Raw genomic sequence first — 41618 nt, 5'->3', positions numbered from 1 at the left:
ACGTAGTCATAGGATGTTCTCAGAATGGGATTTGTTCTGAGATTATCTAAACGTTGCCCCTCAAGGAATCCGTCTTATATTGATCGCTTACGCTGAAAGTACTCCCCTGCTAATGGATTTGCTTATTTCGGTTAAACGAAAACATCAAGGTTAACAGTGCAAGCACTTAAACTACTGAAATAGAAAACACACTAAAATTCGTCTCATTGTATGGCTACATTAAAACGATATAGGCTCCAAAAAATATCCAGGAAATAACTAATAAAAACCATGGTAAAGGGTTACTTGTCGCACGTGTACCATTAACTATATCTTCTAGTGGCAAAGCATTTTCTTCATTGTTTTTTTGTTTGATTGATTGCTTTTTTGCTTTACTCGCAGCTCTAGCTTTAGCTTTTTGTTGTTTTTTATACAGTTCTATCCCGTTTTGTATTCCTTTCGCTATTAACTTAGTCTGCTCTTTGTCTTGACCAGGCTTTTGAGTTGCACGAGCGATCTGTGTGGCTTCATCAACTGTTTTCTGTGATGGCTTTTGAGCTACTTTCTTAACCATTTGAAATTATTCTCATTACTTACATGAACCACCAAATTATACAGTAATAACAACCATTGGTAAGCTGTGCACAAGTAGACTCTTAATAAGTTTATATAAATAACCCTACAACGCGTCAGAACGGAGAGTTAAAAGTCGAGACGACCTTTTCTCTAAAGCCTCCTAACATCTCAAGCGATGAGCACTTATCTCTAGAATCTTTTTGATTTTGAAGTGACGTTGAAAAGCTTTGCTTCGAGCCTTCCATTTGTGGGAAATCGAAACTAAATGTATTCCTTTCTAGGGTAAAATTATCTCTTTTTATTGTTTCTGCTTTAGACTCATCAATTGAGAAAACACTATCACCAAACTCTCTAAATACTACTGGAACATCTGGTATTTCTTCAGCTAGACGGTTCGCAAACTCAACCAATTTAGGTTCGGCAAAGGTGTAAAGCCAAGCATCTTGGTTTTTAGTCTTGTTTATCCGTAAAATCCTACCTAAAACCTGCCTAAAATAGAGCTCTGTTTTAACTCTACTTAGGTGACAGCACACTTGTAAACGTGGAATATCAGTACCTTCACTAATCATCCCTACACTGACAATCCAATTGATATTACTGCTTCGAAACTCATTGATTTTGTTAGAAGGTTGATCTTCTTTATACGTAACTATTTCAGCGGTTTGAGCATATTCAGTCTTGAGTATATTCAAGATGTAAGCGGCGTGTTCTAACGATGATGCCACGATAAGTCCTGCCGCATTGGGGTTATGTTGTTTAATACTTTGGAGTCTGCGTGTAGCCAAAGTTAAAACGTGTCTAATTGCTTCACTATTTTTGATAACAGCCTGATACTGAATAGAAGAGCCTTTAAATAACTCATCCAAACAATTGAAAATCTTAGTCTGATTGTCTTCGTTAATAACAGATAATTTCGCATTATCAATCAACACAATTTTTGGATTTCGGCATACACCATCTGCTACCGCTTGTCTCAAGCCGTAAACATAATCACATTGAATTTGTTTTTCGGGATCAATATATCGAGACAAGACAATAGGAGCTTGATCTGAACGCCATGGAGTACCAGTTAATGCTAGAGTGTATTCAGCCTGATTCTGAATATTAAGTAAGATCTCCTCTCCCCAAGCATTTGCATCCTCAAGAGTGCTTCCTGCACAGTGATGGATCTCGTCAAAAACAACCAATACGCGGTTTTGTTTTAGTAACAACCAGAAGTCATCTTTGAAAGACAATAAACTTTGATATGTGTAGGAACAACCCACCGCACCAATTACGCCATCAAAGCGGCAGCCAAGACGTTTAAGAAAAGTATGCTTTATTCCTTGCGATATATTTACTGAAGGTGAAAAACAAAGCACGAAATCAACAAGATCTAGCTCAAGTAACTGAGCTGCTACCTCAGCTGCCATAATCGTTTTTCCTGCGCCAGGTGTAGCAAGGCAAAGGAAATGCCTATGTTTTGCATGATAGTGCTCTAGAGCTCGATTGACGCACTCTAGTTGCCATTGTCTTAGGTGCATACTGGTTACTTTAGTTGATAGGCGAGAACAGATTTAATCGCTTTGATTTGCCCAAGTAGTTTCGTGCTATTTTCACGCGCTTGTAAATACATGGATTCAAGGTGAATCTTCATTTCTGGGAAAGATTCATATAGACGCATATATTCTTCTGACTCGCCAATGCTTGTAAGAAGGTCGATTTCAGTTTCTTTAAGACGCTCTTCAAGTCGCTGGACTCCAAAACTGGTATTAGTAGTCATTAGGCCTAGAGGCTTCGACTTACTTTGAATTATAAAGTTTGCTTTAAAAAATAACTCAGACTTCTGGTACGTAACACCTTTGGAGTTTTTAGTTCCATTTTTTAGTAACACCCCTTTCTTAACAAGCCTAAGAATTTGTCTATACACATACTTACGAGCCTCGATGAAATCTTGAGCCACTGAAGAGCTTGCTAAATATGCATCCCGTAGTTGTGTCACATGGAAATTGTCAAAATTCTCATCCTGGAGAATATCATTTAACTGGGCGTTCATTTTTATGGATGGATTCGACATTACTCTCTCACAAGGGACTGCTAATAAGGCTCGTAGAGCTTCACTATAAAGATACGGATTATAATCCGTGGCTTTATAAGCCGCAACTTTGGATAGTCTTTCTCTTTAACGAGATTAAATATGAAAGACTTAGCAATCCAATTTGGTCTTAAATTGCGTGAAAAACGCAAGGAACTTGGGATTTCTCAGGATAAATTGGCATTACTAGCTGAGATAGATCGCAGCTATGCAGGGCGAATTGAACGTGGAGAAGTGAACATAACACTAGAGAAAGCCTATCAATTAGCTGAAGTGTTAGGCTGTGAAGTTAGAGATTTGCTTCCTTGATACCAATAAAAACGAAATTGCAGGCAGATTAAGAGGAGCTCTTAACTATCTAAAAGTATGGAAATGGGACAATTGAATTTGGTTTTCGTGAGCAATTACTCCGATTTCGTCATGTCTAAACTATACATAGTTTTAATTATCTGTGATTATAAATCCACACGTGACGGAAAAGTCACATCTTTTTCTTAACTAAGACTGCGATTAATGGAAATCAGCCCTGACAAGATCTGGAACCCAAAGGAGTGGGAGGCACACGCAAATGAGCTTTTGCGTGAGCGGTACCGTGCAGTATCTGGCTATGTCCCAATACCTGATTTACATGAAGGAGACGGCGGGATAGAAGGCTTCTCACTTGATGGTAATGCCTACCAAATGTACTGTCCTGAAAATGCTTCTACTCTCAACAAGCTTTACGAAGATCAGCGCGACAAAATGACTGCTGATATCAAAAAGTTCATCTCCAATAAAGATAAGATGATAGCTTTTTTCGGTAATACCAAAATAAAGCGTTGGATACTTGTTGTCCCAAACCATCAAACGAGAAAGATTGTTGCCCACGCGACCAAGAAAACACAAGAAGTCATAGATGCCAACCTTCCCTATGTTGACAGCGACGATTTCAGAGTACTAGTGTGGGATAGGAGCGAGTTCAGAAAGGAAGAAACTAGCTTGTTATCATCTGGAGTGGCAATTCTTAAACTATCTTCTATCGAAGTCTCTGAAATGGATGTCACAGGCTACTCAGGAGAGTCTGCCGAGTTCATTAACAACATGGACAGAAAACTGTCTAAACTTACGAAAAACCCAGAGCGGGTGAAGCGTGGTAAAGAGAGACTCATCAAAAGTGTAATAATCAGCCAAAATATGCTCAGCGAATTGAAACAAGATTATGGCGAGATATATGAACAAATCACAAGTACTACAGCTGCGAGAGCTGCACAACTTGATCTTGAAGTTTTTGACGCTGCCCCTGAAACACAAAGCCTCAGATATCAAACGGAAACACTAGTTAGCCAGTTACAAAACAAATGTAGCTTGCATGATGACAATATAGAAGAAATATCAAGAGGTGCTATTTCTGATTGGTTGATGAACTGCACACTGGATTTTGACTAATGGATATTTTTGACTCAATACCCAAGAAAGGGCTTAAGTTCAATCACCGAGGAACTCCCTTAGATCCCGAACTTAGACCACTTTGGCGAATCTCATTATTAATTCTTATTTTAAGTAATCTATGCGCAGGCGGCAAAGCAAACTCGAAGAAAATACAAGCTTTATACTCTTTAGTATCTTCTGAAAAGAAGCGAAAAGCATATCCTGGAGACGGCGAAAACGCACATCAAAACGCATCTATCAATATCAGGTTTGACCCTCTTGTTGATAGGGCTGTAGATATGGGAGTTGGTTACGGCTTCTTTGAGCTTGATGAATCAAAGAGAATATGTCTGACTCAGAAAGGAAAAAACTTCGGGAAGAAAATCCAAGCAGACTCTAACTTATTCATTATTGAAAATAACTATATGAAAAATTTCCAAAAGAGTCATTTCACAGAGCAAGCAATCACTAGTCTTATTGCTGGAGACCTACTATGAGTAAGTTAAAAATCGAGCAGCTTTCGATTAGAACCAGTACTAACGATGGCGTGTATGGTGTCGATATCCCATTCGATGATGGACTCAACATCATTCATGCTGAAAATACGCATGGTAAATCAACTTGTATTCAATCATTAATCTTTGCTCTTGGTCTTGAAGGCTGCTTAGGACCATCAAGAAAAGTGCCGTTAAAAACAGCATTAACGACTCAACTTCGAAAAGCCAACGGTTCAATGGCAACAATATTCGAATCAAAGATCTTTTTACAATTAAGCAACGGTAGCGAGAGGATTACAGTCTTAAGAAGTAGCATGGTTGAAAAAGCAAAGCTGGTTTCTGTTTATCGCTCTTCAACTATCAAAGAAGTTCTGGAAGAAAAGTGCACATCTAAGGACTACTTCCTCCGTGATGAAGGCTCTGCAACAAGGGAAAGAGGATTCCACTGTTTCTTAGTTGACTTCATTGGTATTACTTTGCCCAAGGTTATGAAATTCAGCGGTTCCGAAAGTTCTCTTTATCTAGAATCAGCTTTCTCAATCAACTACGTAGAGCAGACTCGTGGTTGGGGGGGAATATTGAACATTCTCCCAACTTATTTAGGGATTAAAGACCTGTCAGCTCGAATTATCGAACATACACTGGATCTAGAAGTACAAAAGCACACCAAAAGAAAACAAGCCCTTCACCAGAAAAAGAAAGACGCTGAACGGATTTGGAATGTAGCGGTTGAAAACCTGATATCCACAGCCAAGAGTTGCAATGGTTTTGTATCGAATGAACTTGACGATAAAATAAGTAAGTCTTCACATGTTACTAATGGCAGTTACTTATATGTGCACAACGACAACGAGCAAAACTCCTACAAAGATCGAATTGAACACCTAAAATTCGAGCTACAGCTTTTAAAAGCTAGAACATCACATAACAAGGTTGATGAAAAGAAAGTAGCCGTACTCGAAGAGCAACTTAGCCAGTATACGCAGCTACTCGCTGAACAAGAAAAAGCCATTACATTCTTAATCTCTGACCTGAACACATCAGAAAAATACACATCTTCAATTGAGCTCAGAATCAATGATGTAAAAGACAGCTTGAGGAAATATAAAGACCTTGTAAGGCTTGAATCTATAGGCTCGGAAGAAGAGTTTCAAACAGATCTGAACAAGTGCCCTACATGTCATACCTATATTGAAGATTCACTTCTTTCTCATATCCAAAGCGAACATACCAAGATCTTAGGCCTTAGTGACAATATTAAGTACCTAGAAAAGCAGAAAGAAGCATTTGACGCATTGTTATCTGGCGAAAAAAAGAACACCACCCTAAAACAAATGAGACTTGCTGAAGCTAGAGGGAAACTCGGTGAAACTAGGCAACTCATACGTGCAATAAAAGATAGCTTAGTTGACACGCAAGCTGCACCGTCTCGAATAGATATCAAGCGAGAACTCATTGCCGAGAACGAGATAGAAAAGCTTGAGTCCGCTCTTCAGGATGAACTTAGAATCAAAGATAAATTAACTGTTGCGCTTTGTGATTGGCTCACAGCAGACTCTGCATTAGCGGCCATACCTCACTCAGGGTTCAGTACCAATGATTGGAAGAAGTTGAAAACCTTGAAATATAGCTTTGTGGAAAACTTAGATGAGTTTGGCTACAGTAGTAACTCTTTGAGCGATTTTGAGATATCTCATACCAGTTACAAACCAACGTTAAACGATATTGACATCAATTCTGAAGCATCTGCTAGTGATAACATTCGTGTAATTTGGTCTTATTTATATTCAGTTCTGACCCTCGACGTAAAAAGCTCACTCCCAACCAATCACCTAGGTTTATTGATCATGGATGAACCAAGACAACAAGAAGCGAAAAATGAAAGCTTTAGTACGTTTATTTCTAAAGCCGCAAGCGTCAAAAACATGCAAAAACAAATCATTATTGGCACTAGTGAGAAATACTCTGACTTACTCGATACTATTGAGAGAAAACCTGTCAATCTGATGCATTTTGACTCTGATATAATCAAGAAATTGAGCTAAATAATTCACAGTTGCAAGTTATAACATAACATCAAGTTAAGCAGTACAATCGTTAATTAGGTGAACCATGACAACTGAAAAGAAATCAAACATACTAGTAATTTAAAACTAAGACTCTAGAGTAAGCAGAAATGGTTGATGTGAAACAACCATTTCTGCATGAGTCTAAGCTCTACCGTTAGCGCAAAGAAACAAAGAAATATCCTAGTACGAGAGAAAGTTACTCACACAATCAATACTGATGCTCTGAGCTACGCGAATTTTCCATACTAAAAATACATCATGGCTAGTTAATAAAGGGGCTAATGCAAATTCCGTTGATGTGCTTTTCATACAAGTCCTAGCCTTGCTCCTCTACAAAATATTGCTTACAAGGTATTGAATTTTATTTAATACTTGATATTATACCTGCGGTTTATGGGCAGATTTTGGATCGCGCTTCGCGATCAGTGAAAAAAATGTCCGAATGGATTGCCTTTGAAGGTATCATATTATCGGATGCCTTTATAACTTCTTGTCAAGTTTGCGTAGGAGTGCCCATAAACCACTTTCTTAGGTGGTATTATATGCAAAAACTACAGCTATTAAAAAAAACTAAAACCAAACCAGACTTGGCTCATCTGTTAGGTATCAAACCTTCAGCACTTACATATTGTCTGTATATAGTTAAGACCGAAAATCAATATTCACAATTTAAAGTCCCCAAGAAAAATGGTGGCGAGAGAATTATAAACGCTCCTACTGCCGCATTAAAATCTATTCAATCTTCACTATCTAATTTGCTGCTTGACTGCCTGGATGAAATAAACGCTGAAAAGTTTCCAAGCTCTGAAATAGTTAAGGAAAAAGCAAAAAACTCCAAAGTTCTGAAAGTTAAGTGCTCCAACGCAAAAACGAAACAACCATCACTTTCGCATGGATTTGAAAGAAAGCGCTCTATCATAACAAATGCGATGATGCACTTAGGTAAAAAGCATGTACTTAATATAGACTTGGAAGATTTTTTCGGGAGTTTTAACTTCGGTCGCGTTAGAGGCTTTTTCATTAAAAATAAGCACTTTGAGCTAAGTCCTGAAATTGCTACCGTAATAGCTAAAATAGCATGCCATAAGAATGAGCTCCCTCAAGGTAGTCCTTGCTCTCCAGTTATCACTAATCTAATAGTCCATTCTTTAGATATAAAGCTTGCAAGATTAGCATCCAATAATTCATGTATATATACAAGGTATGCAGATGATATAACGTTCTCAACTCGGAACAGGGAGCTGCCAGTTGCTTTAGCTAGCGAACGTGATGGTGAGTTTATTTTAAGCAAAAAACTGCGTTCTGAAATACGAAGATCTGGATTCCTCATAAACGATAAAAAAACTAGAAATCAATACAAAGACTCAAGACAAGACGTTACTGGATTAATTGTAAACAAGAAGCCCAATACGAAAAAGGAATACTGGAGAACGGTTCGAGCTCAATGTAATTCCTTGTTTAAAACTGGAGGATTTACAGAACTAGTTAACGGTGAAGTTGTTAAAGGGAATGCCAATGTTCTTGAAGGTAAACTCAACTTTATAGATCAGGTTGATCACTATAACAGATTACGTCAATCTCCTCCCCTTAACCCTAAGTACAACACAAAAAAAGAAGCTATAAAAAATAATCAAGCTAAACTAAGGCGTTATTTACATAGTGGAAGAGAAGACACATTTAGTAAGTATTTATTTTACAGCTTATTCTATGGGAATGAATTACCAACGATTCTGACCGAAGGTAAAACCGATAATGTATATCTAAAATCAGCTGTACATATGCTAGCAAAATCTTTTCCTAAATTAGCCTCAGAAAAGACTGCTACTTCACGATACGAGTTACTGTTACGTTTTGTAGAGTATACGGAAAGAACTAGGTATTTACTGGAGCTCTATGGCGGTACTGATTACTTAAAAGACTTTATTATTAACTACAGACAGCACTTTAAGTTCTATAAAGCTCCTAAACCCAAAAAGCCTGTAATCATTCTTGTAGATAATGATGTAGGCCCCAAAAATTTAATCAATTATGTAAATCATATTGAGGGAAAGAGTATTTTCCCAAGCTCCGCAAAAGATATACGAGCTTCAGATTTTGTGCATATTTTCCACAATGTTTATCTAGTTCTAACACCACTAGGTAAGGAAAATTCGGAGACAGATATTGAGTATTTCTTTAGTGATGCTGACAGGCTTAGAAAGTACAATGGAAAGTGTTTCAACACTGTTTCAAAACGAGACCCTGATAGCGATTTAAGTAAAGATTCATTCGCTACACATGTTGTGCATGCTAATAAAAAAGATTTAGATTTCTCTAGATTTAAAGGAATATTCGATCGCATGGTTAAAGTTATAGAGCACTATGACTCTATAAAATAAACCACACTTAAAGTTTACACGGCCAATATCAAGCCCTATTTTCTCAAAAGATATAGGGCTTAATTTAAGATAAATAACGTTCATATCACCTAATAGTAAATACTCATCCCCTCCAAGCTGTAGATATCCCCCTACCTTATGAAACTACTAATACCCAACGGCTTACACAGCCTATAAGGCTCGAAGCAAAAACCTAACTACATTATCTAAACATCAAATATTAAAGGATACTCAAGTGCTAATTTTGTAAAGAATAACTAGCAACTTTCAAGTGGTAAATGGAGCCTTCTCAGGACAAAAAACAATGTTTTTTACAGAAACAACAATTTTTGTAAAGCATAGAAAATAAACTACAGTTCAATTTCCTTATATTTCGGGGCATATAAGCTCAATCACCAAGTTCATGCTCCATCTTTTCCGTATATAATGTCGCAAGAGCAAACGAAGTTGATTGCCCAAGGCATTGAAAAAGGCATCGCTGAATACAAGAAATTACAAAAAGGTAAGGCCAGATAACGTGATAAGGCGCGTAAGCAAGAAAGTAGAGCCAAAGCTCGTGAAGCTAACATTGCAGGTCAAGATCACAGCAACATTGAAGATCGCGCCACCAGCCCTTATCTGCCATGGGGATTACTCACCCTGAGCTGGATAGGCTTTATCGCTTATATTGTGTTCTCAAAGTAAGCCTCTCTTCACCTCTTCTTGCTACAAAACCTGTCATAAACAAGCACTAAAATAATTATCATCACTTTATTTTTAGTGCTTTCATAACCCTTTCTTTATTTAGTATTTAAAAATACAGCTAAAACTGATATAAAATTAAGCCTAAATTAATAATAAAATACATGATGAGAAATCCATTCATATTTTGTCATAAGTTGTCTTATCTCATTCATTGATGCCCTCATCACTATTCACATTAACTAACTATACTTAGCTTAATCAAAAAGTATCGATTAGCCGGAGCACACAGTCATGACTGAGCAATGTCCCCCAAAAGAAAACGTTAGCAGCAAGAAAGATGAGCTAAAAGCATTGGGCTTTATCATCTTCATTCTATTTCCAGCATTAGCCGCCACATTCGTTAGCGTATACGGCTTAATTATCTGGATCTCGCTTACATTTAGTGGCGTTGCGTCTCACTAATTTTCAATTACATTTTTAAATTTATTACGAGGATGCCGTTATGAGATGGTTACTTAACATCTGGCGCACACTGACTAAACCAGCTAAATACCTAACCTTAGGAAGTATCAGTATTTCTGCCTTTCTAATGGGCATTATCTTCTGGGGTGGTTTTAACACTGCACTTGAAGCGACGAACACAGAAGAGTTCTGTATCAGCTGTCACAGTATGGAAAGTACACCATACAAAGAGCTACAACAGACAGTGCATTTTTCAAATCACTCAGGCGTTCGTGCAACCTGTCCAGACTGTCACGTACCACATAACTATGGCCGTAAGATTGCCCGTAAGTTAGAAGCGTCTCACGATGTATACGGCTGGTTGTTCAACACTGTAAGTACCCCAGAGAAGTTTGAAGATAAGCGTCTTGAAATGGCAAGCCGTGAGTGGAAACGTTTTGACCGTGATAAGTCTGCAGCATGTAAAAACTGTCACCAGTACGATTCAATGAAGTGGGACAGCATGTCTAAGCTTGCTGTTAAGCAGATGAAACGCGCTGCAGAATTAGATCAAAGCTGTGTTGATTGCCACAAAGGTATTGCGCACAAACTACCAGAAATGGGTACCGCTCGTGCTCCTGAGTTAATCGCAGAAGTGGGCCGTGGTGTTAGCGGTGTTCAAGTTGGTCAAACTTACTTCTCAGCATTGACTAAGCCGTTATTCTTCAATGAGAAAACTGACGTTGAAGCCGGTACATTGAACATTGCAACTAAGGTGAAAATCTTAGAAGTGAAAGGTAACCGCGCCAAGATTGGTATCGATGGCTGGAGAAAGAAAATCGGTGCAGGCCGCGTGATCTACTACGACTTTGGCTTAAACATTCTATCTGCTCAGTTAACTAAAGACGCAGCGCTAGAAGAAGGTGTGATTAGAACTTTCGAAGAGAAAGAAGATCCAATGACTGGCCTTAAATGGCAACGTGTTGAAGCGGATATCTGGACTGATACTGACTACTTGCTAACTGATCTGCAGCCACTTTGGGATTACGCTCGTAGCACATACAGCACAGCATGTAGTGTATGTCACACTCAGCCAGCTGAAGCGCATTTTGATGCCAACACATGGCCAGGTATGTTCCAAGGCATGATCGCATTCGTCAACATGGATCAAGATACACAGGCTTTGGTACAAAAGTATTTACAAGAGCATTCATCAACTTTCGATAAGTCAGCTCACTAATAGGACATAGCGTAATGAACAGAAGAGACTTTCTAAAAGGCTTAGTAGGAACATCTTATGTCGTACTTAGCGGATCATCAGTACTTGCGCCACTAAACGCTTTAGCGGCAGCTGGTGCAGATGCATCTGACGGCTGGCTAACCACTGGAGCGCACTTCGGTGCGTTCAAGATGAAGCGCAAGAACGGCGTGATCTCTGAAGTTAAACCTTTCGATACCGATATGTATCCAACAGATATGATCAACGGTATTAAGGGCTTAGTTTACAACCCATCACGCGTTCGTTACCCAATGGTGCGCTTAGACTTTTTATTAAAAGGTCACCAAAGCGATACCACACAACGCGGTGATTTTCGCTTTGTTCGTGTGACTTGGGATAAGGCGCTACGCCTATTTAAAGATTCACTTGATGAAGTGCAAACTAAGTATGGTCCATCAGGCCTACACGCAGGGCAAACAGGTTGGCGCGCAACGGGTCAGTTGCACTCAAGCACCAGCCATATGCAACGCGCAGTAGGCATGCACGGTAACTTCGTTAAGAAGATTGGTGACTATTCAACAGGTGCAGGGCAAACGATTTTGCCTTACATCTTAGGTTCTACAGAAGTTTACGCTCAAGGTACTTCTTGGTCGTTAATTCTGGAGCATTCTAAAACCATCATTTTATGGTCGAATGATCCGTACAAGAACCTACAAGTCGGCTGGAACGCTGAAACACATGAGTCTTACGCTTACCTTGCTCAGTTAAAAGAGAAAGTAGCCAAAGGCGAAATTCGTGTGATCAGTATTGACCCTGTCGTCACGAAAACACAGCAATACCTAGGTTGTGAGCAACTTTACATTAATCCGCAAAGCGACGTAGCGCTAATGCTAGGTATTGCTCACGAAATGGTAGAAAAGAACCTTCATGACACTAAGTTCATTGAAGGTTACAGCTTAGGCTTCGACAAGTTCTTACCTTACATTAAAGGCCAAACTGACGGTGTTGAGAAAACACCTGAATGGGCAGCAGAGATCACTGGTGTTTCAGCAGAAATCATCCGTGACCTTGCTAAGGTAATGACTAAAGATCGCACACAGATGTTGATGGGCTGGTGTATTCAACGTCAGCAACACGGTGAGCAGCCTTACTGGATGGCAGCGGTACTTGCAACCATGATTGGTCAAATCGGCCTACCAGGCGGCGGTATTAGCTATGGTCACCACTACTCAAGTATTGGTGTGCCGTCTTCAGGTGCTGCGGCGCCAGGTGCGTTCCCACGTAACCTTGATGAAGGCCAGAAGCCTATTTTTGATAGCAATGATTTTAAAGGCGCAAGCAACACAATTCCTGTTGCGCGTTGGATTGACTCAATCCTTGAGCCTGGTAAAACCATTGACTCAAACGGCTCTAAAGTCACGTATCCAGACATTAAGATGATGGTGTTCTCAGGTAACAACCCATGGAACCATCACCAAGATCGTAACCGCATGAAGAAAGCGTTCCACAAGCTTGAGTGCATCGTATCGATCGATATGAACTGGACGGCAACTTGTCGTTTCTCAGACATCGTACTGCCTGCATGTACCACGTTTGAACGTAACGATATCGACATCTATGGCGCATATGCAAACCGTGGTTTGCTTGCAATGCAGAAGATGGTTGAGCCGTTATTTGAAAGTCTTTCAGACTTCGAGATCTTCACTCGCTTTGCTGCATTACTGGGTAAAGAGAAAGAATACACTCGTGGCATGACGGAACATGACTGGTTAGTGAAGCTATACAACGATTGTAAAGCTGCCAACGCCGGCAAATTTGAAATGCCTGAGTTCGAAGAATTCTGGAAAGAAGGTTACGTATACTTTGGTGAAGGTAAGCCTTGGGTGCGTCACGCGGCATTTAGAGATGATCCAGAGATCAACCCACTAGGTACGCCTTCTGGATTGATTGAGATCTTCAGCCGTAAGATTGCTCAATATGAATACGATGACTGCCCAGGCCACCCAACTTGGATGGAAAAAGCAGAGCGTAGCCATGGCGGTCCAGGTTCAGACAAGCACCCAATTTGGATGCAGTCTTGCCACCCAGACAAGCGTCTGCATTCACAAATGTGTGAATCGCAGGAGTTCCGCGAAACTTACACTGTTAACGGTCGCGAGCCTGTATACCTAAACCCTGAAGATGCCAAACAACGTGGCATTAAGTCAGGTGATATTGTACGTGTGTTCAACGAGCGCGGACAATTACTAGCAGGTGCTGTGGTATCGGAGAAATTCCCTCGCGGCGTTATCCGTATCGAAGAAGGTGCTTGGTATGGCCCTGTGGGTGAAGACGGTAGCAAAGAAGGCGGCGCAAAAATTGGTGCTATCTGTAGTTATGGTGATCCAAACACCCTAACGCTAGATATTGGTACCTCTAAACTTGCACAAGCTTGTTCTGCTTATACTTGTCTTGTTGACTACGAAAAGTATCAAGGTAAAGTACCTGCAGTTAGTTCATTTAGCGGCCCGGTTGAGATTGCATTATGATGAAAGATGCTGTGAACACAAAGTCAGTAGAGATCAACCCAGTTGATCAGGTTAGAAGCACTATTTATCAATTACTTTCGTCACTATTTGCGAAAGAGGTTGATCATAAAACACTGCACGATTTAACCAGCGAGCAAGCCCAGCAGTTTTGGGCGCAGCTGAGCAGTGAAAGTGAGTTTAAAGCCGATGTAAACACCTTAGTCGCCGAGCTAGCAACGCTTAAGACGGATAAGGCATTACTGGAACTTGCCGCCGATTATTGCGGTCTGTTCTTAGTCGGCACTAAACACAGTGCATCGCCTTATGCCAGCTTGTACTTAACTGACAAGCCAGCTAAAAAAGGCGATGAACCGCTACTCTTTGGTGAACAGCATCAGCAGATGACTCAGTTTTTAAAACAGAGTCAACTGCAAGTACAAAGTGAGTTTCCAGAGCCTGCAGACCACCTAGCGGTGATCTTGGCTTACGTTGCTCACCTGTGTACTCATAGCACTGCAACGGAGCAGCATGACTTCATTAAAGCTAATTTAGCTAACTGGCTAAATAACTTTGTCGCTAAGGTGACTGAGGTTGATACAGGTAACTTCTATCAAGCTTTAGCACGCCTTACCTACTCTTGGGTGAAGTCTGATGCAGAGTGGCTTGAAAGCGAAAGCCAATAAGCTAGCGCATTAAAAACATCAAATAAAATGCCGCTCATGATAATCATGGGCGGCATTTTTGTTATCTAGAATTTTAGTTCACGATAAGCTTACGGCTTTTATCTACCACTTATTTATGCCATTGTTGAACTCATCTAATACTTTTGGGTCATACCATGAGAAATACAATACACTCAAGATATACCAGCAATTCTGGCTTCACCTTAATTGAACTTGTGGTGGTAATTATCGTACTCGGCATACTGGCGGTTATCGCTGCGCCCAAATTTATTAACCTAAAATCTGACGCTAATGCCGCGGCGATTAAAGGCGCGGTAGGTTCAGTCAAATCAGCTGTATCACTTTTTAAATCAAAAACCCTAACTTCTGGAAGTAGCCTAACCGATCAAGTGACCTTCTCAGAAATCACCGGTAGTCATCATCAACCTTGGGCAGCAACAGCTACCGGAACAAGCTTTAATGCCGGCTATGCTACTCCGCCTGAAATATTTAAAGCTGCAGGACTTGATGTGAATGATTGGCGCTACCGCATTTATGTAGAAAACGGCAGTTACGCGGTTGCTGCTGCACCAAAAAGTATCTTAGATGTAGCCGAGCCAACCATAGTTGAAGTTAGAGCGACAAATTGCTACTTCAACTACCACTGGCAAACAGCCGGCACGCCAGAGATTAGCTTTATAGATACCGGCTGCTAATTTTAAAACGCCCCCTGCTGGCTTCATTGCCCTTAATGACAGTAAAGTTGATAAGCCAGCCACCACTTCCAGCCGACTTAGTCGTTACCCCTGTTGCTCTGCAATCCATGCCTCTAAGGCAGCTAATGAAGCTTGCCATAATTGTTGCAGTGAATCATGTTCTGTCATTTGATAGTCATGTTGGTTAAACCCTGTCTTTTCAAGCGCTTTACAGCGCGCAGCTAAAGCACCCAGCCCCATATTAGCGCTACTGCCTTTTAGCGCGTGTAAGATATGCTCGACATCAGCACCTTGTTGCAATAAACCAGTAAAGTGCACTTCACTGGTTTGTTTAAACAACTCAGCTAACTCTTGCACGGTTTCAAGACCCAGATAACTCAGGTCTTGCTGCAGTTGGGCTTCATCTAATAATTTCGCATTGGAGCTAATTTGGTCTAATGCGATTAAAGGCTGTTTATTAGCTAATGGTTTTTTACTGGCTAAGGGCTCTATGCTGGCTAAGGGCTTTTGATTCGCTAAAGGCCCTATAGAGGCTAAGGGCGTCTCATTAGCCAAAGGCTTTGCCGTGCCCAGCCAGTTTGATAAAGCTTGCATATCCAGCGGCTTCATCAATACCAAATTGAACCCTTTAGCTTGGTAGTGCTGCATATCATCAGCTTGAAGCTGCGCCGTAAATGCAGCGATATCGAGTTTATGGCCAGCCAGTTGGTTAACGGCTTGCAGTTCAGCTAATAGCTCAACTCCAGAGCCATCGCCGAGTTGAATATCCAGCATGATGCCATCGTATTGCTTAGCTGTGTCTGTACGGTACATCTTCCGCGCCGCCTCACAGCTTTTTGCTAACTCAGAGCTATGGCCTAAATGCGCCAAGAAACCTTGAGCAACCATGGCATTAATCTTATTGTCTTCAATTACTAAGATGTTCTTCGACTCAACATGTGTGACTTGTGTTTGCGCTTCTATGTCAGGACCATCACAAATAACTAGTGGCAAACTAAAACCAAAACAACTGCCCCTACCGACTTCACTATTAACCCATACGCCTTCATCGCTTAGGCTTATATCAGAGACCAACCTTTGGTTATTGCAGTAATTACAGGCGTCACTATTCATTAGTTCAACAAGCTGCTTACTGATAGCTAAGCCAAGACCCGTACCACGATCTCGGCCTTTACTTGATTCATTGCTATAAGCTTTAAACAGCTTTTTCATCGCGGTATCGTCAATACCAACTCCGGTATCTTGCACTTTAAATTGCAACTGGTTATCCACCGCTACAACTGTTAGCTCAACCAGACCTTGAGGGGTAAATTTAATCGCATTACCTAATAGATTGAGCAACACCTGCCTAAGCTTGGGGCCATCGATAAACACCCACTTAGGTAAATCAGTGTGAGTGCCGCGTAATGTCAGTCCGGCAAGACCCGCCCCAGCCAACATAATCGCCAGCACTTGATCCAGCAGCTCATTGATGTCGACCGCACGCGGCTCATTGGCGAGCTTGCGCTGCTCTAATCGAGAAAAGTCTAAGATGTCGTTTAATACCGTTTGCAGCAAGGTGCCACTGTATTGCGATAGTGCCAACATCTGTTGCTGCGCAGGGGGTAAGTTAGAGTGTCCGAGTAAAGTCAGCGTGCCTAACAAGCCATTAAGCGGAGTACGGATCTCATGGCTCATAGTTGCCAAAAATAACGACTTAGCTTGGTTAGCTTGCTCAGCCATATCACGCGCTAACTCATGGCCTTTAGATTCTTTATCCAGCTGGATATTGGCTTCGGCAAGCTCTAATGTTCGCGCCTCAACCTTGGCTTCTAGCGCTTGTTTATGCTCATATAATTCTGCTGCAGTTTCTCGCAGCTCAGCCTGTAATTTATGGTTATGGTCAGTCTTTTGCTTAAAAGCTTTAATGGCACTCGCCATCGCCGCAAGCTCATCATCACCTTGGGTATCAATAGTTACTGCAGTATTACCCAAACTCAACTGGGCTAGCGCCTTAGTGGCGGCATCGAGTTTCAAGGCAATGCCTTTATAAATTACTTTATAAACCACCACAAAAATCACTAAGAACATCAAAAAGCCTGTGACCCATAGTCCGGCTTTTGACCAACTCAACTGTTTTAAATACTCATGTCTGGCATTTTCAGCTTCTAGGCGTCGAAACTGCATGGTACTCGCCACCTCATCATTAAGCACATCGAGTTTATCTGTAATTTTTTGTAGCTGTAATTCTTGCGCGCGGTTGAACTGGGTATACTCTTGCTGCAACGCGATACTGTCTGGCAGCTTTTGCAGCACACTAAACTGCTCTAATAGCGATTTAGCCCGGTTAGGATCTCGAATTATCTTGGCTAGACTCGCTAGCGAAGACAAGTAACGGCTTTCAACACCACTCACCGCTTTTTCAAACTTAGCTTGATCATCGATTCCAGTGTTCTGTGGCGCGGCAATTTGCGGCGGGATACTATAAAGCACTTCAGGGGATCGCGTACCAAGATCTCCCAGTAATGAGTAGACTCCCGATTCCAGTTCCGGCGATTGAAACATCTGGCCTATCAAGGCAATATTGTGGACAATTTTTAGCGCACGATTTAGCCGCTCTTGAGTGTCGAGATCTTGCTCAATCAGGGTATCGAGTAGTTGCGCTGTTTTTTCTGCACCAACGGCATCAGGGTAGGCTAAGCTCAACTTCGATAAAATCCCTGAATCAACAATGGCTAACTCAGCTAATAATAACTCGGTACTTTTATTCGCTGCATCAACTAATGCTCGACCTTGTTGCTGCAAATCGCTGCTAACCGCAATACGTTGACCGACCTGCTCTCCTAGCTTTGAAATATCAACAATGATCTCTGATGCACTTTGTTCAAGACTGAAGTCAAAATTGACCTCAAGCGCCTTGAGAATTTTAATCTCACCCAACATGGTGGCGCTTTCAATTGATAGCTTTCGGCCAACAAACTGACGTTGAGATTCGTCCTCGGTCAGCCCCAGCTGTTTGGCATTTTCAGCAAGTGCGCTACTTGATAACGCCAACTGACTTGCCGCCTCTGACGCCGGTAGTGCGCGGTTATATAAATATTTATCCGCCTCTTGCAGGCCACGTAAGCTAATGCTTCCTAGCGTCACCAACAGCAATAACAATGAGCCTAGTAGGCCAAATGCCAGCATAAGTCGGCCAATAAGGCTTTTTCTGGATAGAGTTAATTTGGGCAAAGGAGATTTAGGCAAAAACACTACACTCACTGTTATCTGTTAAGCTGGTACAATATTATACTAATCAGTATAAGAAGTTGATCTGTTCAGGGCGACCAAATCTTTATACTGATTGCGATTAACCCTTTACTCAATCGATTCAAAGAGACCTTATCCATGGTTAACCTGCTGCAGCAACGATTACTACTCGTTTTAGGCTTAAGTCTTTTAAGCCCTTTTGCTTGTGCGCAGCCTGCTGCATCAAGCTGGTCACTTGAACAAAGAACCCCCTATGAAGCAACCCACCAGCAAACAACACCACTCACGTTAGCGCCACTGCAATCAGCCAAACAAGCCTGGCGAATTTGTGTGTTATTGCCACACCTCAAAGACACTTATTGGACCGGAATTAACTATGGCCTTGTACAGCAATCTAAAAAGCTCGGTATTAAGTTAGCCCTGTTTGAAGCAGGCAGCTATTATGGCTTAGATAAGCAGCTCGCTCAGCTTGATAGCTGCATGAAGCAAGATTTTGATGCCATTATTATTGGCAGTGTCAGCCCTAAGCTTTTAGATTATTACTCAGCGCCTATCACCAAACCCATTACCGCTTTAGTCAATCGTCTCAAGCACAATAAGGTCAATACCCGAATTGGTGTTAACTGGTATCAAATGGGCGTAAGCGCGGGTAATTACGTTAAGCAGCAAACTCAACAGCCAACCACCATTGCCCTCTTAACTGGCCCCGACAAGTTGGGTGGCAGCAATTCTGTAGAGCAAGGGCTGATTGATACCGTCAAAGGCAGTAACGTCAGCATTAGCGCAGTACATCATGCTGACAACAACCGTAATCTTTACCGTGATGAGTTAGAAGCCTTACTTGATACGCAAACACCCGATTATATTTTAGGTAGCGCTGTCGCAGTTGAAGCGGCCGTCAGCATACTCAGGCAATATCAGCTAACAGATAAAATTAAACTGATTAGCAGTTATCTTTCACCTGCGGTGTTACGTGGCATTTATCGCGGTAAAGTCGCCTTTAGTAACGACGACCAAGTGGTGCTGCAAGGAAAGCTCGCAATTGATATAAGCGTTAGAGAGCTTGAAGGAGCTAAACCCTTTGGCGATATTGGGCCTGAGATCCAAAGTCTTTATCCCAATCACATCAACAAAAATGTGCTAAAAACCAGCTTACCGCCAGCAGACTATTACCCTATTTATCGGGTTAATGAGAGTTAGCTGCGCTTATAAATTAATCTTTGACCTTAGCGGCAAATAAGTAACCTTCACCGTGCACTGTCACAAATAACTCTGCAGATAACTTGTTGCGTAGCCTACGAATAATAACGTCAATAGTGCGGTCATTAACATCTTGATTTCGATGGCTTGTTTGCATCATCAAGCGCTCACGCGATAATACTTGTTGTGGATGCAATGAAAACGCAGTTAACAGTTCAAACTCGGCTTTTGTCAGCTTTATTTGTTCATCTTTGTGGGTTAATTGGCGACTATTAAGCTCTAATACGTAATCGTTAAACGCGATAATATTGTCGTTGGGATCGTCTTGCTCAGCGCTATCGGCAACGGCCTTTTTCACTAAAGACATACGCCACAGTAAGTTCTTCACCCGTACCAGTAACTCACGTAATTCAAACGGTTTGGTCACGTAGTCATCAGCGCCCATTTCTAAACCAACGATCTTATCGATGGTTTCATCACGACCTGTGACTAAAATAATACCAACATGGCTGCGGCTTCGTAGCTCACGAGCTAAGCTCAAACCATCTACTCCTGGTAAATTGATATCAAGCATGACTAAGTCGATATGCTGGCGGTCAAATTCGGCCCACATTTGGTCACCATCTTGAGCTTCGAGCACTTCATAGCCCTCTTTCTCAAAATAACCTTTTAACCTAGCTCTAATGACGGCTTCATCATCAACAACCAGTACCCGGTATGCCATATATCACCTCAACCTAAACCACTTTTATCGACAAAAGCGTCCGCAAAATTGCGCCACATAATATACACAAGTTAGCGCGTAAAGCGAGCAGTTGAAATGTTTACGACTAAAATCCAAAAATACTCAGCCACAAAAAAGCCAACTCAAAGGAGTTGGCTTTTATTTATCAATGCATTAGCACTTACTAATTCATTTTTGGCATATGCAAATTAAAAACTTTTACTTACGCCAAATACGACGCGATCGTCGAAGATTTTTGTTTGGTCACCATAAACAAGGTGTGATTCATCAACTGAGCTTCCGTGGTAGCGTAAATCGAAAGTCAGTCCAACGTAATTAGCTTCAACACCAAGGTTCCAGTGAGTCCAACCTTCTGCGCCTTCACCATCAAGATCTTGATAGCCGAAAGAACCCGACAATTTAACGCCGTTATTAAAGTCATAGCTTGGGTGAACCGCATAGTTCACCCCCTGCCAGCCATCAACACCAAACCAGTCGTCTAACGTTGGTGTAACTTCGAGCTGAATATTTGCTTGACCAAACTGCTTAGCCACACGTACCCAAAGCTCTGTGTAGTTTGAATAAGAAGCACCAGGATAAAGATATGAAAATACCATGACATCATAAGTAAAACCGCTATCGCCGAATGCACCTGCTTTACCAATATAAGGCGCGGTAACAATTTCTAAATTCGGATCAGCAAATTTGATGTTCGAAGCAAATACACCTGTGTACCAGCCGTCATCATTAGCCCAACCAAGTGTGCCCTGTACCACTGGTACATCGCCGTCCATGGTTTCAGATTCACCACGGAACACATAGTCAGTTGCAAACTTAACATTGCCGCTAATTTGGCCGCCAAGCAGTTCGTTATCATCAGCAGCGACTGCGCTACCCATGGTTGCCATTGCTAAACTGCCTAGCATAATTGCATGTGTAAATTTCATAATCATCATCCCAATATTTTCGATCTAAGTTATCAATCTAAGCTGTCAACTTACGCGGTTAATTGATTTAGTTAAGCTTAACAATATCAGCTTATACTAATCTAGCAATTAGCCTAAGTTTACAATTTAGGTTTTTATCTAAGCTTGTCTCTATATTTAGGAAAAGCTTACTCTCAAGTTATTAACAACCTTGAGAGTAAATATGAATTAAAAAACCAACATTGTGAAAAAATATGAATGAGGAATGCTAAGAGCCCACTTTCTTCCCTAGCTGGCCTTTTGCAGTAATAAGCCTTTTAGTTCCTCTATCTGTTGCTTCAGCTCTGCAACATCAGCTGCGCTAGCAGGTTTGTCAGTGTCATCAGCCTCTTCACCGCGCATTGCGGCGGTTTCTTGGGTCATTACATCTAGCACAGCACCTACCATCATATTCAAAAATACGAACGCGGTTAAAAAGATAAAACTTAGATAGTAGATCCAACTCAGCGGATATACCGCCATGGTCTCGTACATGATTGAAGTCCAAGACTCGAAGGTCGATATTCTAAACAAAGTCAGCATAGCAACCGACACATCGCCCCAAAGGAAATCATTAACATGGGCGAAGAACATGCTGCCAATCGCGCCATAAATGTAGAAAATCACAAACATCAATAATGCGATATAGCCCATGCGAGGAATCGCTTTTAACAGCGCATTAACTAGCATTCTGAGCTCTGGGATCATCGACACTAGACGCAGTACTCTAAAAATACGCAGTAACCTTGCCAGCAATATTGCAGAGCCCCCGGCAGGAATTAGACTACCAATCACAATGATGGTGTCGAATACGTTCCAACCATTACTGAAAAAGCGCTTGGGGCCGTCGCTGGCTAAAAAGCGGATCACAATCTCGATGGCAAAAAATACTGTAATACCGATATCAAGCAGTGCGAGACTGCTCTCCATCCACCCTGGTAAGTGGTAGGTGTGCGCGCCTATTGATAGCGCTGAAACTACAATAACGAAAATAATGAAGCCTTGAAAAAACTTACTATTATCGATTTTCTTTAGTTTTGACTGTAAGCCAGAAACATTCGCAAGCACGTTGTGCTCCTATTAAATATGCAATAAACACGGTCTAAACAACGCGCATCACAGACGTGCGCGTCAAAGGATCGCGCAGTGTAATAAGCAAGGCTTAATTTTGTGTTAAATCCAAGTGACTTTGCAAAGCCGAAGACAAAAGAATGGCACAAATCAACAAGGGGAGAACTCCCCTTGTGTTGACACAATAGAACTCAATAACGTTCTATTGTAGGCACTCCATTGGATGAGAACCATCGAATGAGAGCCGTTGAGTCAGCTTCATTTAATTAGTTCAGCTCTGAGATTATTTGCTCTAGATTTGCTGCAACCCAATTTCTTTCAATCGCGCCCCAATGATTTATGCGGTAATAGCCGGCATTATTGCGCTCACCGTCTTGGACAAACTCACACTCAATGGCTAAATCTGCCAGCGCTGCGATGGCGTCTTGTAGGGTACGCCGAGGCATTTCTGTTAATTTGTGTAGCGACAACAAGTTATGACGCTCACTATCGATTAAATAAGCGATATACAACTTTCTTAAAAAGGCTTTCTGTTGTTTCGAACCAGTAAAGTTAAGACTCATATTTTTAGCGATTGTTATTAAGAGTTGCCGATAAACTACGTGATTGAGCATAAATAACAAGTAGCCGAGCAGTACATTTACCACAATATGTTGCCAAATATGTCTCACTGTAGCGAAAACCTCTGCCATGCTGATATAGTCGATTAGAACAGAGGAGCTAAGGCAATCACATGAACGGTGACACATGAGCAGTAATATGGATAACAAGCTAGAGCATGAAACGCATGCCGAACAAAAAACTGAGATAGAACAGTCATCCCACTCAGCCGCAGCAACGAGCATAAAACAAAAATCGACTGAACAACCTAACGCCTCTCAAGATAACGCCGAAATGGCGATATCGGCGCCACTCGTTAAAACTCACCGTGAACACACAAGCCACCAGCCTATCGCCCCTGAGCAATGGCTGAGTTTCGATCAAGTCCCCCTCGACCCCGTGCACGCTAACCACTACACGCAAGTGAATACCGAGAGCCTAATATTTAGCTGTTTATTATTGGTTGTCGCTTCATTAGTGCTCATCCTTCCCGGCGATTTCTATCCTGCAAAAGTGCTCGCTGTCAGCCTAGGTGCACTATTAATCATTAGTGTGGTGAGCTATGTGCGCTATCGGCATGCTAAGTCACTGGCTTACGTCGTGTGTGAGCATGAACTGATTATGCAGCAAGGTTTTTGGTGGGTTAAACGCACCTCGCTTCCCTATTCAAGACTGCAGCACGTTAGCCTCAGCCATGGTCCACTCGAGCGCCACTTCAACTTAGCGACGTTAAAATGTTTTAGTGCCGGCAGCGGTAGCGCCGAAATCGAATTGCCAGGCATAGAACAGCAAACAGCTGAGAACTTACGCCAACATTTGCTGGCACAAGCTGCCAAAACCAATCCAAGTGTTGCCACTGAATCCAAGTTAGCAGCAGAACCTGTTGATCAAATAAACCTTGAGTCATCGGAAGTGGAACAGCAAATACTCAAGCAGACGACTCGCTCGTCACAAGTTGCAGCAGACAATAGCACTCAAGACAAAGCAATGAATAAGCAGATGACTGCGCAGCGGGGACCTGCCGATGACGCATAAATTTAGCGATTGGTCATCGCTTTCAGCTTGGTCGATTATCAGTTTTACCTTGCTTGCGTTAAAGCAATTGTTTAGTAGTGGTTATGCCATCATTCCAGTGGTTTATACCGGTTGGCAAAAAGGCTTTAACAGTCCTTGGGTGATTGTTGCCATTGTTGGCGTAATTACTGCCATCTTTATTTTTAGCGTACTACAATGGCTCAAGTTTCGCTTTAAGATTGAAACCGATAAGCTCATTATCAGCCATGGCATTGTCTTTAAAAAAGCCGACGAGCTACCCTTTGCTAAAATCCAAAATGTCCGCTTAGAGCAACCACTGTATTTTCGGCCTATGGGGCTTTATCGGATTATTGTTGAAACAGCTGGCTCTAAAAGTAATGAGGCTGAGCTATCAGCCCTTGATTACAAAGATGCCCTCACGCTAAAAAAACAATTAATGGCTGAACATGCTGCCGGTAGTCCATCAAATTCAGCAGTAAACCCGACAGCCCACACTGCAACGCAAGTTAATAACGTTAGCCGTAAGAGCTTAAAACAGCTGCTGCTGTTTGGGCTATACCAAAATAACGCCATTTGGTTAGCCGTTATTCTAGGGCCTATTTTTGGCCAACTCGACTGGGAGTCGGTAGAAAACCTACAGCAAGTACAGGCGATAATGACATGGTATGAAGCTAATCTTGCCAGTAGTATGCTGCTGCAGCTGTTGCTCGCTTGTGTGGCATTAATCGTGTTTTACCTACTTTTTTCAATCCTATCGATTATTTCAGCGGTCCTAAAATACTTCCCCTATAAACTGAGTCGCAGTGGTAATACCTTGCACCGCACCGGCGGTATTATTGCCAAACAAAATGATGCCTTGGCCATTAAGCGCATTCAAGTTATAAAGTTTTACCAACCTTTAGTGGGTCGATTACTAAAGTTATGGACGGTTTACTTTAAACAAGTGCAAGGCCATGAGATTGAAAGCCGCGGCAATACCAATATGCTGATCCCGAGTATGACACGATCCGATATTAGCGCCTTGATACCCGATCTTAAGGGCATAGAAGCAACGGCCAAAACATTGCCAACTCGCTATCAGCGAATTCATATGGGCTGGTTTTGGCGCAGAGGTTTACTGCCATTATTAGTCCCCAGCATCAACACCTATTTTTTAGGCTTAAATCTATTTACTGACATTTTATGGATTGCAGCAGGTATGTTTTCTGTTGGTATTTATCTTAAGTATCGCCAATATGGCTATGTACTTGAAGACAATAACCTTTGGTTTCACTCTGGTTTACTCGGCCATAGCTGGCAATTGATTGCGCTTAGTAAAGTGCAACATATTGCGATATCTCAATCGCCAAACCAAATACGCAGCGGCTTAGCAAACCTTGAAATCGGCCTCGCGAGTGGTACAGTAAAGTTACCCTATATTTCTATTATTGCCGCGCGCGCAATTGCCGAAAAATCACTTGCGCTTATTCATAACGACCACCGAAACTGGATATAGCAATGAACAAACTTGCATCGGAACACACATCTGCTCAGCCTATTACCCCGGATAAGATTATTCACTTTTGGTTTGAAGAAATAGAACCCAAACAATGGTGGATAAAAGACTCAACGTTTGATGCACTAATCAAACAACGATTTGGAGAACTGCTTGAGCAAGCCATTCTGGGCGAGTTATACCATTGGCGAGCGACTCCAGAGGGACGACTGGCAGAGATAATTGTATTGGATCAGTTCTCGCGAAACATCTACCGTGACACGCCTAAAGCCTTTGCTGCCGATCCTATTGCGTTAGTGCTGGCGCAGGAGGCCGTCGCACTCAATTGTGATTCTGAGTTAAAAGCCAAACAAGTCCCCTTTTTGTTCATGCCTTATATGCACAGCGAGTCTAAAGTGGTGCACGACGTTGCCGTAAGATTATTCAACCGAGAAGCCGCCCAAGGTAACTTAGACTTTGAGTTAAGGCATAAAGCGATTATTGACCAATTTGGGCGCTACCCTCATCGCAATGCCATTTTAGGGCGCGAATCAACAGCGGAAGAAGTCGCGTTTTTACAGCAACCAGGGTCAAGCTTCTAGTTTCACACCGGATTAGCCTTGATAAAATGCACAAAAAAGCCAGAAACACTAGCCGTTTCTGGCTCAACGTTAATCCTTATGGCGGTTAATCAGTCACGCATTACTTGACTACCAATACCGGACACTTAGCTTTATTTGCTAAGGTTTCGGCTATATTGGGGTTTAATAGATGAGATATCCCTTGGTGACCATGACTGGCGATGACAATCATGCCAACATCACCAACTTTGGACTCTTCCAATATTTGATCGAGTGTATCGCCTTTACGTAAAACAGTTTGCACAGTCAGTCCGTGATTTAGATCCTGTAAAATCTGTGCTTTTAATTTATCTAGATTTTCATCCGCAGCCGCTTTAATTTGTCTATCTAGCTGCTCTGCAGATTCCATAGCAACCCCATAGTGGTATTCACTGAAAGGCTCGCTCATCACGTGCACTAAACGCAAACTGACACCATATAAATTCGCCATCTCAATCCCGTAACTAAGAGCATGAGAAGCCGTTTCAGAAAAATCTGTTGGGCACAAAATTTGTCGGGTACGCATAAATTCTCCTCAACCTCATCAAATGTGACTCGATTGCCAAGTAGGCTAGTTTTGAACAACATAAACTAAACGGTAAAGCTCACTTTTTAACGCGCTTTCAATTGCTTTATTTTACCACCAACACCGGACATTCAGCGCGATTAGCCACTGCTTCAGCAACATTGGTATGTAGAAAATGTGAAAGCCCTGTACGCCCATGGCTGGCTATCACAATCATTCCTCCCTCAGACACCTCGGCTTCTTTTAAAATCTGCTCAGCCGCACTGCCATGTCGAATAACCGACTCTACAGAAAGATCGCTCTTTAACTCTGTTAATAACTGCTTCATATTCTCTGCCGCCGAATCCTACATGCTTTGAGCCAGCTCTTGCGGCGTCACTGTAAGTATTTGGTAATTATCCACTCCCATTGGCTGCTCAATGACATGCACGATACGTAGACCAACATGATATAAGTTCGCCATTTCAATCGCATATTTTAGAGCGTGGCTCGCGGTTTCAGAAAAGTCTGTTGGGCATAAGATTTGACGTGTACGCATAATCAGTATCTCCAAAGGTTAATCAGCTCGAATAGCATCACTCGTTGCAATAGCAAACCCTTTTGCTCATCTAATAAGATTAGTCATTAAGCCACTCACGCGCCTGTTTTTTGCTATCAAAAAACTTAGCATCATAAGGGGTAAACCAATCAGCTATTTTCGCCATCCATTGCTGTAATTTACCCTCACCAACGATAGCGATTTTTTCGAAAGACTTCCCATGGGCGATACCTATTTTTAAATCATCCCAAGCCGCTCTTAATTCCCAGCCTTCAAGCTCGGTAATATCTGCAAGTACATTAATCTCAGGCTCATCAACACCTGCAATTGCTGACTCCAGCATAGGCACCATGTATTGATAATCTTCATGGGTGAGCTTACCTACTGCAACAAATGTCATATAGAACTTGCTGCCACTGCGCTCAATTCCTACTGATATACCATGTGTTTCAACACTCATGTTTACTCCTTAGCATACTAAGTACCTACCTTAATTTTAGGACGTTAGCGATAAATGAATTTGACCTTGATCACGTTTTGTATCGGTATTTGATCTTTCATAAAAACTTCATTATATTTAGACCGACTAATCAGTCGGTTAATTTAACAACATTCTGGAGCTCGGTTAATGAACATGCATATCGACAATAAAACAATGGCGCCACTTAGTCAGGTACTCGTTAAGTTACGTAGTTGCTATATGGCACAACCCGCTCCAGCTTACGATGCGAGAATTGAACACCTTAAAAGTCTCAAGGTTGCTATCTTGGCTTATCAGCAAGAGTTGGTTGAAGCACTTAACCGTGATTACGGTAACCGCTCAGTCGATGACAGCATGATTTCAGATATCATGCCTTGCATTAACAACATCAATTACAGTCTTAAGCACCTTAAAAGATGGATGAAGCCTAGCTCTCGTCATGCAGGACTGCTGCTGGCTCCCGCAAAAGTTAAAGTGCATTATCAACCTCTAGGTGTTGTAGGTATTATCGTGCCGTGGAACTTTCCGATTATGTTATCTGTCGGACCGCTTATCACCGCTCTAGCTGCCGGTAACCGCGCCATGATTAAGTTATCTGAATTTACTCCAGAAACTAACCAAGTGATTAAAGCCATGCTAAATAGCGTGTTTGATGACTCTCACGTGGTCTGTATTGAAGGTGAAGCAGAGGTTGCAGCGGAGTTTTCATCGCTGCCTTTCGATCATTTACTGTTTACCGGCTCAACCACTGTAGGTCGCCATGTTATGCGAGCTGCAGCAGATAATCTTACGCCAGTTACATTAGAGCTTGGTGGTAAGTCGCCTGTCATAGTGGCAGATGACATTGATATGGATATTGCAGTTGAACGCATGATTTATGGTAAATGCCTTAATGCCGGTCAAATCTGTGTTGCCCCGGACTATGTGCTAGTGCCTCAGGCTAAACTCGATCGTTTTATCCAAGCCTACAAAACCAAATTTACCAGCATGTATGGTAACAAGGTTAGCGACAACCCTGATTACGGCAGCGTGATTAATCAGCGCCAATTTGACCGCATCATGCAGGTACTTGAAGACGCCAAGAACAAAGGCGCCAGTATCATCAGTGCCAATGATGAACCGATAAACCATGATAAGCGTAAAGTGCCGACGCAACTGATTCAACATAGCTCTAATGATATGTTGTTACTGCAAGAGGAGATTTTTGGGCCACTATTACCCGTGATCCCTTATGATAACTTAGATGAAGCCATCGCCTATGTTAACCAGCGTCCACGCCCATTAGCACTCTATTTAATGAGCTTCGATAGTCAGGTTCAAAAACAGGTACTCGCCCACACCCACTCAGGTGGAGTTTGCATTAATGAAACCGTATTTCACGTTGCTGCAGATGACGCTCCGTTTGGTGGTATTGGTCCATCAGGTATGGGGCATTACCATGGTAAAGAGGGCTTTTTAACCTTAAGTCACGCTAAAACAGTGCTGAGTCGCGGCAAGTATCTCAATACTGGTAAGCTTGTTCATCCGCCATATGGCAGCTTTATTCAACGTTTGCTGATGAAGTTATTTTTACGTTAACTAGATAGCAGGACTAACTATTCAATGAGTCGCACCGATAAAAAGCAAGCGCTACTAGATACAGCCTTAGCGCTCTTTGTCAGCCAAGGGTTTTATGCCACTTCTACCGCTTCTATCGCTAAACAAGCTGGCGTGGCTACCGGTACGTTATTTCATCATTTCTCGTCAAAAGATGAATTAATGCAGCAACTTTTTTTGTCTATTAAGCAAGAGTTTGCCGACGCCATAACATCACAAATCAATCAACAATCTGATTTGAAAGCTGATACGCAGCACCTGTGGCAAGTCGCAATCAATTGGGCGTTATCTAACCCATTAAAACAAGAGTTTTTTCAGCAGTACTCTATGTCGCCATCGATCCCATCAGAGATCAGACAACAAGCAATGAACAGCATATTAAGTTTCATGGGTGAACTTATATTACGCGGCAAAAAAACAGGCGAACTAGCAGATTATCCGCCATCCTTGATGCAAGAGAGTTGTCATGGTCAATATTTAGCTGCTACACGATATTTTCTCGATAACCCTAACAAGTGGCAAGATGAAATATATAAACAGGCTAGCTTTTCAATGTTTTGGAACGCAATGAAGGCCTAGCGAGGTCATTTTTAACAAACTCATGGATGAGCCTTATAGCCGTTACTGTGTTGTTGATGTCATATTCAAAGGAGTGAATATATGCTGAGAATGAAAACCGAATGCGAACAATGTAGAGCGAAACTGGCTCGTAAAGACGTTGCCTATATCTGCTCATTTGAATGCACTTATTGTAAAAGTTGCAGTGAAGAACTACATTTTGTCTGCAAAAATTGCCAAGGTGCACTGGTGCTTAGACCGCCAAGATTAATCGAGCCATTTAAGGTACCTGCAGCAGAGTTGAAAAATAGCTTTTTTAGCTAAACAAAACATCAACCGGAACACTAAAGCCAGCAATAATGCTGGCTTTATAATTTATAGCCTATTGTGGCAACCAAACACTGACACATAAACCTTTTTCATCACGGTTATGCAGGCTAATTCGTCCATCGTGGGATTCAATAATCTCACGGCATAATGGCAAACCTAAGCCAGTTCCTGACTGTTTAGTTGAATAAAATGGCAGTAAGGCTTGTTTTAACACATCGGCTGACATACCAGATCCCGCATCCTTAACCTCAATGCATAACTCTTGTGGGCTATTAGGTTGATTAGCCTGTTTTATCTCTAGCGTGACCTTAGAAACCTCAGAGCCTGACTCATGAGCATTTTTGAGCAAATTAAGTAATACTTGTTCCATTTGAATAAGATCAAAATACACCTCAGTTGTTGGTCGCTCCCCGAGTAATTCAAATTGATAATGTTGCTTTAGCTGTGCCGTTAACGTTTGCCAATCAACTTTAGATTTACTCGGTAAAGGTAGCTTAGCAAAGCGGGCATAATTAAAGATAAACTGGCTTAAATGACTTGTTCGGTCTTCAATGGTGTCGAAGATGAGCTGTAATTTAGGGTCATTCAAGTCTTTAGTGATCATCCGCCCAGAGTTGACCATAGAGGCTATAGGGGCCACCGAGTTGTTGAGTTCGTGGCTGATAATACGAATAACCTTTTTCCACACTGCAACTTCTTGGCGGTTAAGTTCGCGCGTCATCTGTTTAAGCAAGATAAGATGATGGAATTGGCCATTAAGTAAAAACTGGCCTCGAGATAGATGCCAAGTTTGCGCGTCGTCATCGGCGTTATCTGTTAGTGAAAACAGACCATCTTTAGGATTATTGAGCGCACTAATAAGCTCTGCAGATCCACCTTCGAGCAATACATCAAGTTTCATCCCCTCGACTCTAAGCCCGCCATAAAATAGATGCCGCGCGGCGTCATTGGCATAGATCACCCGCTGCTCATCATCGAGCAATAACATTACATTTGGCGAGCTTTGGATCACTTTATCTAGCAGCAGCTCTCGTTGATAAATATACTGACGCTCTTTACGTAGGGTTTGCGCAGAGTCATTAAAGAGATTGGCTAAAGCCTGCAACTGCTTATCACCCGTTACTGGAATGCTGACGCTAAAATCGTTATCTTTAAAGTTAAGTAGCCCAACCTCTAACGCCATCAGACTAGAAGCTAGGCTACGAGTGCCAACATAGCTTATCGCTGCGGTTAATAAGATTGCCAATGTAAATAGCAACAAATATAACCAAGACTCAGTAACAATACTTTGTTGTACCTCGGCTGACGCAAACCAAAGCAATCCCATAAACGCTAACAACAGCCCTGCTGCGCACGCCAAAGTCGCGCTAGCAATCAACTTAATCCTTAATGAAACTGTGATACCTGAACTCCTGTTCTACTTATCAATTTGATACTTTTGCATGCGGCGATAAAGCGCTTGCCGGCTCAAGCCCAAAGACTTAGCAACTCTGGCAATCACCCCTTTATGCTGTTCAAGTGCCGCCTCGATATCAGCTTTTTCATCTGTGACTGACTCTAGGCTCGCAACAAGGTCGTTATTAACCTGCTCGTTTGGCTGGCTTTGGCTGTGAGTTCGCGCTTGCGGTTCAACCGCCTCAGTAGTCGCCTCCGCTAAAACCGTATTGACTGCAGCCTCACTTGTTAAACCAAAATCGGCTGCGACTAACGCAGTGCTTTGCGCCAAAATAACCGCTCGCTTACAAGCATTCTCTAGTTCACGCACATTTCCAGGCCAATGGTGAGCTTGCAATGCTTGCTGCGTTTGGCGAGACAATGAAAAGTCTGCTCCAACAAAATGCTGTACTAATGGCAATACATCATCTTTACGCTCATTTAGCGCAGGCAAAGCCAACTCAATGACGTTGAGGCGATAGAAGAGATCCTCCCGAAAGCGTCCAGTTTGAATATCTTCAGCTAAATCGGCATTGGTGGCACTAAGCACCCGCACATTCACTTTACGAGTCTGATGGCTACCTAAGCGCTCAAACTCACCAGTTTGCAGTACCCGCAGCAGCTTAACTTGCCCAGACAATGGTAAATTACCAATTTCATCTAAAAACAGGGTGCCACCATCGGCAGCTTCAAAGCGGCCAATTCTAGCCTTGGTCGCCCCAGTAAAAGCCCCCGCCTCAGCACCAAAGAGTTCAGCTTCAAGCAAGTCCATCGGCAATGCGCCAATATTGACCTTAATAAACGGCTTATTTTTTAGTGGTGAGTTAGCATGAATAATATCGGCAAGCTTGTCTTTACCCGCGCCATTCGGCCCAGTAATTAACACTGACACATCAGATTTTGCGATTTGTAATGCTAAATCTACGCAGCGCTGCATGGCGCCGCTATTAAAAATAATACCGCAGAGGTCAGCATTTTTAATAGCCACCATGCGCTGACTTTCAACTCGATTTAACTGGGCATTCTCTTTAGATAAACGATGCAATGAAATGAGATTATTAATACTGTTAAGCAGCTTGGCATCATCCCAAGGCTTACCCATGTAATCAGCTGCGCCCTCTTTAACGAGTTCAACTGCAATCTCTAGTTGGGTCCAAGCTGTTAGCAAGATAATGGGGAGGTCTGGTTGCTGTTGCCTAAAAGCATAAAACAGGCTTTTTCCCTCTTCACCAGATGTAGTGTCTTGAGTGAAATTCATATCTTGTACCACCAGCGCCACGTCATGCAGTTGTACTAGCTCTAGGGCGACTTCCGGCGATAAACAGGTAAGGGTGCGGTAACCATTGAGCTCTAACATTAAAGACAATGCATTACACACAGCTTGGTTATCATCGACAATCAGAATGGTATCCATAAACGCTTTTTTATTACTCCTTTAGTCATTCTTAAATTGCCGCATTGAGTTTGCTGCTCTTTACTAAGCTCTATCAATTAGCCGTTGTTAATTAGCTAGACTGAATTAACCGCTATCAAACTAACTGAAAGCCAAACAGAGTTAAAGTACCTCACTCTATTTGGCTCGAATTTAACAACTACTCAGTGTACGTTTACTTAGTATTCTATACACTGCGAGTCGCTGTTGCTGGTGAGATTTTTGCCGCTTTTTGCGCGGGTAAAATTACCGCGATGGTAGTCAAAACCAACAAACCTGCGACAGTGACGATAGGATAAATAAGCTCTAGTTTAGGTAAGCTATAAAGCGTCATTAATTGCTGACCAAGCTGCACGGCGATTAATGCGCCGAGTCCCCCGCCGGTTAAACATATCAGGTAGTTTTCAACTAAAAAGAAACTCACAATATCGCGCTTTTTAGCCCCTAATGCGCGCCGAGTACCAATTTGCTTGGTACGGCGCTCGATATTAAACATCACCATGCCTGCCAAGCCTAACGAGGTGATCAGTAGCAGCAACACTACCATCATTGAAAGTACAGTTGCCATCAACTCATGATCTCGATATGAGCTGTTGCGGTGCTCTTTGATAGTTGTAAAGCCTCGAACGACACGGTTCGGGTGCTCTTCATGCAGCGCAGCAGGAATCGCTTCTTTTAAATCTGCAATGGCAGACTCATCGGCGCGCACTAAATATCGGGTAAAAGATCTGCCCAATTCGGTATTGAGGATCACACTGCGATTGATGTTTGAGTTGTTCACCCAAGCGCTTTGCAAACGCTCGACCACACCAATAATTTTAATGGGTTGCTCGCCAATATTACCGCGATACATTATCTGACCTACAGCAGTCTCATCAGCAAAAGTATCTTTAGCAAAGTCTGCTGACACTATGGCCAAACTTGCCAGCTCAGGGCCACCGCTACTCACCTCGTCAGGGTGAAAATTTCGTCCCTCAATCAGCTTCACGCCTAAGGTCGGGATCATCTGTTCATCACCATAATAAAGCGCGGCGTTAGGGGCTTCCTTGCGATCCTCTTCACTGCTGCCATAGGTGAAGTTAGAAGACCAGCCACCACCACTGAGTGGCGTCATGCTGCTCGATGTGGCAGCCTTAACCCCGTCAAGGTTACGGATGATTTCTACATCAATCAGGTTCTGCTTATTCGGATCGATGGCATCATCGAAGTTATAAATTGTTAAATCAAAAACTTCAGACTCAGCAATGCCCGAATCTCGTGATATTAATCCTACACGCTCTTTAATGATAAAACTCGCGTTGGCAACAATTGCAACAGACAGAATGATCTGCACCAGTAGCAGTAATGGTCCACTTTTACTGCGCGTCAACATGCTCAGAATAGGTTTAATTTGCAACATAGTAAGCTCCTTTCTCACTCTGTACCTTATTGGCTCTTGAGGTAAACACTAGGGTTAGTACTGCAGATGCGCCAAGCGGGATAAATACCGGCAATAATGGCTGCAGAAACGGCAATCACAGGTGCGATAACCCACATGCTTTGGTCAAGTTGCGCAAGCGATGCTTCAAGTTCAAACTTAGACGATAAGAAGTACAGTGCAGCCCACGCCCAAAGTAGCCCAAGTGCCCCGCCACAAAACCCGATTAAGCCCACTTCAACGATATGCTGTGAGAAAATTTGCAGTCGACTGGCACCAATCGCTCGCCTTACCCCAACCTCTGGCGCTCGCTTTAAAAATTTTGCGAGTAACAATCCCAGCATATTCACTAGACAAACCACCAAGAACAACACACTTAAGCCAACCAACACCTTGTTATCTTCTGGAACCACGTTATTAAAATTCAGCCACTGAGCAACATCGCTTATCTCACCATGAGCATCTGCGCGCTTGAATCGACCAATAAGTTTTTGTTGCTCAACATAAGCTGCTAGCCATTGTTGATACTCTTGTTTTTTAGCGGGTGTATCTAGCTCAACCCAATATTGCAGCCAATGCATCTCAGAGTTAAGCCTGTCTTGATAGGTGCGTATATCTTCATGACGCCAGCTTTGGTTATTGCCCCAGCTTTCATACTCCTCAATTGGCGCGAGCGAGAAAGGCACATAAACACGGGCTGAGTCATTAAAGGCACCATTATTAACATCGTAATATTTAGGGCTTGGGTTCCACTTCTCTATAACGCCGACCACTTGATAAGGTTTACGGTTCAGTAGTAGTGTTTTACCTACACTATCACCACCGCCAAACACCTCTTGGTTCAACTCCTCGTTAATGACCACCTTGTAGCCACCCTCTTCATCCACCAGTTTGTCCCAGCGACCTCCGTAGGCAAATGGCACATCAAACAAAGCAAAGAAGTCGCCTTCGGTCACCCTTACACTCTCTAAAATAGGCGAAACATTCACATCTTCAGTTTGCACTGCAAGCCCGGTTCTAAACATCGCAGCTTGCCTGACAGGCACCTTACTCTTACTCAGGTTATAAGCATCTTGATAAGTGATTTGCTCGTTAATCGTCTCCCAAAAATTATTATCTTGGCTCATCAACTGCACGGCAAACAACTGCGATGAACGCTCACCAGCAGGATTAATTGACGCCATTTTATAAACGTTCAATGTGGTAATGGTAATGCCTATACCAATCGAAATAGCTAACACCATGAGTAGCGATAAAAACGGCGTTTTTTTAATGCTGCGCCAAGCGAGATCTAAATAGTAAAAAAACATTATGCTCTCCTTAGCAAACCATTAAGCCACTGACACAGCATCGGCAATAGATTGAGTCTTATTATCTGTCTGACCCGATTGATACATAGTGAAGTCACATACTTGGCCGTCGACAATCTGAATATTACGCTGCGCTCGACGAGCAAGCTCTGCATCGTGGGTGACCATGATTATCGTCGTGCCCGCCTTGTTAATGTCCTCTAGTAGTTCCATCACCTGACGTGCCATTAGGCTGTCTAGGTTACCGGTTGGCTCATCGGCTAATAAGAAACGTGGCTCACCAGCTAGTGCTCTAGCTATTGCCACTCGCTGCTGTTGACCACCTGACAATTGAGTAGGTAAATGCTTCATCCGCGCCGCTAAGCCAACTTGCTCAAGAGCACGCTCCACGCGTACCTTTCGCTCTTTGGCACTAAAGCCGCGATATCGCAGTGGTACTTCAACGTTCTCAGCTAGGTTAAGATCTGAGATAAGATTAAAGCCCTGAAAAATAAATCCAATTTTCTCATTTCGAATCACGGCGCTTTTGTTATCGCTCAAATTAGAAATGTTAACGCCATCAAGAAAATAATCGCCGTGGGTAAAGCCTTCGAGTAAACCTGCTATATTCAAAAAGGTCGTCTTTCCTGAGCCAGATGGCCCTGTAACAGCAACAAACTCACCTTCATTTACCTCTAGATTAAAGTCCCGTAATGCGTGGGTTTCTACTAAATCGGTTTTAAATACTTTGCTGATATTCTTCATTGATAACATGGTTGATATTCCCTTAATTCTGTCAGTCCAATCTGTTATAAAATGGCTAATCTTTACTTAAAACATGTCTATTAACATTGATGATATTGCTTAGTTTATCGTTGCCAGCAGCCACTCAATCGCCTTAACAATTAATTGCTGAACATCAAAGCAAGACACCTCTGAAACTCTGCCTAAATTCAATGGTGCTTCACTGCCTATCTCAATCAAATTCAAACCGATAAACATCCAGTCTCCCGCTCTTTCGGTTGAAACCTGTACCGCTGCCACTAGCAGCATGAGTATCGCTGCCGTAATCACTTGTTGCTTGTTAAGTCTGTTGTTAATCATTGTCTACTCCCTTATCTGACTAGCGGACTAATACTTGTTCGGCTTTCTTAAAAGGCTCGATGCTTGATGTCACCCAAACATCACCAACCTGTCCGCCTTGAATTACTTCAATGTGGCTCATGCTGCGAGCACCTAACTGAATAGCTGTTTGCGCGGCAATATCATCGTGCATCACATACACTTGCTGACCACCGCCACTGGTGACAAACGCGCCGCGTTTTACCATCAGTACATTAGGGCGGTGCTCGAGTAATACTCTTGCTGACAAACGCTGATTTTGGCGTAGCTGTAGCGTATCGTTTTGCTCAAATCTGACTCTTGCAGTAACTTCACGATTGCGTACTTCAGGTGAGATAGAAGACAGCTCTCCCATTACGGTTATCGAGCCAAAACTCAACTCAACAGCCATGCCTATGCCTAACTCATCGGCGTAAGATTCTGGTACGGCTAACTCCGCTTCAAACGCACTTAAATCAACAACGGTTAGAATCGGTTGGCTTTGACCAATACGTGCCTTTTGCTCAGTGAGCCAATTACCGATAATGCCGCCAACAGGGGCTTTGATATGCAGCGCTGCCACTTGACGCTCTAACTCTTTAACCACTAAGGCCTGACGGTCGACTTGCAAAGCCGTGTTTTTAAGCTCGAAGGTTAAGGTGTCTTTCATCAACTGCGCTTCTTGACCAGCATGAGCGAATAACAGCTTGGCTTTATGCAGATCATCTTTGCTCTTTTCAAAGTCAATTTTACTAATCAGTTTTGACTCAATCAGTTGATCACCGCGGCGGCTTTCACGATCAGCCGCTTCTAAATCAACTTTAGCCATATCAAGAGTTTGCTGCGCTTTGAGTTGTTGGCGACGCGCTTCTAAGCGAGCACGTTCTAAAGAGCTTTTCATTCCCTCAAGTAAGGCTTGTTGTTGCTTAAGGCTGTTAGTGAGCTTGTGACTTTCAATACTGGCAACCACATCACCTTGCAGTACAGTGTCGCCAGGTTTAGCGATTAACGTGACAGAGCCTTGCTCTGGGCTATATAAAACTGGCGCATTGGCAGCAACAATCTTGCCGGTAGTGGGAATATCGCGAACTAAAGTGCCGCGCTCTAAAGTGGCAAATCGCAATTCAGAACGTTTGATAGACGTAGCGATTGAGTCGCTCCCCATGCTCGACCAAACCAGACCAGAAACAAGCAAGGCTGCAATACCAAGCATTGCTGGGCCCTTAAACTTGCTCTCCTTACTTTGTTGCTTAATGGTGTCTTGTCCGCTGGTATCCTGAATCATCTTCTTTCCCTAAAGTGTCCGTTCTAAGCATTACTCGCTTACGATAGGTCTATTAATACAATCTCTATGCCAAAAGTAGATATCGACATTTTAACCAAGAACAAACAAATACTTAGATTAGCGATTAGGATGTAAACTCGCCTTAAGTGTCCGCTAAGCGGACTCAAAACTGTCCGTTTTAAATAAAGAGTGTCCGGCTTAGCAATAAGTGTCCGCAATAAGCACCTTATAAAAAACAACCCAAAACTCTCTTAACCACAACCAAGCATTAACAACGATATTTCACTTTCAACACGATATTTAAAGGTCTGCTTTAACGATATTTCGTGGTTGGTCGATCTTGCTCCAACTTATTCCGGTTAATCCCTCTATTTGACGCCTTGGCATGCTAGCTGCTCTATCTCCCCATAAATAAGAAATTCAAAACTAATTTGCTTTAGTTAAATAAAAAATAGGGAAAATGATATGAATAAGAAACTGTTAGCATTGCTAATTCCATCCATACTCATGGCAGGTTCAGCCCAAGCGGTTGAAATTTACAATGACCAAACTAACAGCATCAAAATGATGGGCTGGTTAGGTTTTGCAGCCATCAATGACACTCACGACACCGCAGTTGTTGATAACTTCTCTCGTGTAGGTTTCCGCTTTGACCGCCAAGAAAAAAATGGCTGGCGCAGCTTTGCTCACACTGAGTGGGGCATCAATATGGTGACCAGCGATGATTCGTTAAATTACACTGGCGGTCAATTAGGCGCAGAAAAAAGCTCAGATTTCCTGTTTAACCGTCTAGGTTATGTCGGTCTATCTAACGACAAATGGGGTAGCTTAACGTTCGGTAAACAGTGGGGCGTCTATTATGATGTGGCCTACACTACCGACGTACTCAACGTTTACACGGGTTACTCTGTTGGTACCTATACCTTTGGTGATGGCGGCCTGACAGGCGCAGGTCGTGCGGATTCAGCCTTTATCTACCGCAACTCATTTGGCAACTTAAGCTTTGCACTGCAATACGCAGCTAAACAAAATGGTGATGTGGCACTGTATGACAAAGACGGCAAGCCAATTAACGATGGTTCACACGTTGATTTTGATACCAGTTATGGCGCTAACGTTGCTTATCATTTCAGCGACAAATTCAAGATCTTGGCCGCCATTAACCGTGGTGACTTTAAAGGTGAGTTAGCTGGTAATCGTGTTGATGATACTAACGAAATCATCGGTATTGGTGCTCAGTACGGTTCATTCTATCAATATGCGCCTAACCGCGATGCAGACGGTTTCTATGTTGGTTTTAACGCTCATAAAAGTAAGCAGAACGAGCTAGTTGGTGGTGAGCTATATGACTCAACCGGCGGTGAATTTATGATTGCTTACCAATATGAAAACGGTTTTGTGCCTAGCTTCTTGTTGTCTTACCAAGACTTAGACACAGATGCATCAACTGAAATCAAAGGTGATTGGACACGTCAATTTGCGGTAGCAGGTCTTCACTACCGTTACAGTAACGACACCATTATGTTTGCTGAAGCGAAATTCGACTTTAGCGACATGGACGATAAGATCTACGAAAACCTACAAGACAACAGCTACTCTGTTGGTATTCGTTACTTCTTCTAATTAGCGCAATGACTCAAACGCGCTTTCCCCCTTTACTGCGCGTTTGAGTCAACTTAATCAAGCTCATGTTCCCAAAACTATTGAGTTCTCATCATTCTCAATGCCCCTGTAACATAAGCTCCCTGCAATAAAAAAACACTTCCTAGGAAGTGTTTTTTTATTAGACTATCAATAGATCAAATACAGCAGCAACTAACACAAACCCAGCTTTTTCATCTTACTTTTTAATGTATTCGGGTTAACATCAAGCAACTCCGCCGCCCCACCAGGGCCATAGAGCTTACCACCGGTTATGCGCATGGCATGGTTGATGTATTTACTGATCATAATATCGAGTGGTACCAGCTTATCGCTAGCATGACTAGGGTCGACAATAATCGTTTGCCCATTTGGAGTTGCTACTTCTTCTTTAACGACCGCCGTCAACAAATCAAAACTCAATGGGCCCATTGGATTTTGAATTATCGCCCGCTCAAGCACATTAATCAGTTCTCGCACATTACCCGGCCAAGCGTAATTATTTAAAATGCTTAGCTGCTCAGGCATCACTCTAGGTAACTTATCCAAATTAAATTTGGCCGCTAACATTTCAATAAAGTGTTGCACTAGCAAAGGAATATCACTGCGGCGCTGACGTAGTGAAGGAATATCAATAGGAAAAACCGCTAAGCGATACCATAAATCCTCTCGAAAGGTTTTGTCATGCACCATGGCCTGCAGGTTTCTATGAGTTGCTGCAATCACTCGGATATCTAAATCAACACTCTCATAACCGCCAACCCGAGTGATAGAGCTGTTTTGCAGCACTCGTAATAAACGCACTTGCGCCGATAATGGTAGTTCGCCAATCTCATCTAAGAAAATCGTACCGCCATTAGCTTGCTCAAAGTAACCCGCCTTACGGGTTTCAGCCCCAGTAAAGGCGCCCTTTTCATATCCAAACAGTTCAGAATCAATTAACGTATCAGGGATCGCGCCGCAATTGACCTTAATAAAGGGTTTACCCGCACGATTAGACTTGGCATGAATCGCGTTAGCGATAACCTCTTTACCGCAACCGGTTTCGCCTTGCATCAATACACTGGTATTTAGTGCCGCAATAGCATCCACTTGTACCATGACTTTTTTTAAACCGCCGTCAGCTCCCACCACACCATCTGGGGCAAAAATACCGCGCTTCAAATTATCGTTTTCTAGGCTTAACGCTTGGTTTGCTCTCAGTAAATTTCGACCACGTAAGTTAAAAGCGGTAATTAATGAAAACGTATCTTTATGAGGCTCAATCAGATCCGCATGCAGAGGTTTAAATTGCCCGGGCTTTTTAGAATAGAACCCGACCACCCCGAGGTGAGTATTATCACTGACCATGCGCAGTAATATGACAGAGGCAATTTCAGGGATCACCTGTGGTGCCACAAAGCTGGTCACTTTATCAAGCTGAATATCATTAATAATGCGAATGATAGGCCGGTCATTTTGTTTTAGGCCGGTTTCCATTTCATCAGAGATCTTCACTTGTTTGTCCAGCGCAACTGCTTGATGTTCATTCACATGGGATAAAAATTGAATATCGCCATGCTCTGGACGATAAATATTCAAAAAAATGCCATCTATCGGCAAGTGTTGCTTAACAAAGTCGTAGTAACTTTGCAGTGCCACCTCGAGTGACAAGCTACTGCATAAGCAGTGAGTTGCTTGATAATAAAATTGCTCTTTCATTCAAATCTCGAGTTAACCACGAAGTTTCGTGATGGTAGTTCATTATCTTTTATGTTTCTGTGCCCCTGTTTGTAGTGGTCAAGTAAAACTGGACACGGACTTGTACGTATTCCAAAATCTTCGTTCAGATTCATTTGGGGTCAAGCCGCCATTATAACTA

36 protein-coding genes and 2 pseudogenes are annotated in these 41618 nt (G+C 42.5%); 19 read left to right on the top strand and 19 right to left on the bottom strand.

The features are described 5' to 3' along the window. Positions 1-214: 214 nt before the first annotated feature. The 3 genes from L2748_RS18360 to L2748_RS18350 form a co-directional block, all read right to left on the bottom strand. Positions 215-553: a DUF2956 family protein gene (locus L2748_RS18360; protein ID WP_248957724.1), complete on the bottom strand. Its 339-nt coding sequence runs from the start codon at positions 551-553 to the stop codon at positions 215-217. A gap of 115 nt (positions 554-668) precedes the next feature. Then, positions 669-2078 (bottom strand): DEAD/DEAH box helicase, encoded by a 1410-nt coding sequence (locus L2748_RS18355; protein ID WP_220783290.1) that lies wholly within the window; start codon positions 2076-2078, stop codon positions 669-671. Between the two features lie 5 nt (positions 2079-2083). Next, on the bottom strand, positions 2084-2611 hold the full coding sequence (locus tag L2748_RS18350; RefSeq protein ID WP_220783291.1) for a response regulator: 528 nt from the start codon (positions 2609-2611) through the stop codon (positions 2084-2086). 120 nt (positions 2612-2731) lie between these two features. Between L2748_RS18350 and L2748_RS18345 the strand changes: the two genes are divergently transcribed. The 11 genes and pseudogenes from L2748_RS18345 to L2748_RS18295 all read left to right on the top strand — a co-directional run bounded on the left by L2748_RS18345 (position 2732) and on the right by L2748_RS18295 (position 15209). Beyond that, positions 2732-2938, top strand: coding sequence for a helix-turn-helix domain-containing protein (locus tag L2748_RS18345; RefSeq protein WP_220783292.1), 207 nt, complete (start codon positions 2732-2734; stop codon positions 2936-2938). A gap of 204 nt (positions 2939-3142) precedes the next feature. Then, positions 3143-4054, top strand: a complete 912-nt coding sequence (locus tag L2748_RS18340) for a hypothetical protein (RefSeq protein WP_220783293.1) — start codon at positions 3143-3145, stop codon at positions 4052-4054. After that, complete coding sequence (locus tag L2748_RS18335) at positions 4054-4533, top strand: hypothetical protein (RefSeq protein WP_220783294.1); 480 nt, start codon at positions 4054-4056, stop codon at positions 4531-4533. The genes L2748_RS18340 and L2748_RS18335 overlap by 1 nt, the downstream gene beginning before the upstream one ends. Further along, positions 4530-6578, top strand: a complete 2049-nt coding sequence (locus L2748_RS18330; protein WP_220783295.1) for a coiled-coil domain-containing protein — start codon at positions 4530-4532, stop codon at positions 6576-6578. Before L2748_RS18335 ends, L2748_RS18330 begins: the two co-directional genes overlap by 4 nt. Before the next feature lie 566 nt (positions 6579-7144). After that, positions 7145-8980, top strand: coding sequence for a retron Ec67 family RNA-directed DNA polymerase/endonuclease (locus L2748_RS18325; RefSeq protein WP_220781936.1), 1836 nt, complete (start codon positions 7145-7147; stop codon positions 8978-8980). Between the two features lie 429 nt (positions 8981-9409). Then, positions 9410-9664, top strand: a pseudogene (locus L2748_RS18320) (DUF2956 family protein); the annotation flags it as partial. 291 nt (positions 9665-9955) lie between these two features. Further along, positions 9956-10126: a periplasmic nitrate reductase, NapE protein gene (locus L2748_RS18315; RefSeq protein ID WP_220781937.1), complete on the top strand. Its 171-nt coding sequence runs from the start codon at positions 9956-9958 to the stop codon at positions 10124-10126. Positions 10127-10166: 40 nt separating this feature from the next. After that, positions 10167-11345 (top strand): pentaheme c-type cytochrome TorC, encoded by a 1179-nt coding sequence (gene torC, locus L2748_RS18310; protein WP_220781938.1) that lies wholly within the window; start codon positions 10167-10169, stop codon positions 11343-11345. A 14-nt stretch (positions 11346-11359) separates the two neighbouring features. Then, a complete protein-coding gene (gene torA, locus L2748_RS18305; protein ID WP_220781939.1) occupies positions 11360-13852 on the top strand; it encodes a trimethylamine-N-oxide reductase TorA in 2493 nt (830 codons plus the stop codon). Next, positions 13849-14514, top strand: coding sequence for a molecular chaperone TorD (gene torD, locus L2748_RS18300; protein ID WP_220781940.1), 666 nt, complete (start codon positions 13849-13851; stop codon positions 14512-14514). The genes torA and torD overlap by 4 nt, the downstream gene beginning before the upstream one ends. Before the next feature lie 155 nt (positions 14515-14669). Beyond that, positions 14670-15209 (top strand): type II secretion system protein, encoded by a 540-nt coding sequence (locus L2748_RS18295; protein WP_220781941.1) that lies wholly within the window; start codon positions 14670-14672, stop codon positions 15207-15209. An 84-nt stretch (positions 15210-15293) separates the two neighbouring features. On the opposite strand, the gene torS is transcribed toward L2748_RS18295, so the two are convergent. Next, positions 15294-18377 (bottom strand): TMAO reductase system sensor histidine kinase/response regulator TorS, encoded by a 3084-nt coding sequence (gene torS / locus L2748_RS18290; protein ID WP_246616189.1) that lies wholly within the window; start codon positions 18375-18377, stop codon positions 15294-15296. A 201-nt stretch (positions 18378-18578) separates the two neighbouring features. Between torS and torT the strand changes: the two genes are divergently transcribed. Then, entirely contained in the window at positions 18579-19640 is a 1062-nt protein-coding gene (torT, locus tag L2748_RS18285) for a TMAO reductase system periplasmic protein TorT (RefSeq protein ID WP_220781942.1), read from the top strand. A 13-nt stretch (positions 19641-19653) separates the two neighbouring features. Here torT and torR read toward each other — a convergent pair whose 3' ends face one another. From torR to L2748_RS18265, 4 genes are all read right to left on the bottom strand, one after another. Further along, positions 19654-20364: a two-component system response regulator TorR gene (gene torR / locus L2748_RS18280; protein ID WP_220781943.1), complete on the bottom strand. Its 711-nt coding sequence runs from the start codon at positions 20362-20364 to the stop codon at positions 19654-19656. A 209-nt stretch (positions 20365-20573) separates the two neighbouring features. After that, on the bottom strand, positions 20574-21311 hold the full coding sequence (locus L2748_RS18275) for a TorF family putative porin (RefSeq protein WP_220781944.1): 738 nt from the start codon (positions 21309-21311) through the stop codon (positions 20574-20576). A 267-nt stretch (positions 21312-21578) separates the two neighbouring features. Beyond that, positions 21579-22397: an ion transporter gene (locus L2748_RS18270; RefSeq protein WP_220781945.1), complete on the bottom strand. Its 819-nt coding sequence runs from the start codon at positions 22395-22397 to the stop codon at positions 21579-21581. A gap of 269 nt (positions 22398-22666) precedes the next feature. Then, a complete protein-coding gene (locus L2748_RS18265; protein ID WP_220781962.1) occupies positions 22667-22963 on the bottom strand; it encodes a helix-turn-helix domain-containing protein in 297 nt (98 codons plus the stop codon). A 184-nt stretch (positions 22964-23147) separates the two neighbouring features. On the opposite strand from L2748_RS18265, the gene L2748_RS18260 reads away from it, so the two are divergent. The 3 genes from L2748_RS18260 to L2748_RS18250 are packed head-to-tail and all read left to right on the top strand — an operon-like array spanning position 23148 to position 26111. Next, the gene (locus L2748_RS18260) at positions 23148-24035 is read left to right on the top strand and encodes a PH domain-containing protein (protein ID WP_246616190.1); all 888 of its coding nucleotides are present in this window, start codon (positions 23148-23150) and stop codon (positions 24033-24035) included. Further along, a complete protein-coding gene (locus tag L2748_RS18255; RefSeq protein WP_220781946.1) occupies positions 24025-25530 on the top strand; it encodes a PH domain-containing protein in 1506 nt (501 codons plus the stop codon). The genes L2748_RS18260 and L2748_RS18255 overlap by 11 nt, the downstream gene beginning before the upstream one ends. A 2-nt stretch (positions 25531-25532) precedes the next feature. Continuing rightward, the gene (locus L2748_RS18250) at positions 25533-26111 is read left to right on the top strand and encodes a DUF924 family protein (protein ID WP_220781947.1); all 579 of its coding nucleotides are present in this window, start codon (positions 25533-25535) and stop codon (positions 26109-26111) included. 100 nt (positions 26112-26211) lie between these two features. Here L2748_RS18250 and L2748_RS18245 read toward each other — a convergent pair whose 3' ends face one another. From L2748_RS18245 to L2748_RS18235, 3 genes and pseudogenes are all read right to left on the bottom strand, one after another. After that, positions 26212-26655: a universal stress protein gene (locus L2748_RS18245; RefSeq protein ID WP_220781948.1), complete on the bottom strand. Its 444-nt coding sequence runs from the start codon at positions 26653-26655 to the stop codon at positions 26212-26214. Between the two features lie 106 nt (positions 26656-26761). Then, positions 26762-27193 (bottom strand): annotated as a pseudogene (locus L2748_RS18240) (universal stress protein). 79 nt (positions 27194-27272) lie between these two features. Further along, positions 27273-27653 (bottom strand): SpoIIAA family protein, encoded by a 381-nt coding sequence (locus L2748_RS18235; RefSeq protein WP_220781949.1) that lies wholly within the window; start codon positions 27651-27653, stop codon positions 27273-27275. A 168-nt stretch (positions 27654-27821) separates the two neighbouring features. On the opposite strand from L2748_RS18235, the gene L2748_RS18230 reads away from it, so the two are divergent. From L2748_RS18230 to L2748_RS18220, 3 genes are all read left to right on the top strand, one after another. Next, a complete protein-coding gene (locus L2748_RS18230) occupies positions 27822-29252 on the top strand; it encodes a coniferyl aldehyde dehydrogenase (protein WP_220781950.1) in 1431 nt (476 codons plus the stop codon). A 24-nt stretch (positions 29253-29276) separates the two neighbouring features. Continuing rightward, positions 29277-29849 (top strand): TetR/AcrR family transcriptional regulator, encoded by a 573-nt coding sequence (locus L2748_RS18225; RefSeq protein ID WP_220781951.1) that lies wholly within the window; start codon positions 29277-29279, stop codon positions 29847-29849. A gap of 81 nt (positions 29850-29930) precedes the next feature. Then, positions 29931-30152: a DUF1272 domain-containing protein gene (locus L2748_RS18220; protein ID WP_220781952.1), complete on the top strand. Its 222-nt coding sequence runs from the start codon at positions 29931-29933 to the stop codon at positions 30150-30152. Positions 30153-30210: 58 nt separating this feature from the next. Here the strand turns inward: L2748_RS18220 and L2748_RS18215 are convergent, their stop codons facing one another. From L2748_RS18215 to L2748_RS18185, 7 genes are all read right to left on the bottom strand, one after another. Beyond that, positions 30211-31485 carry a sensor histidine kinase gene (locus L2748_RS18215; RefSeq protein WP_220781964.1) on the bottom strand — a complete coding sequence of 425 codons (1275 nt, stop codon included), beginning with the start codon at positions 31483-31485 and terminating at the stop codon, positions 30211-30213. Positions 31486-31575: 90 nt separating this feature from the next. Then, the gene (locus L2748_RS18210; protein ID WP_220781953.1) at positions 31576-33006 is read right to left on the bottom strand and encodes a sigma-54-dependent transcriptional regulator; all 1431 of its coding nucleotides are present in this window, start codon (positions 33004-33006) and stop codon (positions 31576-31578) included. 205 nt (positions 33007-33211) lie between these two features. Beyond that, positions 33212-34423 (bottom strand): ABC transporter permease, encoded by a 1212-nt coding sequence (locus tag L2748_RS18205; RefSeq protein ID WP_220781954.1) that lies wholly within the window; start codon positions 34421-34423, stop codon positions 33212-33214. Positions 34424-34449: 26 nt separating this feature from the next. Next, positions 34450-35751, bottom strand: a complete 1302-nt coding sequence (locus L2748_RS18200) for an ABC transporter permease (protein ID WP_220781955.1) — start codon at positions 35749-35751, stop codon at positions 34450-34452. Positions 35752-35772: 21 nt separating this feature from the next. Continuing rightward, positions 35773-36504 carry an ABC transporter ATP-binding protein gene (locus tag L2748_RS18195; protein ID WP_220781956.1) on the bottom strand — a complete coding sequence of 244 codons (732 nt, stop codon included), beginning with the start codon at positions 36502-36504 and terminating at the stop codon, positions 35773-35775. A 90-nt stretch (positions 36505-36594) separates the two neighbouring features. Continuing rightward, positions 36595-36834 (bottom strand): hypothetical protein, encoded by a 240-nt coding sequence (locus L2748_RS18190; RefSeq protein WP_220781957.1) that lies wholly within the window; start codon positions 36832-36834, stop codon positions 36595-36597. Between the two features lie 19 nt (positions 36835-36853). Continuing rightward, complete coding sequence (locus L2748_RS18185) at positions 36854-38116, bottom strand: efflux RND transporter periplasmic adaptor subunit (RefSeq protein WP_220781958.1); 1263 nt, start codon at positions 38114-38116, stop codon at positions 36854-36856. A gap of 465 nt (positions 38117-38581) precedes the next feature. On the opposite strand from L2748_RS18185, the gene L2748_RS18180 reads away from it, so the two are divergent. Next, a complete protein-coding gene (locus tag L2748_RS18180) occupies positions 38582-39739 on the top strand; it encodes a porin (protein ID WP_220781959.1) in 1158 nt (385 codons plus the stop codon). A gap of 192 nt (positions 39740-39931) precedes the next feature. Here the strand turns inward: L2748_RS18180 and L2748_RS18175 are convergent, their stop codons facing one another. Continuing rightward, entirely contained in the window at positions 39932-41458 is a 1527-nt protein-coding gene (locus tag L2748_RS18175; protein WP_220781960.1) for a sigma-54-dependent Fis family transcriptional regulator, read from the bottom strand. Between the last annotated feature and the right edge of the window lie 160 nt (positions 41459-41618).

It is taken from the genome of Shewanella sairae (assembly GCF_023283535.1).
In the GTDB taxonomy this organism is placed as follows: domain Bacteria; phylum Pseudomonadota; class Gammaproteobacteria; order Enterobacterales; family Shewanellaceae; genus Shewanella; species Shewanella sairae.
The sequence above is the reverse complement of the archived record's forward strand: the minus strand, read 5'-3'. Positions and strand labels throughout refer to the sequence as shown.

Bases quoted from the DNA above. Each gene is read 5' to 3' on its own strand.
- L2748_RS18330 (WP_220783295.1), top strand. From the start codon at position 4,530: ATGAGTAAGTTAAAAATCGAGCAGCTTTCGATTAGAACCAGTACTAAC.
- L2748_RS18350 (WP_220783291.1), bottom strand. From the start codon at position 2,611: ATGTCGAATCCATCCATAAAAATGAACGCCCAGTTAAATGATATTCTC.
- L2748_RS18360 (WP_248957724.1), bottom strand. From the start codon at position 553: ATGGTTAAGAAAGTAGCTCAAAAGCCATCACAGAAAACAGTTGATGAA.
- L2748_RS18190 (WP_220781957.1), bottom strand. From the start codon at position 36,834: ATGATTAACAACAGACTTAACAAGCAACAAGTGATTACGGCAGCGATA.
- L2748_RS18195 (WP_220781956.1), bottom strand. From the start codon at position 36,504: ATGTTATCAATGAAGAATATCAGCAAAGTATTTAAAACCGATTTAGTA.
- L2748_RS18315 (WP_220781937.1), top strand. From the start codon at position 9,956: ATGACTGAGCAATGTCCCCCAAAAGAAAACGTTAGCAGCAAGAAAGAT.
- L2748_RS18250 (WP_220781947.1), top strand. From the start codon at position 25,533: ATGAACAAACTTGCATCGGAACACACATCTGCTCAGCCTATTACCCCG.
- torR (WP_220781943.1), bottom strand. From the start codon at position 20,364: ATGGCATACCGGGTACTGGTTGTTGATGATGAAGCCGTCATTAGAGCT.
- L2748_RS18345 (WP_220783292.1), top strand. From the start codon at position 2,732: ATGAAAGACTTAGCAATCCAATTTGGTCTTAAATTGCGTGAAAAACGC.
- L2748_RS18225 (WP_220781951.1), top strand. From the start codon at position 29,277: ATGAGTCGCACCGATAAAAAGCAAGCGCTACTAGATACAGCCTTAGCG.
- L2748_RS18200 (WP_220781955.1), bottom strand. From the start codon at position 35,751: ATGTTTTTTTACTATTTAGATCTCGCTTGGCGCAGCATTAAAAAAACG.
- L2748_RS18325 (WP_220781936.1), top strand. From the start codon at position 7,145: ATGCAAAAACTACAGCTATTAAAAAAAACTAAAACCAAACCAGACTTG.
- L2748_RS18260 (WP_246616190.1), top strand. From the start codon at position 23,148: ATGAGCAGTAATATGGATAACAAGCTAGAGCATGAAACGCATGCCGAA.
- L2748_RS18245 (WP_220781948.1), bottom strand. From the start codon at position 26,655: ATGCGTACCCGACAAATTTTGTGCCCAACAGATTTTTCTGAAACGGCT.
- L2748_RS18205 (WP_220781954.1), bottom strand. From the start codon at position 34,423: ATGTTGCAAATTAAACCTATTCTGAGCATGTTGACGCGCAGTAAAAGT.
- L2748_RS18265 (WP_220781962.1), bottom strand. From the start codon at position 22,963: ATGAGTCTTAACTTTACTGGTTCGAAACAACAGAAAGCCTTTTTAAGA.
- L2748_RS18340 (WP_220783293.1), top strand. From the start codon at position 3,143: ATGGAAATCAGCCCTGACAAGATCTGGAACCCAAAGGAGTGGGAGGCA.
- L2748_RS18175 (WP_220781960.1), bottom strand. From the start codon at position 41,458: ATGAAAGAGCAATTTTATTATCAAGCAACTCACTGCTTATGCAGTAGC.
- torA (WP_220781939.1), top strand. From the start codon at position 11,360: ATGAACAGAAGAGACTTTCTAAAAGGCTTAGTAGGAACATCTTATGTC.
- L2748_RS18180 (WP_220781959.1), top strand. From the start codon at position 38,582: ATGAATAAGAAACTGTTAGCATTGCTAATTCCATCCATACTCATGGCA.
- L2748_RS18335 (WP_220783294.1), top strand. From the start codon at position 4,054: ATGGATATTTTTGACTCAATACCCAAGAAAGGGCTTAAGTTCAATCAC.
- torD (WP_220781940.1), top strand. From the start codon at position 13,849: ATGATGAAAGATGCTGTGAACACAAAGTCAGTAGAGATCAACCCAGTT.
- L2748_RS18275 (WP_220781944.1), bottom strand. From the start codon at position 21,311: ATGAAATTTACACATGCAATTATGCTAGGCAGTTTAGCAATGGCAACC.
- L2748_RS18185 (WP_220781958.1), bottom strand. From the start codon at position 38,116: ATGATTCAGGATACCAGCGGACAAGACACCATTAAGCAACAAAGTAAG.
- L2748_RS18235 (WP_220781949.1), bottom strand. From the start codon at position 27,653: ATGAGTGTTGAAACACATGGTATATCAGTAGGAATTGAGCGCAGTGGC.
- torC (WP_220781938.1), top strand. From the start codon at position 10,167: ATGAGATGGTTACTTAACATCTGGCGCACACTGACTAAACCAGCTAAA.
- L2748_RS18220 (WP_220781952.1), top strand. From the start codon at position 29,931: ATGCTGAGAATGAAAACCGAATGCGAACAATGTAGAGCGAAACTGGCT.
- torT (WP_220781942.1), top strand. From the start codon at position 18,579: ATGGTTAACCTGCTGCAGCAACGATTACTACTCGTTTTAGGCTTAAGT.
- torS (WP_246616189.1), bottom strand. From the start codon at position 18,377: ATGCTGGCATTTGGCCTACTAGGCTCATTGTTATTGCTGTTGGTGACG.
- L2748_RS18355 (WP_220783290.1), bottom strand. From the start codon at position 2,078: ATGCACCTAAGACAATGGCAACTAGAGTGCGTCAATCGAGCTCTAGAG.
- L2748_RS18215 (WP_220781964.1), bottom strand. From the start codon at position 31,485: ATGGGATTGCTTTGGTTTGCGTCAGCCGAGGTACAACAAAGTATTGTT.
- L2748_RS18210 (WP_220781953.1), bottom strand. From the start codon at position 33,006: ATGGATACCATTCTGATTGTCGATGATAACCAAGCTGTGTGTAATGCA.
- L2748_RS18295 (WP_220781941.1), top strand. From the start codon at position 14,670: ATGAGAAATACAATACACTCAAGATATACCAGCAATTCTGGCTTCACC.
- L2748_RS18255 (WP_220781946.1), top strand. From the start codon at position 24,025: ATGACGCATAAATTTAGCGATTGGTCATCGCTTTCAGCTTGGTCGATT.
- L2748_RS18230 (WP_220781950.1), top strand. From the start codon at position 27,822: ATGAACATGCATATCGACAATAAAACAATGGCGCCACTTAGTCAGGTA.